Origin of the sequence: Embleya sp. NPDC059237 (assembly GCF_042754105.1) — a bacterium.
In the GTDB taxonomy this organism is placed as follows: Bacteria; Actinomycetota; Actinomycetes; order Streptomycetales; family Streptomycetaceae; genus Embleya.
Window position 1 is genome coordinate 1 of sequence record NZ_JBHZAE010000020.1, and the last position, 57671, is coordinate 57671.

Sequence of the window (57671 nt, forward strand, 5' to 3'; positions counted from 1 at the left end):
GCGCATAACGCCAAGGGCCGGGCGGGACCGGTCCGCAAAATCCAGCCCGGCCGGCGTTTGAGGCCACCTCGGCCGGAGGCCGGGTCACCCAGCCGAGCGGGGCGCATAACGCCAAGGGCCGGGCGGGACCGGTCCGCAAAATCCAGCCCGGCCGGCGTTTGAGGCCACCTCGGCCGGAGGCCGGGTCACCCAGCCGAGCGGGGCGCATAACGCCAAGGGCCGGGCGGGACCGGTCCGCAAAATCCAGCCCGGCCGGCGTTTGAGGCCACCTCGGCCGGAGGCCAGGTCACCCAGCCGAGCGGGGCGCATAACGCCAAGGGCCGGGCGGGACCGGTCCGCAAAATCCAGCCCGGCCGGCGTTTGAGGCCACCTCGGCCGGAGGCCAGGTCACCCAGCCGGGCCGAGCGCATGACGCCAAAGGCCGGGCGGGACCGGTCTCGCCCGGCAAACTCCCGGTAATCCACGCGCGTCGCGCCCGCCGCCTCCGTACGCTGCGAGACCATGCGCAAGATCGTCGTCGTCGGCGTCGGCGGAACCGGCAGGCCCGAGTTGGCCGACGCCCTGGGTACCCGACTCGACCTCCCCGTCACCCACCTGGACACCCTGTACCACCGCGAGGATCGAACCACCGCCCCGGCCGAGGAGTTCGCCGACGCGCAGCGCGCGCTGGTCGCCCGGCCCGAGTGGATCGTGGTCGGCAACTACGCCTCCACACTGCCGATCCGGCTGCGCGCGGCGGACACCGTGGTCTTCCTCGACATCCACCCGCCGGCCGCGATCACCGCGATACTGGCCCGCCGCCGGCACCCCGAGGCCGGCGATCACGACCGGCTCGACCCGAGCGTGCTGCGCTCCGTCCTGGCCTACCGGCACTCGGTCCGCCCCCGGGTGCGCCGACTGCTCGCCGCCCACTCCGCGCCGGACGTCCCGGTACACACCTTCACCACCCGTCGCGCCGCCGACCGCTGGCTCGCCGGCCTGCCGACGAGCGGCTGAGCCGCAACGGGCGGGCGCTCAGCGGCTGTCGCGCTGGTCCAGGCCCGACCCCGGCGCTATCTCCGGCGCGTCGAGCAGCGAGGACTCGACGCCGCCGACGCCCCAGCCGTACGCGAGCTTGTGCACCTCCAGCACGAAGAAGGAGTCGGTGGAGAGCACCCCGTCGATCATCAGCAGGCGTCGGTTGAGCAGATCGGTGAAGTGGTCGGTGTCCCGGCAGATCACCTCGACCATCACGTCGTACTGTCCGGCGACCATCACCACGTACGACGTCTCCGGCAACTCGCGCAGTTCCCGGCACACTTCCCGGGCGCTGCCGGGCCGCACCCGCATGCCGATCATCGCGAGCCGGTCGAACCCGATGGTGAGCGGGTTGGCGATGCCGACGATCTGGAGCGTCCCGCTCTCCTCCAGGCGCTGCACCCGATAGCGCACCGAGGAGGCCGGGATGCCCAGGTCCTCGGCGATCTGCTTGTACGCACGCCGACCGTCGGCCTGAAGGATGGCGATGATGCGCCGGTCGATGTCGTCCAGCGGGCCTGCAGGGGTCATGCGGCTGCTCCGGGTCTGCTGCGGCGCCGGGTTCGGCGCGTGTGCCTGGTCCTGATCTCCGGCGGCCATCTTCCCCTGTTCCTCCCGGCCTTCGGGTCCGGCACCCGGGTGGTTCACGAGTCGAAGCCCAGTCCGAGTCGGTCCAGCGAGCGCAGCCACAGGTTGCGGCCACCGTGCGCGTCCTCGCGGGCCATCGACCAGCGGGTGGCCTGGATGCCGATCCAGCGTGCGGGCTCGGGTGGGAACGGGATCGGCTTGCGCTTGATCATGGTGAGTTCGGTACGTTCCGACCGGGTGCCGGCGAGCAGGTCCAGCATCACCTCGGCGCCGAACCGGGTGGCCCCGACGCCGAGTCCGGTGAAGCCGAGCGCGTAGCCGACCCGGCCGGCTGCGGCGGTGCCGGCGAACATGCAGAACCGGGTGGTCGAGTCGATCACGCCGCCCCACGCGTGCGAGAAGGCGACGTCGGCGAGCGGCGGGAAGGTCGCGGCGAACTGCTCGGCGAGGATGTCGAACGTCTCCGGGCGCTGGGTCAGCGCCTCGTCGACCCTGCTGCCGAACGGGTAGATGGCGTCGTAACCGCCCCACAGGATGCGGTTGTCGGCGGTCTTGCGCAGGTAGTGGAACTGGTTGCCCGCGTCGGTGACGCCGTGCTCGCCGGTCCAGCCGATCGCGGCGAGCTGTTCGTCCGTGAGCGGCTCGGTGGTGAGCGCGTAGTCGTACACCGGGACCATGCTCAGGCCGAGCCGGCGCAGCAGCGGCGGGTAGATGTTGGTGGCGAGCGCGACCCGACGCGCGGCGACGAGCCCGTAGGCGGTGCTCAGCCGGACCGCGTCGGCGGGCTTGGTGTCGATCGAGGTGACCTCGGTGCGCTCGACGATCCGTACACCGGCGTCCAGGCAGGCTCGGCGCAGCCCCCAGACCAGGCGCGCGGGATCCAGGAGCGCGTAGTCGGGCTGCCACACGCCCGCCGCCCACAGCGGCGAGTCGACGTAGGCCCGTAGCGCGTCCCCTTCCAGGTATTCGGCCTTCTCCCCATAACGATGGGCAATCCCCACCGACGCCCGCAACGACTCGGCCTGCCAGGGAGTAGCGGCAACGGCGACCTTGCCGAAACGGCCGAACCCACAGTCGATCCCATGCGTGTCCAAGTCGCGCTCGAACTCATCGAGGTTGCGCGCACCCAGGCGCTGCAACGTATCGATCTCATCCGGCCACCGCTGCAGCCCGTTGGCCAGCCCATGGGTGAGACTCGGCGAGCAAAACCCCCCATTGCGCCCGCTGGCGGCATGCCCACAGGTGCCCTGCTCCAACACCAGCACATCCCGCCCGGGATCCCGCTGCTTGGCGATCAACGCGGTCCAAAGCCCGGTATACCCGCCACCAACCACGGCCAGATCAACCCGAACATCCCCCACCAGCCGCGCCAACGGCTCGGGACACTCGATCCGATCCAACCAAAACGGCTCCTGGGCAGCATTACGCAAGGCAATGCGGTGACTCGGGGTCATGCGGTTCCCTACGGGGTAGTGACCGGTATTCGTAAAGGCAAGCCAAAATTCGACCTCAAACGCCGCCCGGGCTGCTTGGTTCCGGCCTCCGGCCGAGTGGCCTCAAACGCCGGCCGGGCTGGATTTCGCGAACCAAGCCATCAACAGCCCGGCCGGCGCTTGAGGCCACCTCGGCCGAAGGCCGGGTCACACTCAGCCCGGCCGGCGCTTGAGGCCACCCTCGGCCGGAGGCCGGGGTCACAGCCCGGCCGGCGTTTGAGGCCAAAGCCGGGCCGGCAAGGCCAACGGCGGCTACAGGTTGATCACGCCCGTGCGGAGGTCGGACATGTCCAGGAGCGTGTGCTTGCCCCCGATCCGCCCCCACCCCGTACCCCGATTCCCGGCCCCGCCGAACGGCATGTTCACGTCCCAAAAACACGTGCTGTCGTTCACCACGACCTGCCCCACCGCCATCTCCTCGACAAACCGATACGCCGCCCGCATGCTCCGCGTGAACACCGCCCCCTGAAGCCCCAACTTGTCGTCGTTGGCCAGCCGCAGCGCATCGTCCTCGTCCACCGCCGTGATGATCGGCACCACCGGCCCGAACGACTCCTCCCGCGACAGCAGACTGTCCACGGGAACCTCGTCCACCACGGTGAACTCGTAATACAGCTCCGTAGGCATCCCCACCCGGCGCTTGCCGCCCAAAAGCACCTTTGCGCCCCGCTCGTGCGCATCCGCGATGTGCCGATCCATCTTCGCGGCGACACCCTCGTTGTTCAGCGACCCCAAATTCGTGGCGGCATCGAACGGGTCACCGAGCACCACGTCCTCGGCCGCCCGCAACACCGCCGCCACGAACGCGTCGTGTACCGCGTCGACCACGATCACCCGCTCGGTGGCGCAGCAGACCTGCCCGGCGCACAGGTACGCGCCGTACACCGCGGCCTTGGCGGCGGCGGCCAGGTCGGCGTCCTCCAGCACGACCAGCGGCCCGTTGCCGGAGCACTCCATGATCGAGCGCTTGAGCCCGGCGGCGGCCTGGATCTTGGCGCCGGTCGCGGAGGACCCGATGAAGCCGATCGCGTCGATGCCGTCGTGCCGCACGAGCGCGTCGCCCGTGGCGCCCTCGCCCGGGAGGATGTTGATCAGACCCTCCGGCACCCCGGCCGCGACGAACGCCTCCATCGCCTTGAGCACCGTCAGCGGCGTGTTGGCCGGCGGCTTGACCACGTGCGCGTTGCCCGTGGCCAGCCCCGGGGCGACGAACTCGGCGAGCATGAGCAGCGGGAAGTTCCAGGGGGTGATGATGCCCCAGGTGCCGACCGGCGCGTAGAAGGTCCACATGCGCTTCGTGCCGTCGGTGGAGGGCATCGTCTCGCCGTGCAGCCGGACCGCGTCCTCGGCGTGCAGGTGGAAGAGCTGCGCCGCCTCCTCGATGTCGGCGACCGACTCGGCGAGCGGCTTGCCCTGCTCCAGGGTCTGCAGGCGGGCCAGCTCGTCGACCCGCTTGGTGATCTCGTCGCCGATGCGGTGACACAACTCCGCGCGCTGCCAGACGTTGACCCTGGCCCACGCGCGCTGCGCGGTGTTGGCGGCGGCGACGGCCCGGTCCAGGTCGGCGGCGGTGGGCACCGGGACGGTGGCCACGTGCTCGCCGGTGACCGGGCTGATCACGTCGTAGCCCTCGGTACCGGAGCCGTCGACGTAGGCGCCGTTGATGAAGAACTGGTGGCGGGCGGGGCCGTTGCTGCTCATGCGGGGGGATCCCTCTCTGTCCTCGGGCGACGTGTGTTCAGACTTCATCAGCAACTTTGACCTGTCAATAGATCTCAATGAGCAACTTCTACAGCTCTCATTTGTCGAACGAACAAAGAAGAACCCTTGACGTGGTTGAAAACCCGGATCTATAACAGGGCCATCAGCAGGGCCACCGGCAGGGCCGACGACGGCGCCGACAGCAGCGCGTCCGGAGCCCGCGACCCCCTCCCCCAAGCGGCCGTCCCCCGGGAACCTCCACCGGCCGCTCCCACCCCGCGAAGGGGAAACGTATGTCCGCAGCACCTCACCCGGCCGCCCCCGGCTCGACCGGTACCGCCGCCGACACCGTGGCCGGCCCGCCCGCGCTCGCCAAGAAGATGCGCTGGTACGACGGCTTCGCGATGTCCCTGACCATGCCCGCCGCGCTGATCGCCTCGCTCGGCGCCTCGATCGGCGGCCTCGGCGCGTGGGGCGCGATCGCCCTGTGGGCCGGTTCGATGCTCCTGGCCACGATCGCCAACTGGATCTACACCGAGTTGGCCGCGATGTTCCCCGAGTCGTCCGGCGGCATCGCGCACTACGCGACCGAGGGTTGGAAGAAGCGCGCGCCGTTCGTCGGCCCGCTGGCCAGCATCGGCTATTGGTTCCCCTGGACCACCGCGCTGTCCGTGTACGCGGGCATCATCGGCTCGCTGGTCCAGGCCCAGTGGTTCCAGGGCCAGGACTGGACCCTGGACCTGGGCTTCGCCGAGTTGACCTTCCCGATCGTGGTCGGCATCGCGGTGATCGTGCTGCTCTTCGGCGCGGCCATGTTCGGCCTGCACGTCGCGATGTGGGTCGTCTACGTCACCGGCGGCATGCTGCTCGTTCCGCTCGTGGTGTTCATCGTGCTGCCGTTCGCCAGTGGCGACTGGAGCGCGAGCAACCTGCACTGGAACCTGCACGGCGCGGCCGGCATCCGCGAATCGTTGGTGTGGCTGTACGTGATGGCCTGGACGTCGTTCGGCGTCGAGGTCTGCGCGACCTTCGCGCCGGAGTACAAGGACACCGTCAAGGACACCTCGCGGGCGCTGCGCGCGGGTGTGCTGTTCTCGCTCGGCGTGTTCATCCTGCTGCCGCTGGCGCTGGCCGGCTATGTCGGCGAGGAGAAGATCGGGCTCGACCCGACCACCTTCTACGTCGGCGCGTTCAACGACCTGGTGGGCGGCGCGGCGGACCTGATGGTGGTCTTCCTGATCGCCTCGCTGCTGCTGATCATGATCACCGGTCTGGCCGACGGTTCGCGTGTGCTCTACAACATGGGCAAGGAGGGCACCACGATCAAGCAGGTCGGCGTGCTCAACCGGCGCGGCGTGCCGGCGCGGGCGCTGATGATCGCCCTCGTGGTCAACGTGGTCATCCTGATCGCGCTCAAGACCCCGCTCGCAATCATCGTGACCGGCAACCTGGGCTACATCCTCACCCACGTACTGGCCATCTCGGGCTTCGCCATGCTGCGCCGGGATCGCCCGGACCTGGCCCGGCCGATCCGGCTGCCGAACTTCTTCGTGCCGCTGGCCTGGCTGCTCGCCGCGTTCCTGGCCGTGGTGTTGGTGGTCGGCGCGACCGGCTTCTCCATCACCGGCTACGGCGGCTTCAAGGAACTGGGCATCGCCTGCGGCGTGTTGGTCGTCGGCGTGGCCCTGTGGCTCTACCGCACGAGGGTCCAGGACCCCCGCGACGCAGCGCGTGTGGGCACGGACAAACGGTAGATCCGCGCGGCGTTGCCGGATACGGGGTCATCGCGCACGTCGCGGTGGCCCCGTGCCGTCGTCGCGGGTGACTACGAGCCGGTGTGCAGTTTGTGTTTCGTGGCTCGGTTGGTTTGTTTTTTCGCACGGTTGCCGCAGGTGTTCATCGAGCACCAACGGCGGGTGCCCGGGCGGGATTCGTCCAGGAACAGTGCGCCGCAGAGCGGGCCGGCGCAGGCTCTGACCCTGGTGATCGCGGCGGAGTCGACCAGGTCGATCGCGTCCCGGGCAATCAGCGACAGGGTGGCGGCGACCGGGTCCGGCGCACTCCAGCGCACCCGGCCCCCCGCGTCCACCGCCGGAATCGGTGTCGGGGCGGCGGCGGCGCGGTTGACCCGCTCCCGGGCCAGGGATCGCCAGGCGGTCAACCCCTCGCCCCGGCGGGCCACCACGATCAGTTCATGGACGGCCTCGCGCAACTGCCGGGCATCGGCCACCGATACGGCGGCGAAGGGGGCGACGGCGACGACCCCGCCGCCCGGACCGAACTGCCGTATCCACGCGAACAGAGCTTCCGCGTCCGGTAGTTCCTCCTGCTCCCGGGGCGTGCCCCGACCGTCGAGCGTGCGAATGAAGTCCAGGGCGAGCCTGCCCGCTCCGTGGCGGAATCGACGGGTGTCGGCGGCGGATCGCGGCATACCCGCCAGCGTACTCGCGAACCGGTTTGACCAATATGGCCCGGAACAACGGCGCGGGGTGCCGCGACCGGCTATTCGGGGGCCGCCGCGATCCGGTCGCGCAGTTCCAGATAGCGGCCGCGGCGATCCGGGCGGGCGTGCGCGGCGGCCTTGCGCAGCGCGGGCAGGACCGCGACGCCGATCCGGGCCAGGCCCTCGCCGGCGGCTTCGCGGGTCACCGGGTCGGCGTCCGCGAACAGGGTGATCAGGGACGGTACGGCCGGCTGCCAACCGGCGTGCGACAACGTGCGGATCGCGCTTCGGACGACGTCCCGTCGCGGGTCGTCGAGCAACTGCTCGGTGTGTCGCAGGTATTCGGCGCGGTCGAGCACGCGTCGCGAGATCCGGTGCGCGTGCAGGCGCACACGCGGGTGCGCATGGCCAAGCAACTCGGCAACCAGGGCGTGTACTTCCGGATCGGCGCCGTATTCGTCGGCGAGCCGGGACAGGGCCCGTCGGGCCTGCTCGGGCGCGCTCGCCCGTACCGTGGCGATCAGTTCGTCGCGCGTGGGGCGCTCGGCACCGGGCGGCACGGTGCGGGTGCGCAGGGACACCAGGGCAAGGCCGTTGCGATCGGGGCCGGGTGCGCGGAGTACGCCGCCGACGAGGGTCAATCGGTCGGCGAGTGCCTTGCGTCCCTCGACGCGCAGCCGATGTACGGTCTCGGTCAGTTCCGGGGTGCGCCGCACGGTGCGGTCGAGCAGCAGGTCGAGGCAGCCCGGGGCGCCGGCGTCCAGGCGGGTCCGGAGGGCTTCGGCAAGGACGTCGGCGGACATGGCGCGGGTGGCGGTGAGTATCGCCGTCCGGGCCGTGGGTGTGCCGTGCTCCCACCACGAGACGAGGTGCGGGGCGGCGCGTTCCAGGTGCTCCGGGGCCATGATCGCGCACAGCCGCGCGGCTCGGGTGCGGGCGAGGTCGGCGTCCGGGCCGGCGAACACGCCTGCAGGGTCGGTGTCGTCGGCGAGGTCGAGCAGGGTGGGGGCGAGGGGCCTCAGGAGGTGCGCGGGCAGGTCGACGGCGCCGCGCAGGTGGGCGTCCAGGACGACGCGTCGGGTGGCCGGCTCGGCCCGGTCGCACAGGATCTCGGCGGCGGCCCTGCGGCGGCGCGGGTCGGCGGCGGCGAGCAGGGCCACCAGACGTTCCCGTTGCGGGGTCGAGCGTGGTTGGTCGAGGTCTTCCGCGTGCGGGAGACGGGTGGCGGGACCGGTGCGGGCGAACCGGCGTGCCCGGGCGGCCCGTTCGGCCGACACCCACGGCGGCGCGTCGATCGGCTGGAGTTCGGTCAGCCAGTCGAGCAGGGGCGCGCGGGTGTCGGGCTCGGCGCTCGGGAAGACGTCGATCAGGGCGGCGAGCCGCGCCCGGGAGTCCGGGTCGGCGCCGGTTTTGGCCTCGGCGCCGGTCCCGGCCCCGGTCTCGGTCGCGGCCCGGAACGCAGCGAGCGTCTGCGGCGAGCGCACGGCGGCGTCGAGCCCGGACCGCCAGGCGTCCAGCAGTGCGACCCGCTCGGGCTCCTCGGCCTCGGCGCCCTCGGCATCCCCTCGCCCCTCCGGCCAAAACGCCTCGCCGAGCACCGCGACTTCGGCCTCCCAGGGGTTCGGACCCGGACGCACCCCGGCCAGTGCGCGCTCCACGTCCTCGCGGGTGCGAACGGCTCCGCAACAGCGCAGTACGGCCAGTGGGGTCGGGCCCGCGAAGGCCGGGTCCGGCAATGCCCGGATCCGGCGGGCGAGGTCGAACGCGGCGATCTCGGCCAACGAGCCCGCGACCACCTCCAGGATCGCGCCGACTCCGTCCACCGTGCCGAGTTCGGCCGCGAGCACGTCGTACGCGTCGGCGAACGCGGCGCGCTCGGCGTCCGACCACGGCGCGGGGCAGGCCGCCACCACGAACCGCAACACCGCCGCCCGATCGGCCGACCGCCACCGCGCCAGGCCGAGCAGCCGCGGCAACGCCTCCCGCAGGGCGCCGTGTTGCTCGGGCGTCGACGCCTTCGGCCCGCGCCGAACCAAACGCAATACGGCCGGCAGATCGTGGTCGGGGCGAGCCCGGCGGGTCATGGTGAGCAGATCGGCGCGGAGTTCCCGGTCCTCCTCCGACGCCTCCGCCGCCGGCTTCGGCATCGCGATGCCGTGGGCCGCGAACTCCTCGGCCAGGTCCGGGATCGCACCGTCCCGCACGGTGAAGTCCGCCCGCGCCAAACCGGCAAGCAGCGGCTCCGCGACCACCGACCCTCGACGCACCAGCGCCGCCACCGCACGGGTGGACCACTCCCGGTCCACGGCCCGGATCAGCAGCGCACGCTCCCGCGCGTCCGTCGCCCGCTCCGCCGCCGCCAGGACCCGCGCCCGGTACGCCGGTCCGAGCACCTCCCCGAGCGCCGCCGTCAACGAGTCGCGCAGGCCGGGGTTGTCGTGCCGCCCGAGCCACCCCAGCAGCACCGGAATCTGCCTCGGCGTGCCGGCGTCGATCAGCGCCTGCGCCGCCGTCTTCCTGACGTTCATCACCGGGTGCCCCAGGCACGCCGCGATCGCCTCCCCCGCCCACCGGGCCCGCATCCGGCCCAGCGCGCGCAGGGCCTGACGCACGGTCCGGGGATCCGCGGAGGTGGTGAGCGGGATCAGGCTCGCGGACAACGAACGGGCCGCGTCCGGGTCCCGGGCGATCAGCGCGATGGCGTGCTTCCGCACGTCCGCGTCGCGGTGCCGGATCAGGTGGTGGATACGGTCCTTGACGCCGGGCTCCGACCGACGCGTACCGCGCCCGGTCGCCTCGTCGCCCCGGGACAGAAGTTCGAGCAGGACGGCCAGTTCGGCATCGGTGACGCCTTCGCGGTCGATCAGGTCCAGGGTGATGTCGCAGAGGAGTTCGGCGCGCGCCGCCTTCGGGTCGCTCGCGGCGAGCAGACACGCCGGGCGCAACACGCGGCGCCGGTACAGGCGTTCGCCGAGCGCGCCGATCGCCTCGACCACCTCGTCAGGCACCACCGGCTCGGCGATCTCCTCACCCCGGTTCGCCACCAGGTCGCTCACCACCCGCAGCAGCAGGTCGGCAAGCGACGGGATGGTACGCGCGTCGCCGTTGCGGGCGAGCCGGCACAGTGCGGCGACCGGGCGGTCCGCGTCGATATCCGCGGTGAGCAGGGCGAGTTCGTCCGGGTCCGGCATCCCGAGGTCGGCCGCGATCCGCTCGGGCAGTGCTCGCCGGTCGAGCCGGGCCCGCAACTCCCGGCGCCGGAGCGGGTCGTCGGTCAGGTGCCACAACACCTCCAGCGCGAGGTCGGCCACCCCGCGCAGATGCGGCACCACCACGCCGCCCGGGTCGGCCACCCCCAGCCCCTCGCGCAACATCGCGACCGTGAGCGGCCCGCCGATCGCCTCCAACGCGCGCAACGCGGCCCGGGGCGCCCGGGGCAAAGCGGCCAACACGGCCTCCTCCGCGCCCGTGTACCGCAACGCGCGAAGGGCGGCCAATACGGGCTCCGGCCGGCCGACACCGGCCAACCGAGCCGCCAACACCTCGCCGACCGGCAGATCGGGGGCACCCTGCGCGGCCAGCGCGGACAGCAGTTCCACGCATCGCGGCCAGTCCGGGTGGTCGTCCGCAACCGAGATCAGCGCGCGCAGCGCCTCGTGCCGCACCGTGTACAGCACGATCGCCACGTCGACCGCGGCGACGCCGTAGTCGGCGAGCGCCATGGCGATCACGGCGGGCACATCCTCGTCCCGGACGAAGTGCCCGCGCCGATGCATCGCCCCCAGACAGGCCACGATCGACTCGGCGAACAACAGCGGATCCGCCTCGGCGATCGCCAACAACCCGCCCACATCGCCCCGGTCGGCGAAATCCCCGACCGCGGCGAGGGCCCCCTGCCGCTGCCGCCCCGGCAGCCCGGGATCCGCGGCCACCTCACGCAGCAGCCCGATCGCCCCGAACCGCGCGGCGACCTCCACCGCGTCCGGAAACTCCGGCAGCAGTCGACGCAACGCCCGCTCCATCCCGACCGGGATCTCCTCGGCGGCCCACGGCGCGGCCAACTCCGCCAACGCCCCCGCCACCACCTCGGCACCGGCGGCCGGATCCAACAACTCGACCAACCGGGCACGGGCCTGCCCCGGCCCGATCAACGCATCGGCCAACGCCTGCCGCACCACCCGCAACGCCGCCGCGCGCAACACCGAATCCGGCCGCGCCGACAACCCGTCCAGCAGGGCCCCGACATCGTCCACCGCACCGGCGTCGATCCCCTCGACGGCCCGGTACAGTTCCTCCCCCGCCGGCTCGGCCCGCACCGTCGCCTCGGGCCGGGCCACGATCTCCGCCCGCAGCCAGGCGATCCGCACCCGAGCCGGCCACCGTGCGGTGCGCCATTCCGGGACGGGAACACGCAACCGCGCGTACACCTCGGCGAGCATCAAGGCCGCCTCGGCCGATCCAGCAGACACATGCGGGAGCAGAGCCACCGCCTCGCGATCCGCACCACCCCCGGGCCGCCCGACCCGCTCCCGCAGCAACACCACGCCGAGGTGTCGCAACGTCGGGTCCTCGTGCGCGACCAGACCCCGAAGCACCGGTATCGGGCACGGCACCCCGTCGAAGTACGCCGAGAGCCACACCGCGTCGGCCCGCGCCACGGCGTCCGACACGGCGTCCTGCTCGGAGATCGTCATCGCTCGATCCTAGGCAGGCCCCGCAGCACGCGACGAACGGGTTTTCCCACTCGCCCCGATGCTTGCCGTCGACACGCCGGGCCGGCTAGGTTCGCCGTCCGACCGCCGAAACCCGCGGCACCTCGCACAGAGCACACCCACCACTACGCGAAGCACCAGCACCGAGCACCACCCATGGAGCCCCCTTGCCGACCTACCTCACCCCACTCACCGACCCGAAGCGCAGCCCCAGCGCCCACCGCCTGGCCTGGCTGGCCGCCGACGCGAACGGCATCCCACGCGGCTCCGCCTTCCTGCGGCTGTTCGACAAACCCGGCCAGGACCACCTGGCCGAGGTGGAGGTGCACGTACACCCGGCCGAGCGCCGCGACGGCGTCGGTACCGCTCTGCTCCACGCAGCCGCCGAGGCCGCCCGGGAGGCGGGCCGCCGCTCGCTGCTCGCCCAGGCCAAGGCGGACTCGCCGGGCGCGGCGTTCCTGTCCGAGCGGGGATTCCGCGACGTGCTGACCCTGATCTACACCCGGCTGCCCCTGACCGACCACGAGCCGGGCGACGCGGCGTGGGCCGCGATCGCCGAGCGGGACCACCCCGGCTACCGGCTGCACTCCTGGGACGGCACCGTCCCGGACGCACTGGCCGAGACCTTCGCCGCCTCCCGCCGCGCGATGGACGACATGCCGATGGGCGAGACCGACTACGGAACGGTCCTCTGGGACGTGGAACGCCTCCGTGCGGCGGCCCAGGCCATCGCCGATCGCGGCGAGCTGCTGCACACGGTCGTCGCGATCGACACGGCCACCGACACCATCGCCGGCTTCACCGAACTGGTCGTTCCCGGCGACGGCAAGGGCGACGGTCAGCACTACAGCACGGGCGTCCTGCCCGAACACCGAGGCCACGGCCTGGGCCTGTGGATGAAGGCCGAGGCCATCCGGCAGGCCCGGGAACGCCACCCGAACCTCTCCGCACTGCTGACCGACACCGCCGACGCCAACCACGCGATGCGCGCCATCAACGACACCCTCGGCTACCGACCGACCCACCGGTCGACCGAGTACCAACTCGACCTACCGGTGGGCCGATCGCACTGAGAACACAGCCGGCGCGGCGGAGAATCAGCAGGGCCCCAGGTCCTGCCACACCCCCCACTGCCCGGTCGTCCCCGGCTCCTCACCCTGCGTCCACCACTTCGCCTTCCACGAATGGCCCTTGTGGGAAACGGAGTTGCCGCTCTGGTAGACCGCCGCCCGATCCCACGCCGCGATCGTGCAGTTGCCCGGCGGGGTGGTCGTCGGAGGGGTCGTGGTCGGCGGGGTCGTGGGCGGCGTGGCGCCCGCGAAGCGGACCGAGAACTTGGTGAAGTCCCAGGGCGCCTGCGGAACGCTGCTGCACACGCCCGACGTTCGCCCGCCGTTGTCCGGTGGCGTGCACTGCCGGTCGCGGTTGACCGACCAGTTCGTGAAGCGCGCCATGTGGTGGCTGATCGCGTAATCGTAGACCGTCTGGAAGTCCGCCTGGTAGAAGTACTCGCCGGTGTCGCTGCGCCCGTTCATCTGCGAAATGCCCTCGTGGGCATAGGCGGTGGCGGCGTCCCAGCCGAACGTGCTGCGCAGGACGGAGTTGAAGTTGGTCAGCGCGGAGGTCTGCGCCGCCGCTCCGTTGAAGCCGCCGTCGAACGGCATGATCGAGAAGTTGTCCGGCGTGAAGCCCTGCGCCTTGGCCTCGTTGAGCATCTGCTTGCCGAACCAGCCGGTGCCGTCGGCGGTGCCGGCCGTGGTCACCGAGATGTAGATGCCGGGATTCTTCTGCTGGAGGATTTTGGCCGCGCCGATCTCGTTGTGGATGGCCGCGCTGTTCTCGTACTCCGGTTCCTCGAGGTCGAAGTCGAGCGCCTTGAGCCCGTATTTGTCGACCACCTGCTGGTACGCGGCGGCGGTCGCCTCCGGTGTGCCGCAGGTCTGACCGAGTTTGGTGCCGCCGTAACCGCCGATGGACACCGAGACGTCACCGCCCTTGGCCCGGATCGCGGCGATCACCCCCGCCACCGCGGTATCCGTGGATACCGGCTTCGTTCCGTCCCAAGTCGGCGTACAACCACCGCCGTTGGGCGCGAGGACGAACGCGAGCTGGAACGCCTTCAGGCCGGTGGCGTCCATGACCGCACCGGCGTCCGGCGGGTCGTTGTCGAGCGGCATGAGGTAGGGGGCGGCGGCGTACCAGTTGCTCCCGACGCCGCCCGGCGCGGACGCGGCGGGCCCGGCGGCGGTGGCTCCACCGGTGAGCGCGAACATCGACAGCAACCCGGCGGACGCGGCGGCAGCGGCAAGTATGGGGACGAAACGACGTGCCACGGGGGACTCCTGTGGGGGACTTGGTATAGACCAATGGCCAAAGCGTGGCCCTCCCCTCCCACACCGTCAATACATTGGACTGGACCAATTTTGCCGCCGGACGGAGCCCGGGCACACCTCGCTTCGACGGCTCCTCCCCGAATGTTCGTCCGGGCGTTCCCGGGGTGAGCAAACCAAGTCGTCGGATGGTTTCCGCCGTGCCGCAGGGTGGGGGGCGTGAGGCCTCGTCGGGGGTGTGGCCCGAGCGTGGTCCCCGCCGGAATCCGACCCGACGCTCGGCTCCCCCGCGATTCCCTCACCCCACGCCCGCCCCGGCGGGGTGTGTCGTTCGCGCAGGTCGAGCAGGAGGTGTCGCGCCGCATGTGGCGATGTGAGACAGGTCACCGGGAAGTTCATCCGACTTGGTCTGGACCTTTCGTGGTCCGACGCGGTTATATTCAACCGTCTTTAGTAAACCGAGCATGCAATAAATCCACGCCGAGCAGGCGTCGGAGAGCCGAGGGGGCGTCCGTGAGCAGCATGGCGACAATGCCGGACGAGACGGCGGTCTTCGGCGAACCCAAGTACTGGCAACTGCGCACCTCCCTGCTCAAGGCGATCGACGAGGACTTCAACTCCGGCGACATCCTCCCCAACGAGCGCGACCTCGCCGCGCGCTTCGGGGTCGCCCGGGCCACCCTCCGACACGCCTTGGAGCAGCTGGAGCTGGAAGGCCGCCTGGTCCGCAAGCGGGGCGCCGGCACCACGGTCGCCGGCCCTCGCGTCGACGTCTCCCTCGGCGCCGACGGCGAGGGCTGGCCGGGCGTGGACCTGCGCGACCGCGAGGTGATCGACTGCGCCACCGTGCCGGTCACCGAGGAATTCGCCGACACCCTCAAGGGCCGCCCCTCGGCCCTGGTCCACCGCCTGCGCCGGCGCCAGTTCTCCATGCGCCAGGTGGTCGGCTTGGAGTGCCTCTACGTCTCGCGCGCCGTCGTGCCCTCCCTCTCCACCCGCGTTCCGAACTTCGAGCGGGCCTCGCTGATGTTGCGTCAGCTGCGCGGCCACCGCCTCGAAGGGCGGCACCGCGCGGTCGAGTTGGCCGTGGCCGAGGCCGAGGAGGCGCGCTACCTGGAGCGTCCGCCGGGTACCGCCGTCCTGGTCGTGACGACGACGTACACCGCGCTCGGCCGCACCGCCGCGGTCACCGTGGCCACCTACCGCGCCGACACCTGCCGGCTCGCCTTCGCCGAGGCCGGGCCGACCGCGCTGCGGCCCGCATCCTGATCCCGACCCGAAATCTGGGTACCATCCGCGCCTGAGCGACGACGGCGTGCATGACGGGCGCGGCGGCCCGGACCAAGGTCCCGTGTGACGACGCGGGGAGAGGACAAGAGCTGTGGCACAGGCGACCGGCGGGGATTCCTCCGTGGTCCGGCGGATCAATTCCGCGGCGACCCTGCGTGCGTTGCGCGGCGGCGAGGTGCTGACGGTGACAGCCCTGATGGAGGCCACCGGTCTGTCCCGACCCACCGTCGAGGGCGTCGTCGACGGTCTGCTCGCCGAGGGCCTGGTCGTGGAGACCACCACCGCCGAGGGCGAGGACGGCAGCCGTCCGCGCGGCCGTCCCGCCCGGCGCTTCCGGTTCCACGCGGAGGCCGGCCACCTGCTCGGCATCGACGTCGGCGTACACCGCATCCGGGTCGTCCTCGCCGACCTCGGCGGCACCATCATCGGCCGCTCCGCCCGCACCGTCGAGGAGGGCTGCGAGGCCGAGGACCGCCTGGAACGGGTCCGCGCCACGGTCAGCGAGACCCTGCGGCGAGCCCAGGTCTCGCGCAATTCGCTCTGGGGCGTGGGCGTCGGCACCCCCGGCATCGTGGACACCGAGGGTGTGGTCACCCTGTCCTCGGCGATGCCCGGCTGGACCGGCCTGGACCTCGGCGGCCGGCTGGGCCGCTCGTTCAGCTGTCCGGTCCAGGTGGAGAACGACGCCAACCTGGCCGCGATCGGCGAGCGCTGGAAGGGCGTGGCGGTCGGCTCCGACGACATCGTCTACGTGATGGCCGGCCTCAGTCCCGGCGCCGGCTCGTTCATCAACGGTCGGCTGCACCGCGGCTTCGGCGGCGCGGCCGGCGAGATCGGCGCGCTGCACCTGCTCGGCCGCCAGGTCACCCCGGAGAACCTGCTCTCTACCACCGGCACCCCCCTGCCGCCGCTGGACGAAGCGGCGGTCGGCGAGGTGTTCCGGCACGCGGCCGAGGGCGACCGCACCGCGGGCGAGGCGGTGGACCGCTTCGTCCAACGCCTGATCCACGACGTCACCGCGCTGGTCCTGGCCCTCGACCCGGAGATCGTGGTGATCGGCGGCTGGGCGGCCGGCCTCGCCGACGCCGTACCGCCCCTGACCGCCGAGCTGCAACGCCTGTGCCTGCGCATGCCGCGCGTCGAACTGTCCGCCCTCGGCGCCGACGGCGTGGCCCTGGGCGCCGTCCGCGTGGCCCTCGACCGCGCCGAACACCGCCTCTTCGCCGTCGAACACACCGGCTCGGCACGGGCCTAGAACCCGTCGGCACGCCCCCGACGCGGCACAAGCACCCGGCAGACACCCGGCCTGCGTACACCCACCTACCCCGCGTGCCCACCCGCCCACGGGTCGGGGCCGTCCACCACATGCTCGCCGACCACCCGGCCGGTCATCGGCCGTCCGCGATCCCGACGTGCACGCCGTGCAGGCTGGGGGTGTCCAGCTCGTCGAGCAGCCCGATGGCGAAGTCGGGGTAGGAGACCCGGCTTTCGGCGTCACCGTCGGCCCGCCGCCACACACCGGTGCGCGTACCGGCGTGATCGAAGTCCCCGGCCGGGCTCAACACGACCCAGTCCGGCCCGCCGCCCACCTCGCGCAGCACCGCGTTGCCCGCCCCATGCGCCAGGTAGAACTGCCGGTACTCCTGCGGATATCCCGCCGTGTCCATCAGCAGCACGCCGGACGCCGTCGGCAACACCGAGGCCAGCCCCACCCACACCAGTCGCCGCACGCCCGCCCGATCCAGCCCGTCGCGCAGCGCCCGCACGGCGCGCGTGAAGAAGTCCGCCGTCGGCGCCGCCGGGTCGTACACCGCCGCGATCGCCCCGTCGTGACCCGCCGCGAGTTCGGCCACCGCGTCCGCGTCCGTCACGTCACCGGCGACCACCCGCACCCGCTCCCCGGCCAGGTCCCCGTACTTCGCCGGATCACGCACCACCGCGGTCACCCCGTGCCCACGCCGCAGCGCCTCCGCGATCGCGGCCCGACCGGTGCGACCACCCGCGCCGAAGACGATGATCTCGCTCATCGAAAACACCCCCGTATCCCCGGGTCGATCCCTGTGTCGACCACCGCCGCGCACGCTATCCGGGGTCGTGGTTACCTCCTGGATACCGACTACGGTGGACGCATGAGCGAGGCCACGAGGGAACTCACGGGAGAACCACTGCGCGCGGACATGTTCGACCCGGTCTGCCCGTCGAACCTGTCCCCGATCCGGTTCGGCGACAAGTGGGCGGGGATGATCATCCGCTGCCTGGAGGGTGGCCCGCGCCGCTTCTCCGAGTTGCGCGTCCCGATGCACGGCGTCACCGCGAAGGTGCTCACCCAGTCCCTGCGCGCGCTCGAACGCGACGGCCTGATCAGCCGCACCGCGTCCGAGACCCCGGTCCGCCGGGTGACCTACGCCCTCACCCCGCTGGGCCGCGGCATGCTGGTCCCGATGGCCGCCGCCTGCGAGTGGGCCGCGGCCCACTGGGACGAACTCCTGGACGCCCGCGAGGCGTCGACGAACCTGGACCGCACAGCCTGAAAACGGCGCGGGCCCGGGGCCGTACCACCCGAGCCCGCCTCCGCCTACCGCGTCTGCGTCACCTTCGCCAGCGCCCGCGGCGCATCCGGGTCGCATCCGCGCCCCAGCGCGATCTCGCGCGCGAGCAGTTGCAGCGGCAGGATCTCCAGGATCGGCGACACCTCCTCGGCCACCCCGCCCGGCAACACGAAGCCCCGCCCGTACTCGGCCACCGGCTCGGCCGCGCCGACCACGAACAGGTCCGCGCCGCACTCGCGCAGCCGGTCCAGCACCGGCCGCAGCGCCCGGCCGCCCGCACCCTCCGGCGCCACCGCCAGTACCGGCCAGCCCCGGTCCACGATCGCGAGCGGCCCGTGCATGAGGTCCGCGCCGGAGAACGCCTGGGCGCCGATGTAGCTGGTCTCCATGATCTTCAACGCCGCCTCGCACGCGGTCGGATACCCGTAGCCGCGCGCGGTCGCCACGAGCCGGTCCGCGAACCGGTACCGCTCGGCCGGCGCCTCGATCTCCGCCTGGCGAGCCAGGATCGCCCGAGCCGCGGCGGGCAACCCCAGAGCCGCCTCGCCCGTACCGCCCCGGATGTGGTCCACGAGCAGGAACAGCGTGAGCAGTTCGGCCGTGTACGTCTTGGTCGCGGGCAGCGCGAGTTCGGGGCCCGCCAGTACGTCCAGGTGCAGGTCGGACTCCTGTGCGAGCACCGAATCGGCGTTGTTGGTCACCGCGAGGGTGAACGCGCCGTCCTCGCGGGCCTGTCGAGCGGAGGCGATCAGGTCCGGCGAACCCCCCGACTGACTCACCGTCACGACCAGGCAGTCGGCCAGCCGTTGCCGGGCACGGTACGCGGTCGTGGTGGACATCGAGGTGAGCCCGGCGGGCAGGCCGAGCAGGACCTCGGTGAGATAGCGCGCGTACAGCCCGGCGTTGTCGGACGTCCCGCGCCCGGTGAACAGCACGAACTTCGGGTCGCGGGCCCGGATCGCGGCCGCGGCGGCCCGGATCGGCCCGAGCCCGTCGGCCAGGATCCGCGCCAACCCCTCGGGCTGCGCCGCGATCTCACGGGCCATCACCGACCCGGGCACGGGGGAATCGAGCATGCGGGTGCTACCTCCGGACTGCGGCGACCCGCCCCGGAACGACCTCCGGCGCGGTGTCCCGACGGTATCCACCGCGCCGAGCACCGGGCAATATTGGTCTAGACCACTATCGAAGGCCGCCGAAAGCGACACGAAAGGCAAACGAAAGGCGGGCACGCGCTCCGCGCATGCCCGCCACTTCCGCCCGATCCGGCTACGCGTTCTCGCGTGCCCGCCCGGCGACGACCCCGTCCAGGTCGGCCTTGCTCAGGTCCACCGTGCGCACCGGCACCACCGTCGCCTCGCGTCGCGCGTTCCGCCTGGCCCGCAGCCACACACCCGGCATCGCGCCGAGCATGCGCACCTTGGCCACCGGTACCGCCAGCACGGCCCGCACCCGCTCCCGGGGCCCGTCCGTCCAGGCCAACCACCCCGGCCGGGTCCGCCCCGCGAGCAGACCGAGCACGATCGCCGCACCCACCGCGATCAGGTGCTCACGGCCGGCGAGGTTGGGCAGGATGATCGACTCCAGGACCATCGACCCGCCGGTGATGGTGAAGAGTATGGGCGCGCGGTGGATGATCGACAGATACGTGAACAGGCCCACCACGGCCGCCGACGGACCGGTGTCCAGCACGTGCGCCGCCGAGGACGGCAGGCCGAGCGCGTGGTCCGGACCGATCGCGATCATGATCCGGGCGCCCATCGTGCCCGCGAGCGTGGTCACGTAGGCGACCATCAGCGTGCGGCCCGCGCCGAGCGAGAGCTGGGCGATCGCGAACGCCAGGAAGAGCTGGGTGATGCCGGCCCACACCGGCAGGTTCAGCGCGGGCACGAACAGCGAGATCGGCGTGCGCAGCAGCGCCAACCACAGCGGCAGGTCGGCACTGACCCCACCGACGAGTCGGACCACGGTCTTGCCGGCCGGGGTCTGCCCGACCGCGTGGAAGAAGATCACCGCCGAACTGGCCACCACGGCGAGCGCGAGGCCCTTGCCGCGGCTGCGCCACAACTGGCGCACCGGGTCGGCCACGATGCCGCGCCACTCGCCACACAACGTCCGCCACAGGAACAGGAGCAGCTGCCACGGAGCGGACCACAACACGCCGCGGACACCGCCGCGGTCCACCTTCGAGGGGGTCGTCGTCTCGCCGGTCGTCTCCGCCGCGTCGGGCCGCCGTGACTCGATGAGGGTGCCCGCAGGAGCGGACCCGCCGGCGGCGACGTCGTCGCCGTCGTCCCGGCGATCGTCGAGAACGCGCAACACTGCTGATCAACCCCCAACGACTCGTCGAGTCCGACAGCACCGGACCCGAGCCGGTGGTGATGTGGTGTTCACCACGCCCTGCCCTCTGCTGCGTCATCGTAGGACGAGGACACGACACACCGGTCGGGTGGGTTGACGCAGGGCGGGCGCTCCGCGGTTGCGACAGATTCCGGTCGACCGGGCGATGCGGGGGTGCGGGGGTGCTGAACCGCTTTTCCGTCTCAAAGATTACCGACTTTCGCCGCCGGCCACTGTCAACCGAATCGATGACATGACCGGGTCGGCGTCATCATCTGGTCGTACGTTGTGTCTCCTCTCCCCCTCCCACCTGCACTGATGCGGAACGCACGACTTCGGTACCGCCGGAATCGGCCGACCCCTCCCGTCGGTTGGCCGGCCCGCGCCGGTAGCGGAATCACCCAACTCGGGCCCACACGTGGCGAAACCGCCCGAACGCGGAGGGTGAAATCCGCAGTCGGACGGTCTCGTCGACGGTCGGTGGCGCGAGTCTGTGGGAGCGGGGGTGACATCTTGCCCAGCCGACACTCAGGAATTGCCCAGCCTTTGCCCAGCTCCACCCGATCGGCGGCCGGCCCGGGCCGCGCCCGCGCCCTCAGGCCCCGTTCAGCGCCTCCGTGGGTGGCAGTCGCGCCGCGCGTCCGGCCGGGTACAACCCCGCCAGTGCGCCGATCGCCACCGATGCCGCGACGCCGCCCAGGATGGCCGGCCACGGCAGCACCAACGGCCACCCCTTCGCATGCGCGTACCCACTCGTCACGATCAGCCCGAGCAGCACGCCGGCCACCCCGCCGAGGCCGGACAGGGTCACCGCCTCGGTCAGGAACTGGAGGCGGATCTGCCCGCGCCCGGCGCCCAGCGCACGCCGCAGACCGATCTCCTGGCGGCGCTCCAGTACGGAGATGACCATCGTGTTGGCCACCCCGACCCCGCCGACCAGCAGTGCCACCGCGCCGAGTCCGACGAACAGGCCCGTGAAGGTGTTCTTGGCGGCCAACTGCGCCTCCAGCGCGTCCGACGGACGGCTCACCTTGACCGCGCCGGGATCGGCCGGGTTGGCCGTCGCCGCCAGCACGTCGCGGACATTGTTGACCGCGTTCTCGTCGGAGCGCTCGTAGATCCGGGTCGGGTGCCCGTCGAAGCCGAGCAGGTCCTTGGCACCCTGCCAGCCGACCAGCGCGGAGCGGTCCACCTCGGGGGCCAGCGGCACCGGCTTCAGCACGCCGATCACGGTGAACCAGCGGTCGCCGATCCACACCTGCCGGTTCGGCCCGTCGACCCCGAGCAGTTCCGCCGCCCGTGCGCCGAGCACGACCGTGGGGTAGCGGGAGGTGGCCGCGTTGAACCACTGCCCCTTGCCGACCCGGCCGCCGATCGTGCCGAGCAGATCCTCGCGGGCCGCCGCGACGGTGATGCCCTTGGTCTCGCGCGGGTCGATCCGATCGGTGCGGCGTACACTCCGGCCCTCGAGCTGGGCGGTCGCGCTCGCCGAGGTCACCGGACCGATCCGGCGCACCATGTCCACGGCCTCCTCGGGCAGTTGCAACCGGTTGCCGAACATGTTCTCGCCCGGTCCGACCGAGAGCATGTTCGTGCCCAGGCTGCGGATCTGGTCCATCAACCGGGCCTGGCTGGCCGCGCCGATGCCCAGGACGGCGACCATCGCGGCGATCCCGATGGCGATGCCCAGACCGGACAGGATCGCGCGCATCGGCCGACCGCGCACGCCGAGCAGGCCGACCCGGACCACGTCGACCGGACCGAGCCGGGCGGTGTCCGGCAGCGGGACGAGTGTGGACCGGGGACCCCGGTCCCGACCGAGGATCACCATCCCGCCACCCCCGCCGGCTGGGCGGTCGGCGCACCGCTGTCCGCGTGGATGCGGCCGTCCAGGATCTCCACCCGGCGGGGCAGCGACCGGGCGATGCCCGGGTCGTGCGTGATCACCACGATCGTGGTGCCGTCCGCGTGCAGTTCGTGCAGCAGCCGCATCACCGTCGCGCCGGAGCGCGAATCCAGCGCACCGGTCGGCTCGTCCGCCAGGACCAGTGCGGGACGGGCCACCAGGGCGCGGGCGATGGCCACCCGCTGCCGCTCGCCGCCGGACAACTCCCGCGGCACGTGGTCGAGTCGACCGCCCAGGCCCACCCGGGCCAGTGCCTCCGCCGCGCGTTCGCGCCGCTCACGGACCGGAATCCCGTGGTAGTAGAGACCGTTGGCGACGTTGTCGACGGCGGTGAAGTGTTCGGTGAGGAAGAACTGTTGGAACACGAAGCCGATCCAGTTCGCCCGCACACCGGAGAGTTGACGATCCGTCAAGCCGGCGATGTCGTGCCCGAGCAGGCGCACCACACCCTCGGTCGGCCGATCCAGGGTGCCCATCAGTTGCAGCATCGTCGACTTGCCGGACCCGGACGGTCCCACCACCGCGAGCAGTTCGCCCGCCTCGATGGTCAGATTCGCGTCGATCAGGGCATGCACGCCACCCGGGTAGGACCGGCCGACGCCGTCGAGTTCGATCACGGGCGCCGCGCCGCCGGGGCCGGCGGCCGGGGTCGACTCGGCCTCGCCCGGCGAGCTTTTGCGGTACCTCCTCATGCCTTGGGTACCCCGACCTTCAGTCCCTCGGTCACGCCGTCGCCGGTGACCTCGACGCGTCCGCCCGCGAACATGCCGAGTTCGACCTTCAACAGCCGGGTGCCGCCGTCGGGTTCGACCGCCTCGACGCCGTAGCCGCCCTCGGCAAGGGCGAGCAGCGCGTTGACCGGGACGGTGAGCACACCCTTCTTCTCCTTGCCGGTGAACCCGACGGTGACCGGCGCGCCGTCCAACGTGCCCGCGTCCTTGGGCTGGTCGAGCGCGATGTCGACCGGGATGGTGGCCTTGTCGCCGCCCGACGGCGCGCCCGGGGACTGATCGCCCTCCTTGGCCACCGTGCCGACCTGGGTGATCGTGCCGCTCGCGGTCTTGCCGCCGGGCAGGGTGACCTGGACCTTGGCGCCCTTGGTGGCGAGCGTCTGCTTGTTCACCGGCAGGTTCACGGTGACCCGGCGGCCGGTGCCGCTCGCCTTGAGCAGGGGTCCCTGCGAACTCGCGCCGAGCGTGGCGTTGACCTCGCCGACCCGGACCGAGTCGGGCAGCACCACCGCGTCGCCGGGATCGAACCGGCCGGTCTGCTTGTGGCCCATGTCCTTCTGCCACTTCTTCAGCGCGCCGGCGGTCGCGTCGGTGAACTTCTCGTCCACAGTGAACCCGCCGTAGCCCAGCGCCTGGAGGTTCTGCTCCAGTTCGCGGACATCCACACCCTTGTCGACGCCGACCGACAACGCCCGCCAGAACGGCGTCTCGCCGTAGAACAGCGGCACCTTGGTCCCGTCCCGGCCGTAGACGCGATCACCGCGCACGAGGGTGTCGCCGACGCCGGGGAGCCAGGTGATGGTGCCGGGGCCGGGGTTGTTGCCGCCGTCGGGGGGTGCGTTGCCGGTGCCGGGTGAATTCCCGGTGCCGGGAGCGTTGCCGCCGCCGGTTGCGGAGCCTCCACCTCCACCTGAGGTCGAGCCTGTGCCGGGGCCCTTGCCCGTGCCCGGGTTGGCGCCGGGGTTGTTGCCCGTGCCCGCGTTCTGGCCGGAGCCGCCCGTCCCGCCCTGCGGCTTGTTGGCACCGCCGCCCGGCGCCTCCGGGTCCGCGCCGGGCGGCGCCGCGTTCACCGAGTAGGTGCCCGCGAAGCCGAGCTTGCCGTCCACGTTCTGCCGGTCGACCAGATCGGCGCGGGTCACCGGTACGGCGTCCAGTTTCGTGCGGTTCGCGGATGCGTCGGAGCCATCACCGCCGTCGGACAGCAGTACCGCCGCCGCGCCGCCCGCCGAGGCCAGGACCAGCGCCGCCGCCAGTGCGCGCCGCCGCCGGCGCCGGCGCCGCTCGCGCGGGTACGCCGTGCGATCCGGGGCCGGCGGCTGCGACGTGCTCTCCTCCTCGAACTGCTGCGGGGTGTCGATCGAAACCACGAGGCGGCCCCTACTTCTGCTTCTCGAACGGCGGGACCTTCTTGCTGCATATCTCGATCGCCTTCATGACCTTGTCGTCACTCCCGTCGATCGTCACCGCGGCGGCCCCACCGCCGTCGTCCATGTTCTCCACGCCGTTCTCCCGCATGCAGGCCGCGCGCTTGGCCTGCCACTCCTTGTACTTGGGGTCGTTGGGGTCGAAGTCCAGCTTGGGCTGGAACTTCTCGCACGCCTTCATCGCGTTCTCGGTCTTGCCCATGTCGCCGTTCATGGTCATCGCCGGCATCCGCATCGCGCCGCCCTCGCCCTGCTCCGGGTCGGGCATGTCGATGCCGTTCTCGCGCATGCAACTCGCGAACTTGACCATTTGCTCGTAGCGCGCCTTGGCGTCGTCCTTGCCGGCGCCCGGCTGACCGCCCGCCTTCTGGTCCTTGCCGGCGCTGCCGCCGCCCGAGGCCACCTTGTTCTTCGCCGACCCGCCGTCGTCGCCCCCGCACCCGGCCGTGGTCAAGGCGAGGCCGCCCACCAGAACCATGCAGGCCGCCCACCGCAACACCAGGGGCCGTCCCGATCCCGTGCGCCCGAACCTCGTCATCACTGCCGCTCCCGCCTGTGATCCCGCCGCCGTCCGGCCCGATGGTCCGGACGTCCGGTCGCACGTACCGCCCACGGCGTCGTGGACGGGATGTGTGCGACAGCAGGTCTACGTGGCGGCGGGTTTCCCGGCCGTCACCCGAATTGGTTATCCGGAGCTAACACGGGGTCGCGTATAAACGGTGGGGGCCGACTCGAAGTCGCCCATTTCCCCCCATCGGCCCCGAAGCGGAGCGACGAAACCTTGCGAGTCCTGGTGACCGAGGACGAGGAACTGCTGGCCGACCTGGTGGCCCGAGGGCTGCGTCGGGCGGCGATCGCGGTCGATGTGGCGTACGACGGCGAGAGCGCGTTGGAGCGGCTGGCGGTCAACGACTACGACGTACTCGTACTCGACCGCGACCTGCCCGGCACACACGGTGACGAGGTCTGCCGGCGGGTGGTGGCCGGGCGGCTGCGTACCCGGATCCTGATGCTGACCGCCGCCGGGACCGTGCCCGAGCGGGTGGCCGGGCTGCGCCTCGGCGCCGACGACTACCTGCCCAAGCCGTTCGAGTTCGCCGAACTCCTGGCGCGCGTACAGGCGTTGGGGCGTCGGGCGACACCGGCGGTGCCGCCGGTGCTGGAGAAGCACGGCATCGTGCTGGACAGCGCGCGGCGCCAAGTCACCCGCGACGGCGAGTACGTTCGACTCGCACACAAGGAATTCGCCGTGCTGGCCACGCTGATGGCGGCCGACGGCGCGGTGGTCAGCGCCGAGGAACTGCTGGAGCGGGTCTGGGACGAGAACATCGACCCCTTCTCCAACACCGTGCGGGTGACCATGTCGAAGCTGCGGGCCAAGCTCGGCGACCCCCAGGTGATCCGGACCGTACCCGGCTCGGGGTACCTGATATGAACGGTGTGGTGGCGGCGCGCGGCCTTGCGGGCGATCTGCGACTGCTCCGGCGGGCGGTGTTCCGGCGGCCGTCGGCGCGGGCGCGACTGGCGTTGATGTACGGCGGCATGTCGCTGGTGGTCGGGACGGTGCTGTTGGGCATCGTGTACTGGTTCGTCGATCAGCGTGTGTCGCAGCGGCTGCCGACGGCGATGGCCAGGACGTTGTCGCTCGACGCCTCGGGCGACGTGGCCACGTTCGGCCCGGCCGCCCCCGTACAGGCCGCACCGGCACAGCCGGCCGAACCGGGGGCGTACGCCCAGTACGCGCTGCCCCTGGAGCGAATTCGCCGGGCCAGCTCGGTCGGTCAGGAGGTGACGATGAGCCAACTGCTGACCGTACTCGGCGCCGCCCTGCTCCTCCTCGCGGCGGCCTCGATCCTGGTCGGGTGGTGGATGTCGGGCCGCGTACTGCGCCCGGTGCACGGCATCACCGCGACGGCGCGCCGGTTGTCCGAGCACAACCTGCACGAGCGGATCGCAATGCCGGGGCCGGACGACGAACTCAAGGAACTCGCCGACACGTTCGACGGGATGCTGGATCGGCTGGAGAAATCCTTCGACAGCCGGCGGTTGTTCGTCGCCAACGCCTCACACGAATTGCGCACCCCACTCACGATCCAGCGCACGGCGATCGAGATCGGCCTCGCCGATCCGCACTCGCCGGCGGACATCGTCGAGACCCGCGAACACCTGCTGGCGCTGAACCGGCGCACGGAGCGGCTGATCGACGGCCTGCTGAACCTGGCGGTGAGCGAGCGCGGGAGCATCCGGGTGTCGCCGGTCGCGCTGGACGAACTGACCGCCGACGTCCTGCGCCAAACCCGCCCGGCGGCCGAGCGGGCAGGGGTCCGGGTGGACGCGAACCTGGCCGCGAGCACGGTCGCCGGCGACCCCCTGCTCCTCCGCCAACTGGTCACCAATCTCATCGAAAACGCGGTCCGTCACAACCACGCGGGCGGCTTCATTACGATCGGCGTCTCCCCCGGCTCGTTCCGAATCCGCAACACCGGCCCGGTGATCCCCGCCACCCGCATCCCCGACCTCTTCGAACCCTTCCACCGCTTCGGCCCCAACCGCACCGGCTCCGCCAAGGGCTCCGGCCTGGGCTTGTCCATAGTCCAGGCCATAGCCCACGCCCACGCAGCCCGAATCACCACACAAGCCAACCAACACGGCGGCCTGTCGATAGCAATAGCCCTCCCCGCACCCCACAAAAACCCAACAAACCCAATAAACCCAACCCAAGAAGCCACCCCGGCAATCGCCAGGGTCGCCACCGCGGCGGGATCCGCGGTGACCGCCGGGTCCAGGGCCGACCGGTCGGAACCGGGGCGGTAACCCCGTCCAGAGTCGGAACGCGCACGCCGTCGCCGAACGTCCCGCATGCCCTGTGGGTTCGCGCATTCGGCCCGTACGCAGACGGACCCACCTTCCGGCCGCAGACACGCCATGGTCCTGGGCGACCGCTGGCTGCCGGCATTCTCCGGCGTCGGAAGGTTTTCGGCGTCACCCCGACAGGACGATCGAGGCGGCGTCTCCGGGTGGGCCGATGCGCACGCGATCCTGGCCACCGACCTCGAATCGGGCGGCGCCCCGATGGCCGGCCCCGACACCATCGCCGGCACCGAGATCCGGGTGGACGGCGGCACGCACGCCTGACGGCCCACGCGTCGGCTCAGCCGTCCACGCCCACGCGCCGCGCCACCGCCGCCGGCAGGGGGTACAACTTCTCCGGCGGCAACAGGCGCTGCGCCTGCGCGACCCGCCCGTCCTTCACCAATCCCGCCAACCGCCTTACCAGCGGCGTCAGATCGGTGATCCCGACGACCCACTCCTCGTTGAACGTCCGGATCAATCCGCGCCCGATCCCCACCTGAATGCTGTAGTGATTCAGCGCCGCACCACGCAACGACCGCTCCGGATCCCACTGCACATGCACATCGGCGCCCGCCACCGACCCTTCGGTCGACACCGCCCGCGCCAGCGCCTCCTCGAACCCGGCCCGAGTCATCCGCACGGCCAACACCCGTTCCTGGCCCGCCTTGCGCCCCCAGTCACTACGGTGCATCAGCCAGCGAAACGACGGCTTGACCCAGGTCATCCGCCCGAACGAGAACGGCGCCACGAACCGTCCCTCCCGCAAAGCCGGTTCGGCGATGGCCGGCGCATACGCCTGGTACACCACCAACGAGCGCGCATCGAAGTCGGCCCGAATCTGACGCAACATCACCATGCCCCGACACGCTGCCGGCCCCACCCTCCCCCGGCCACGCATTTTCCCCATCCAACCCGATGTGCCATCTCTCACTACAACCTCGCGGCACCGCAAAGCGTCGTACCGATCCGAAAGCCGGCCGAATCGGCGGATCCCGACAACTCACCGTCACTCTGTGGATCGCAACGACGACTCTCTGTCGCACCAGTGGAAATGCAAGGATCCGACACCCATTGCGGGTGTCCCAGGCGACTGGTTGCCTTCCCTTCGCCCGGTGATCCCGGCGACACGAGGAGTGCATCCATGACCCGAAGGAAACCCGTCCCCAGCCCCCGTCGACTCTCCGCACTCGCCGCCGGCCTCGTCGCCGGTGTTCTGGCCTGCGGCACGTTGACCGCGTCGGCCTCCGCCGAACCCATGGCCGGAGGCCCCACCAACCTCCGGATGAGCCCCACCCCGGTCAACGGGTCGGCGGGGACGTGCGGCTACATCGGCACCATCGGCTCCACAAGCACGCTCGACCTGTTCGCGACGGTCGGCGAGGCCAACGGTCCGCTGACCGGTGCCCACTTCGAACTGCACGAGGTCGGCAACGGTGATCCGACCACGTTCGACAGCGGCTGGGTCTCGAAGTCGTACGGCACCCACGAGGCGCAGGCGTACATCCCGGCCACCCTGCTCACCGACGGCAAGACCTACGCCTGGACCGTCGAGTCGGGCCTGGCCGGCGCCCCCGACCCGGACCGCGCCGCCGGCTGCACGTTCACCTACGACGCCACCGCCGCACTCCCACCGACCGTCATCAGCACCGACTTCCCGGCCAACGGCGGCGGCAAATACGCCGGCCAGGCAGGGGTGTTCGTCTTCGGCACCGGATCCGACACCGACGTGACCGCCGTCGAATACTCCCTCAACGGCACCATCCCCGTCGGCGGAGCCACACGAGCCGTCTACGACACGGCCTCCGGCACCTGGCGCACCCCGCCCCTCACGGTGGCGCAATGGGGAACCAACCACCTCTACGCCCAAACGGTGGACCGCGCCGGCAACCGCTCGCAACAAACGACCTACACGTTCTACGCCCCCAGCGATCCCAACCCACCCGCGCCGAAACCCGGCGACATCTCCGGTGACGGCAAGATCGACGTGCTCAGCGTCGACCCGACCGGAGCCCTGCGGTTCCACAGCGCGGGAGACGACCCGGCAGCGGGTGGCAGGGTCGCCTCCTCGAACATCCACGGCCCGATGAGCGACGACACGTGGACCGGCGCCCTGGTCAGCCACCGTGGCGGTGGTTCACGCGCGGACAACCTGTACGCCTTCAACGGCACGGGCATCTCGATGTATCGCAACACGTCGAACCCGGCCAACGGCTACTTCCAGCGGGGTCAGAAGTCGGTGGTCAACCGGCCTTCCCGTTGCGCGGACCCCACCCAGTCCGATGGCAAGTGCGTCGGCTACGCGCCGACCTGGGCTCGGGTCGGGCAACTCGTGGCCGCCGGCGACGTGGACGGCGTCGCGGTGGGTGAACTCGGCGTATCCTCCAACGATTTGTTCACCATCGAAGACGACGGCGCCGGGAACGCACGCCTCTTGCTGTTCATCGGCGGTGTGAGCTCCAGCTCCTTCGACCACGCCATCCCCATCGGCCCCGCCACCCGGCAGAACCAGGACATCATGGTCCCGGGCGATGTCACCGGCGACGGACTGCCCGAGCTGTGGGTCCGTGACCGCACCAACGGCAACGTGTACCAATACGCCTCCGTGAAGAAGGCCGACGGCACCGCCGACCTCGACGCCTACACCGCCACGCCGACGCTGATCGGTACCGGCTTCGACACCACCGCCTACCCCCAGGTCTCCACCGACGGCGACTTCGACGGCGACGGCAAGGCCGACCTGTGGGCCCGCACCCCCAGTGGCAACGTCTACACCTTCCAGGGCCAGGCCCCCGATGCCACCGGCAACACCTTCGGTCCGGCGCAACTGATCGCCGGCAACTGACCCACGATCGGGGCCGCCTCCAATCACGGAGGCGGCCCCTCCAGGTCGGCGACGCCCAGAGGGGCGGCGCAGGAACAGACCGGTCACCCCGACGACGGGCCGTAGCGCCGCATCGCCTCCTCGGGTGCCTCGGGCTTGACCCTGCCCCGGCGGGCCAGCATCCGCAGGGTGCGGATCACGATCGACGGAGCGTCCACCGCGAAGTGGGCGCGGCTCGCGGCTCGGGTGTCGGACAGGCCGAACCCGTCTGTGCCGAGCGAGGTCCACTCCTGCCGGACCCACGGCGCGATCTGGTCGGGGACGGCGCGCATCCAGTCGCTCACCGCCACCACCGGCCCGGTCGCGTCCGCCAAGGCCCGGGTGACGTAGGGGACTTGGTCCTCCCCGGCGGCCAGCGCCTCGCGGCGCAGTTCGGTCCACGAGGTCACCGACCACACCTGGGCCCGCACGTCCCAGTCCGCGGCGAGCAGCCGCTGCGCCTCCAGCGCCCACCGCACCGCCGTGCCACTGGCGAGCAGTTCGGCGTCGGCCTCCGCGTCGGCGACGGGCGCACAGCAGTGCATGCCCCGCAGGATCCCCTCGACCGCCCCGCTCTGCCCGACCGCCGAGCGCTCGCCCTCAGCCGCCCCGCCCCCGGGCATCGCCGGCTGCGGCAGCGGCTCGTTGTACACCGTCAGGTAGTAGAAGACGTCCTCGCCCGTGGGGTGTTCGGGCGTGGCCGTGAGCATCCGCCGCAACCCCTCCCGCACGATGACCGCGATCTCGTACGCGAAGGCCGGGTCGTAGGACACGCACGCCGGGTTCGTCGACGCGATCAACTGCGAGTGCCCGTCGGCGTGTTGCAGCCCCTCGCCGGTCATCGTGGTCCGGCCCGCGGTCGCGCCGATCAGGAAGCCGCGTCCCATCTGATCGGCCAGCGCCCACAGTTGGTCGGCCACCCGCTGCCACCCGAACATCGAGTAGAAGACGTAGAACGGGATCATCGGCTCGCCGTGCGTGGCATACGCCGTGGCCGCCGCCGTGAACGAGGCGACCGCGCCGGCCTCGGTGATGCCCTCGTTGAGGATCTGGCCGTCCACCGCCTCCCGGTAGGAGAGCAGCAGTTCGCGGTCCACCGCGTCGTAGGTCTGCCCGTGCGGCGAGTAGATCCCGGCCGTCGGGAACATCGACTCCATCCCGAACGTGCGCGCCTCGTCCGGCACGATCGGCACCCAGCGCCGGCCCACGACGGGGTCGCGCATCAGGTCCTTGGCCAGCCGGACGAACGCCATCGTGGTGGCGATCTCCTGCTTCCCCGACCCTTTGAGCAGCGCCGCGAACGGCGCCGACGTCAGCGCCGGCGGCTCCGGCAGCGGGGTGAACGCGGTACGCCGGGCCGGGACCGGGCCGCCGAGCGCGCGCCGCCGGTCGGCCAGGTAGCGGGCCTCGGGCGAGTCCGGTCCCGGGTGCAGGTACGGCGGCAACTCGCCGTCCAGGTCGGCGTCGGACACCGGCAGGTCGAGCCGGTCGCGCATCACCCGGAATTCGTCCTGGCGCAGCTTCTTCATCTGGTGGTTGGCGTTGCGCGCCTCGAAGCCGGGTCCGAGCGTCCAGCCCTTGACCGTCTGCACCAGCACCACGCTCGGGCCGCCGCGATGCTCGACCGCTGCCCGATAGGCCGCGTGTACCTTGCGGGGTTCGTGGCCCGCCCGCGAGAACCCGACCACCTCGGCGAGCCGCGCGTCGGCCAAGTGCGCGGCCACGTCCCGCAGATCGGGGGTGCCGCCGAGCAGGTTGTCCCGGATGTAGGCGCCATCCGCGGCCGAGTAGGTCTGGAACTGGCCGTCGGGCGTGTGTTCCAGACGGCGGATCAGCTCGCCGTCGTGGTCGCGGGCGAACAGGTCGTCCCAGTCCCGACCCCACAGCGCCTTGACCACATGCCAGCCGGCGCCGGCGAATACGCTCTCCAACTCCTGGACCACCCGCCCGTTTCCGCGCACCGGGCCGTCCAGGCGTTGCAGGTTGCAGTTGATCACGAAGACCAGGTTGTCCAGCCCCTCGCGAGCGGCCAGGGTCAGCGCCGCGGTGGCCTCGGGCTCGTCCATCTCGCCGTCGCCGAGGAAGGCCCAGACCCGGCTGCGCGACGTGTCCTTGATGCCGCGGTGGTGCAGATAGCGGTTGAACCTGGCCTGGTAGACCGCGGCCAGCGGCCCCAGGCCCATCGACACGGTCGGGAACTCCCAGAATCCGCCCAACGATCGCGGATGCGGATAGGACGGCAACCCGCCGCCGCCCACCTCGCGTCGGAACCGATCGAGCTGATCGACCGTCAGGCGCCCTTCCAGGAAGGCCCGGGCATACACCCCGGGCGAAGCGTGTCCCTGGAAGTAGATCTGATCACCGGGACCGCCGTCGGCCCGCCCCCGGAAGAAGTGCTCGAATCCGACCTCGTACAACCAGGCCGCCGACGCGTAGGTGGCCATGTGCCCGCCGAGGCCGAACCGGCTCGCCCGGGTGACCATCGCGGCGGCGTTCCACCGGTTGTACGCGGTGATCCGCTCCTCCAGGGCGAGGTCGCCGGGGTAGGCCGGCTCGGCCGCGGTCGGCACGGTGTTGACGTACGGAGTGCGCGTCACGGGCGGCAGGTCGAGGCCGTGGTGCGCGCCGTGTTCGAGGAGGCGGGCCAGCAGCAGGCGGGCTCGGCCGGGGCCCGCAGCGCGTACGACGGCGTCGAGCGATTCGGCCCATTCCGCGGTTTCCTCGGGGTCCCGGTCGGGGAGCTGGTCGAGCTGCCCGGGCGGGATTCGGCTCGACGTGTGGGGTGACATCCGGGCCGCCTCCTTCGTATCGGTGAAGGCTTCCGCACCGGCTTCCGACTGAAGCCCGGCGGCGAAGCATATTCATTCTGCGCAATGATCGATCATTGCGCAAAAGCTACCCTCTCCGCCTACACTGGCGCGATGACCGAGCCGCGCCCGACCGCCGAGCCGCCCCGCCCGACCCTGGAACGCCGTCCGCTGCGCGAACAGATCCGCCAATACGTCACCGAGGCCGTGGTCGCGGGCCGCTGGGCACCGGGCGAGCGCATCGTCGAACGCCGCGTCGCGGTCGAGCTGGGCGTCAGCCAGGCCCCCGTACGCGAGGCACTGCGCGAGCTGGAACAGCTGGGCCTGGTCGAATCGGAGCCGAACAAGGGCGTACGCGTGCGCTCCTTCAGCGAGGCCGATCTGCGCGAGATCTACCCGGTCCGGGCGGGCCTCGAGGAGACCGCGGCCCGGTTGGCGCTGCCGCGGATCGACGACGAACGGCTCGCCGCGCTCGATCGCCACGTCGCCGCCCTGCACGCGGCCTCGACGGCCGGTGACGCCGCCGCGCAGGTCCGGCACGGGGTGGCCTTCCACCGCGAGATCGTCGCCGCGTCCGGGAACGCGCTGCTCGGCTCGGTGTGGGAGGCGCTGGGCATCGAAGTCTGGACGACGCTGTCGATCCGCGTGTACCGCATGGACCTGCACGAGAACGCTGCCGACCACGAGCCGATCGTCGCCGCCTTCCGCCGCCGCGACCCGGCCACGGGCGACCTACTGCGCGAACACGTACTGGGCTACGGCGGCTGCGCGTTGTTGCCGTAGGCACGACCGGCTACGCGGCCGGGTACAGGGCACGCCGGGGCGCATCACGCCCGCGCGGACCCGCCCGTCCCCCGGTATCGCGCCCTACACATCCCGCCCCCGAACACGCCCCGCGCCCTCACCGCAGGACGCCCCGCGCCCTCACCGCAGGACGCCCCGCTCCGCGCGCATGTGCGGCGCGACCACATTGCGCGGCCGGTTGAACAGGATCACCGTCAGCTCGACCACTGCGACCGCGAGCGCCACCACGAACGCGACCAGCGACAGGTAGCCCCAGAACGCCGCCGGACTCTCCCCATCCGACGCGAACCACGGCGACACCGCGATCACTATGGACATGCACCACATCTGGATCGCCACCAGCGCCATCGCCCGCACCAGCCCGCGCCGCGCCGGGTCGCCCAGCGGCAGCGCCCGGAACGCGAGCATGACATCGTCGGCCACACGCGCGCTGCGCCACAGGTGGCTCGTACGGTTCGTCAGACCCACCGAGGACATGAACGCGAGATAGGTCAGCCACAGCCGCATGCGCACAACCTCTTCCCCCGCGACCCGACGTGTGGCTTCGTGTCACACGTGTCACCACCATTGTCGCCCAGCCCCTTCGGCCCGTGCACGGGGCCTCCGGTCAAAAGGGACAACAATGTGGTGTGTGAGGGTGGGACCACCGCCGGGAGCGGTGCGTGCTACTCGGTGACCGGGTTGCGCCGCTCGCGCTCCTCGACCGTACGCCGGTGCTCCTCGACGTTGCCGGTCAGCGCCTCGGTGCGATGTCCGCGGGCGATGTAGTCGAGGACGACCGCCTCGATCGCGTCCTGTGCGTTGCGGACGCCCGACAGGACCATGACCTCGATCACGGCGTTCGCGTCCAGGCTGATGTTGACCTTGGCCATCGACGGCTCCCTCGACTCGACCCGCTCCACACGATCGCACGACTGCGCGCCCGTCGGCGCGAGCGCTCCGCCGCCGAACCGCCGCGGATTCCCGGGGTATCGCACCGCACGACCGTCGCATCACCCGCGAGAGGGGACTCTATCGGCCGTTAGGGGGGTTGGCGTCGTCGGCGCGACTGAATCGTCCCGAGCGAGTGGATCCTCCGAGCATGTGCGCTTGCGTACGGTCCCTGCCCCCGTGTCGAAGGCGAGTCGGATACCTGTGACCTCGCAAGACCCCCTCGTCGTTCTCTCCGGCGTGAACAAACACTTCGGGTCGCTGCACGTGCTCCGCGACATCGACCTGACGGTGGCCCGCAACGAGGTGGTCGTCCTGATCGGCCCCTCCGGCTCCGGCAAGTCCACGCTGTGCCGCACGATCAACCGGCTGGAGCCGATCGACTCCGGCACGATCACCATCGACGGCCGGCCCCTGCCCGCCGAGGGACGTGGACTGGCCCGGCTGCGGTCCGAGGTCGGCATGGTGTTCCAGTCCTTCAACCTGTTCGCGCACAAGACGGTGCTGGAGAACCTGACCCTCGCTCAGGTCAAGGTGCGCAAGCGCAGCAAGGCCGAGGCGGAGAAGAAGGCCCGCGAACTCCTGGCTCGGGTCGGGCTCGCCGACCAGGCGCCCAAGTATCCGGCGCAACTCTCCGGTGGCCAGCAGCAACGGGTCGCGATCGCACGGTCGTTGGCGATGGATCCCAAAGTCATGCTGTTCGACGAGCCGACCTCCGCGCTGGACCCGGAGATGATCAACGAGGTCCTGGAGGTCATGCGCACGCTCGCCGTCGAGGGCATGACGATGGTCGTGGTCACCCACGAGATGGGCTTCGCCCGCTCGGCGGCCAATCGGGTCGTGTTCATGGCCGACGGACAGATCATGGAATCGCGTACGCCCGAGGAGTTCTTCGACCACCCGGAGACCGACCGGGCCAAGGACTTCCTGTCCAAGATCCTCAAGCACTGACGGGGGATCGGACATGCGCACCCAAACCGCCATCGCGACCGGCCCCGGGACCGCGGCGGGCACCGGCGCGCCGCCGCGCCGCCCGTCCCGCTCCGCCGTGGTGCTGCTCGCGGCCCTGCTCGCCGTCGTGTTGCTCGCCGCGTGCGGCAAATCCGGTACGCCCCCGCCCAAGGGCCCCAAACCCAAGGACCTGCCGTCGTATCAGGTCGCCACCGACGTGAACATCGACTCGCCCACGTTCCGATCGGCCAAGTCGCGCGGCAGGTTGGTCGTCGGCACCAAGGCGGACCAGCCCTATGTCGCGGCGCAGGACCCGGCGACGGGCTACTACTCGGGCTTCGACGTCGAGATCGCCAAGATGATGGCCGCGTCGTTGGGCTTCGCGGTGGACCGGATCGAGTTCAAGACCATCACCTCCGCCAACCGCGAGACCTCGTTGCAGAACGGCGAAGTCGACTACTACGTCGGGACGTACACGATCAACGACAACCGCAAGAAGCTGGTCGGCTTCGCCGGGCCGTACTACATCGCCGGTCAGGCGCTGCTGGTCCGCAAGGACGACAAGTCCATCAACGGTCCCCAGGACCTGGCCGGCAAGAAGGTCTGCTCGGTCGCCGGTTCCACGCCGTACCAGCGGATCGTGGCCAACTACCCCAAGGCCACCGCCGTCGCCTACGACAGCTACTCGGTCTGCGTGGACAACCTGATCAGCCTTCAGGTCGACGCGGTGACCACCGACGACACCATCCTCAAGGGGTACGCCGCGAAGGTGCCGGACCAACTCCGGCTCGCGGGCGAGCCGTTCTCCAAGGAGCCCTACGGGATCGGCGTTTCGCGCGGGGACCGCACCTTCCGGCTCGCGCTGGACGACGCGATCGTCGCGCACGAACAGAACGGCGACTGGAAGCGCGCCTACGACTCGACCCTCGGCCTCTCCGGCGTACCGGCACCCCCGCCGCCGCCCGTGGACCGGTACTAGCGGAAGGCGTCGACCATGAATGTCCTGCTCGACAACTTCACCCTGTTCCGCAAGGGCTTCGTCGGTACCGTCGAACTGACCCTGGCCGCCGGACTGATCGCACTGGTGGTGGGTGTGCTGATGGCCGGATGCCGGGTCTCGCCGGTGCGGCCGCTGCGGCTGCTCGGCGGCGCGTGGGTGACCGTACTGCGCAACACCCCGCTCACGCTGCTGTTCTTCGCTGTGGTCCTGGGGCTGCCCCGATTTGGCGTGGTACTCCCGTTCTTCACCCTCGCCGTGCTCGCCCTGGGCTGCTACACCTCGGCGTTCATCTGCGAGGCGATGCGGGCCGGCATCAACACCGTGCCGGTCGGTCAGGGCGAGGCGGCCCGGAGTCTGGGCATGAACTTCGGCCAGACGCTCAACCTGATCGTGCTGCCGCAGGCGGTGCGCGCGGTGATCCCGCCGGTCGGCAGCACGATGATCGCACTCGCCAAGAACACCGCCATCGCCGGTTCGTTCAGCGTGGTCGAACTGCTCGGCACGTACCGCCCGCTCAACGAACTCGGCTACGACATCGTCGCCACGTTCCTGTGGATCGCGGTCGGCTACCTGATCATCACGCTGACGATCAGCGCGGTGTTCCGGTTCCTGGAGAAGCGTCTGGAGGTGGCCCGATGAGTGTCGAGACATCGGCGCTGTACGACATCCCCGGCCCGAAGGCCCTGGCCCGGCACCGGACTTACGGCTTGATCGCGACCGCCGTGCTGCTCGGCGTGCTGGCCTGGGTGATCTACAAGCTGATCGACACGGACCAGTTCGCGAGCGACAAGTGGGCGCCCTTCCAATACGTGGGCGTGCAGAAGCTCTTGCTGCGCGGTCTGTGGCACACGCTCCAGGTCTTCGCGTGGGCGGCGGTGTTGTCCCTGGCGTTCGGCGCGTTCTTCGCCGCCGGACGGCTGTCCGACCATCGGGTGATCCGCTGGATCGCGGGCCTGGTGGTGGAGTTCTTCCGGGCCATGCCGGTGCTGGTGATGATCTTCTTCATCTTCATCGCGATGAAGGTCGAACCCCGCCTGGCCCTGATCGCCGGCCTGACCCTGTACAACGGCTCGGTACTGGCCGAGGTCTTCCGGGGCGGGGTCAACGCGGTCCCCAAGGGCCAGAGCGAGGCGGCCTACGCGCTGGGCATGCGCAAGACCGCGGTGATGATCCACGTGCTGATCCCCCAGGCCGTGCGCACCATGCTGCCCACGATCATCAGCCAGTTGGTGGTCACGCTCAAGGACACCTCGCTCGGATACCTGATCTCCTACGAGGAATTCCTCTACGCCGGCAAGCAGATCGCCACCAACCTCGACTACAGCCTCCCGTTCATCCCGGTGGTCATCGTGATCGCCCCCATCTACATCGGCATGTGCATGCTCCTGTCCGGCCTGGCCCGCTACCTCGAAAGCCGCCGCCGCCGACCCCAGAGGGGCACGTGACCCCAGCGCCGATGCGATCGGGGCCGCCTCTTTGGTTGGGGGCGGCCCCGGTGGGTGGGTCAGGTGCCGGCGATCAGTTGTGCCGGGCCGAAGGTGTTGCCGGTGGTGGGGTCGGGGGTGTTGCCGCCGGGGAAGGTGTGGACGTTGCCGTTGGTGGTGCGGGCCCACAGGTCGGCCTTGCCGTCGCCGTCGAAGTCGCCGTCGGTGGAGACCTGGGGGTAGGCGGTGGTGTCGAAGCCGGTACCGATGAGCGTCGGCGTGGCGGTGTAGGCGTCGAGGTCGGCGGTGCCGTCGGCCTTCTTCACGGAGGCGTATTGGTACACGTTGCCGTTGGTGCGGTCACGGACCCACAGCTCGGGCAGTCCGTCGCCGGTGACATCGCCCGGGACCATGATGTCCTGGTTCTGCCGGGTGGCGGGGCCGATGGGGACGGCGTGGGTGAGCGAACCGGGGTTCGCCGCACCGCTGAACAGCCAAAGACGTGCGTTCCCGGCGGCGTCGTCCTCGACGGTGAACAGGTCGTTCGTGAACTTGCCGCCCTGACCGGTCAGGACACCGGTCACGTCGCCGGCCGCAATGATCTGCTTCACCTGATTCCAGTCGCGTGCATACGACGCACAGCCGTTCGCGTTCGCGGTCGGATCGACGCAGGTACTCGGGCGGGCCACCACGGCCATGCGGGCCGTGCTGAACCAGCCGTCGGCGGGCGACGGGCCCGGCGAGTTCCGGTAGAGGTACATCTGTCCGGACGCGAACGCGTACAGGTCGTCGCCGTAGTCTCCGCCGCGGTGTGAGACGCCGGCGCCCGTCCACGAGTAGTCGTCCATGGGACCTTCTCCGGCTGCCCCCGCGATTCGACCGCCGGCCGCGGGGTCGTCACCCGCACTGTACAAACGCAGCGCGCCTTCCCCGTCGGTGACGAGCACGTCGACCTTGCCGTCTCGGGTGATGTCGCCCGGTTTGGGCCCGGGCGGATTGGGGTTGCTCGGGGCGTAGAAGGTGTAGGTCGTTTGTTGTGAGACGTTGCCCGCTCGGTCGACGGTTTGGGCGTGGAGGTGGTTGGTTCCCCACTGCGCGACGGTCAGGAGCGGGGTGCGCCAGGTGCCGGAGGCCGTGTCGTAGGTGGCTCGTGTGGCTCCGCCGACGGGGATGGTGCCGTTGAGGGAGTATTCGACGGCGGTGACGTCGGTGTCGGTTCCGGTGCCGAACACGAACACCCCTGCCTGTCCGGCGTATTTGCCGCCACCGTTGACCGGGAAGTCGGTGCTGGTGACGGTCGGTGGGAGTGCGGCGGTGGCGTCGTAGGTGAACGTGCAGCCGGCGGCGCGGTCCGGGTCGGGGGCGCCGGCCAGGCCCGACTCGACGGTCCACGCGTAGGTCTTGCCGTCCGCGAGCCGGTCGGCGGGGATCCGCGCCTGGGCCACGTGGGTGCCGTACTGCTGTGATACCCAGCCGCTGTCGAAGGTGGTCGGGTCGCCGTTTCCGACCTCGTGCAGTTCGAAGTGCGCCCCGATCAGCGGGCCGTTCGCCTCGCCGACCGTCGCGAACAGGTCGAGCGTACTGACGGAACCGAGACGGCCGACATAACCGCACGTCCCCGTCGGGCCGTTGACCGGCACCGGGTTCATCCGCAGGTTCGTCGGGCCGCCGGCCGCCGACGCGGGGGACGCCGGAACGGTCAACAAGCCACCAGCCAGAACCGCCGTGGCGATACCGCCCACCAGAGCGGGCACTCGACGGCGCTCGTGTGTCGGTTTCCTTCGAAACATGGCCATGGATGCACTCCTCGTGTCGCCGGGATCACCGGGCGATGGAAGGCAACCAGTCGCCTGGGACACCCGCAACGGAGATGTGACGACGCCGAGTTGGCGCGAATCCGGATGGTCACGGACCGGCTTCGATAGGTTACTGCGGCCCGCCTGAATCCACCGGTATGGGCGATCCACTGCCCACCGCGACGTTTGGCAGTGGCGGCAGGTTGTAGTGAGGGATGCCACAAGTTCGCGGCTCGGGCAGGTGGGGTGGCGCCGGACCGCGCCTGACTGCCGCCCCACCCACCGGCGGGTCAGTCGCGTACCGGGATCGTGAGCGTCGAGGGGTCGTTCCGGGGGGATGTGAAGGTGAGTTGGCTGCCGAGTGGGTTGTGTTGGAGGTAGAGGGGGTCGACCGTGTCGATGACCGCGGCCAGGTTGTGGCCGGCCGGGACGTCGTAGGACGTGGCGGTCAGGTCGAGGGTGATCGGGAAGGGGGTGCCCGGGGTTTTGGCGTGGAAGGTGTAGGGGGCGTGGGTGACGAGTTTGCCGATGCCCAGCGGGCCTACGTCGTACAGGTAGGCGAAGATCGTTCCGCTTTCGTGGGATGCGGTGATCGTGGTGTGCAGCTTGGTGGTGCCGCGGACCCTGGTTGCCGTGGGGTATCGGTCGGATTGCCAGACGGCGGCGAAGGCCCTGGGCAGGAGCGGGATCGACGCGGTCGGTGGGGCCTTGAGGAACTGGTCGAGGATGCTGGACAGGAAGATCGTGCCGCCGTCGGCCCCGGAGTCGATGCCGGTCAGGATGCGGCGGGTGTCGGTGAGCGCGAGGGTGCGGGTCGCGTTCGCGGCGGCGGGCCAGGTCGGGTAGCCCTCGTAGCCGCCGCCGGTGCGGGACTTCAGCTGTACCGCCGGCTCCCGGTCGATGCCGTTGTCGATGCCCCTGAGGTGGTGGTCGAGCCAGCGCGTCGAGTCGGCCCAGACGTCGTTGGGCAGGCCGAACAGGCCGCCCGCCTCGGCGGTGGCGTGGTCGCCGGGGCGGAATTCGAGGCGCTTGGGACCGGTCAACCCGCCGAAGAAGTCGGCGTATTGGTCGGGCGGGAAGAGCGAGTCGCCCCACGCGTTGCCGAGCATGATCGCGGGGGCGTTGGCGTTGATCCGGTCGAGGTAGCCGGCCGGGGAGCGCTTGGCGCCCCACGCCAGCATCTCCGGCTCCTTGGCGAGGTTGCCGGAGAGGAAGTTCTTCAGGATTTCGGTGAGTTCGGCGCTGGGTCGGCCGGTGAGGAAGCCGGCTCCGCCCAACAGGGCTGCGGCCTGGGCGTGTTCGGTACGGCCGGCGTAGATCGACTCGATCAGGTCGGCCCAGCCGCTCATCGCGACGACGGCCTTGATCCTGGGATCGAACGCGGCGGCGAGGAGGCTGATTCCGGCGCCGTAGGAGACGCCGGCCATGCCTATTCGGGTCGGGTCGGCGGGCGTGTTGGCCAGCGCCCAGTCGATCACCTTGGACGCGTCGGCGATGTCGGGCGGCCCGGCGGTCTCGATCTCGCCGCCGGATTGCCAGAAGCCGCGCGAGTTGTAGCCGATCACGACGTAGCCGCGATCGGCGAGCTGTTGTGCGGGGACGACGTATTCGATCTGGGGCATCGCCCAGCTGGTCGGCAGTACGACGACCGGGTAGCGGGTGCCGGGCGCGCCGCCGGTGGGGGTGATGACGTTGGCGGCCAGCTTGGTGCCGCCGTCGCCGGGGATGTCGACGAAGCGCAGGGACGAGCCGGCGGCGGACTGCACGACCGTCGCCGTGGTGGGGATGGGGGCGGCGCCGGCCGAGGCGACCGGGCCGAGGGCGGTCCCGGCGAGGACCGCGGCCGAGACGACGGCGGCCGCACGAGCGCGTGGGCGCAGGCGGAATCGACCCATCAGGGTCTCCTGACGTCATGGTCGGGGCGTGACCCGACCCGCGAGAATGCATGGTCAGACGACGCCAGGGGACGGCGTCGGGGGGTGACTCACGAGTAAGTTACGCGCCGGTAAACCAAGACGGAAGTGCCACGCGGCGATCGACTGAGCCACCGCCACCCACCCGAGTACGGTGGTCCCGGCACGTGGGGGCAAGCGGGGGTGAATGTGGAGCGCGCGCAACACACCGAACGCGCAGCGCGGGTCGAGCACATCGACACCGACGCCGACACCGAAACACGCCGCGCCTGGGACCGAGGCGAACGCGGCCTGCTCCGCTGCATGGAGGCATTGGCGGATGACGCGGCCCACCGCACCCTGCCCGGAGCCTCGGAGGCGACCGGCGGGCCGGACCCGGTCGACGACCCGCACACGCCCGATCGACGGTTCACGCCCGGCAAGGCGGACACGGACGGCGGACCCGGCGCGACCGGCGGAGCGGAGGATGCCGCAGGTCCGGGCGCGCCCGGCGGCCCGAGGCCGCCCCGAGCCTCGGTCGCGAGTGGGCGCCCGGGTTCGGCCGTCGGATCGGGTCCGGCACCGGCCCCCGACACCGTCTCCGGCCCCCGCACCACGCCCACCCCAGGCACGGCCCACGGCACCGTCCCCGTCCACCTCCCCGCCCCCGGCCCCGACGGGCTCGCCGGTTCCCACGGTCACGCCCTCCCCGAAGCCCTCACCCTTCTCACCGAAGCTCTCGCCGCGCTCCCCGCCACCGATACGCGCTGGCCGGAATTCGCCTACGCCGCCGGCGTTGCCTACGGCGCTCTGGCGGACCACGACGGCGACGCCGACACCCGCGACCAGGCTCGGGTCTGCTTCCGGCGGGCCCGCGGTGCCGCGTCGGCGGATGCCCACCTCTTTCGGGCCGCCACCCACGTGGGTGACGCCCGCATCGGCGCCGGCCCCGCCGCCGGCGAGTGGCGTGCCCTCCTCGACCCGCCCCCCGCCGCCGAGATCGCCGTCGCGCTGCGCCGCCTCGGCGCCGACGCGCTGGTCCAGCTCGTCCCCGGCGCGGCCGTGGTCAGCGGCGTGGACGGCTCGACCCGGCTGCTCGACCTGCCCGGACTCGACTACGGCCTGGACCTGCCCGACGGCGACCCGGAGCACCTGTCCGACCTCCTCGACGCCCTCTGCGCCTGGGCCTGGGACGCGGTGATGGCCCCCGTACTCGCCGCCGTCCCCGGCACGTTCGGCCGCACGCCGTCCCTGGTCCTGCTGCCGGCGGGCCTGTTCGATTCGGTCCCCTGGCACGCCGCCTGGTCGACCGTCGACGGCCGCCGCCGACACGCACTCCAGGTCGCGCAGATCTCGTACATCGCCTCGCCCCGCCTGCTGTGCGACGTCGCCGCGCGCCCGACGGCCGACCCACACCACAACCGGCGCCGCCCGATCGAAATCGGCCACACCGCCGGCGCCCCGATCGTGTTCGCCCCCGACCGCGCCGCCGGATCCGCCGCCGAGCACCTGGCCGCCGGCGCCCACACCGTGGTGTCCACCCTCTGGCCCGTGGCCCCGACCACCGCCGCGCTGGTCCTGTACATGGCCCACCACTACCTCAACCGCCGCGACCTCCCACCGGCCCAGGCGCTCCGCACCGCCCAGCTCTGGATGCGCGACCCCAAACGCGGGATCCCCACCGCAATGCCCGCCGAACTCGCCGCGCAGGCCCGGGAGATCACCCCGAACGACCTCACCGGCTGGGCCGCCTTCACCCACTCGGGCCGGTGAGCCGCCGCGCGCCGACCCCCACCCCGCCTTCCCAAGCCGCCCGCCGGGAGCGTACTGTTCGCCACGCCATCGCGGGAGCTCGGACCAACCGGGCTGAGAGGGCGGCATGGGGTGTCGGCGGCGAGCCGGTGCACATCCCGGGGCCACCGACCGCTTGAACCTGTCCGGGTAATGCCGGCGTAGGGAGAGCAGGTAGAGCCATGTCGGCTCCAGCAGTGGACGACGCACGCCCCGCAGTGGCGCACCCGGCAACCGAGGCCCCGCTGGTCCTGGACACCGCACCGCCGCGCACGCTCGGCTTCCGCGACCAGGCCGCCTTCTGGGCCAACCTCGGGGTGAGCCTCCTCGGCTTCTCCGGCGCCCTGTTCGTGCTGGCCCCGGCGGGCTATCCGCAACTGTCCATGGTCGCCGCGATCGTCGCGGCGATCGGCGGCACGCTGCTCGGCACGCTCATGGTCGCCGTCGCCGGCATCCCCGGCGCCCGCAGCGGCGCGCCCGCGATGACGGTGCTGCGCGGGTTGTTCGGCACGAAGATCTCGTACGTGCCGACCGTGTTCAACATCGTCCAGTGCATCGGCTGGGGCACCTTCGAGCTGCTGGTCATCTCGCTCGGCATCGAGGCGATGACCGACGGCGACGGCCCGCACTGGCTCTACATCGTCGCCGCCGGCACGGTCACCACCGCGATGACCCTGCGCCCGCTCGGCATGCTGCGCATCCTGCGCCGCTACGTGACGATCGCGGTGGGCATCGCGATGCTCTACTTCTCGGTCCAGCTGTGGCGCGAGGGGCTGCCGCCGATGACCGAGGGCTCATGGTCCGGGTTCTTCCCGGCGATGGACGCCGCGCTCGCGGTCGCGGTCTCGTGGGTACCGCTGGCCTCCGACTACACCCGCCACTCGCGCGGCACGAAGCCGGCGTTCTGGGCCGCGCTGAGCGGATTCTCCGTCACCAGCATCTGGTGCTACCTGCTGGGCCTGGTCGCCCTCGCCCAGGTGGGCGGCGACGCGGACAAGATCTTCGACTCGTTCCTGGGCGTCACCGCCGGTTGGGTGTTCTTCGCGGTCCTGGTCATCCGCGAGGTCGACCAGAGCTTCGCCAACGTCTACAGCACCGCGATGTCGATCCAGAACCTCGCGCCGCGCGTGGACCGCCGGATCCTCTGCCTGGGCGTGGGCGCGCTGGTCACGGCGTTCGCGCTGATGGTGAACGACTTCGACACCTACGCGAGCTTCCTGTCCCTGATCGGCTCGATCTTCATCCCGCTGCTCGGAGTGCTGGCGGTGGACCTGTTCGCCGGTCGCGGCCGCGCCGGCTGGGACCTGGGCGATCACGCGCCGGCCCGCTGGGTGATGCTCGCGCCGTGGCTGCTCGGCTTCTGCATGTACCAGCTGATCAACCCCGGCACGGTCGAGTGGTGGGTGGACTTCTGGACCCCGATCCAGGACACCCTCCACATCCACGCCCAACGCTGGACCTCGGCCTCCCTGTTCTCCTTCGCCCTCGCCGGCGCCACCGCGTACATCGCGGTCGCGTGGGACCGTCGACGGGCAGCCGCCACGCGCTGAGCCAAACCAGCCGGGTCAGCCGGGTCAGCCGGGTCAGCGGGCGATGGCAACGGCGAACGGCCGGAAGCCGTGCCGGCGTATGACGTGCGGCACCACCAGGATCATCGCCTCGGTGGCGCGAGCCGTACCGATACCACCGAGGTCCTCGATCCATCCGGACCGCCATCCCAGGTCGCCGAGCAGACCCGCCACGGTCTTCTTCGCCTGCTCGTCGTCGCCCGACAGATAGGCGGTCGGCGGAGTGGCCAGGGTTTCGGGCGCGGTCATGACCATGAACAGCATGGTGTTGAGCGTCTTGACCACCCGCGTGTCGGGCAGCGCGGCCTGAATTCGCTCGGCGAGGCTGCCGTCGGGATAGACCAGCTCACCGGGCAGCCCGTCGTCGGTATCGCGGGTCGCGTTGGAGACGTCGACCAGGATCTTTCCGGCGAGTTCGGCGCGCAGGTCGGACAGCCGCCCCAGGGCGGTGTCCCCGGGCGTCGCGTTGATCACGATGTCCGCGGTGCGAGCGGCGGTGCGCTGGTCGGCAAAGGAGATGCGGGGGTCGGCGGCGCCTGCGGCGTCCTCCGACGGGCTCCGGTGGCCCAGGGTGACGCGGTGCCCGGCCGCGGCGAACTTGTGGGCGAGGTTCGCGCCGACGCGGCCGGCGCCCAGGATGCCGATGTTGGTCATGAGGTGATGCTCCTTGCGGTATTGGCGGGAAACGAACAGCAGTGATGCCCGGGACCCGCTCAGGCGACCGCCGACAGCACCCCAAGCGCCGCAGCGTGAATACCGGGCGCAGCGGCGAGGAAGTCCGGACTACCCGTGGTCCACGGCTCACCCGCCAGGTCGGTGACGACACCCCCGGCCTCGGCGACCAACAAAGCGCCGGCGACCAGCCCGGACCGAACATCGGAGAACTGCCAGAACGCGTCCATACCCCCGCCGGCAACGTGAATGAGCTGCAAGGTCGCAGGAACGGACACCCGTACGACAAGGCCGTTGACCAGCATCGCGGTAACCGATTCGCCGATCCGCCGGAATGTGTTCCCGTCCTCCCCCGGCCTGGCCTGACCGGTCCCGGTGAGCGCGGCGCCGAGGTCGGTCTTGGCGGACACCTTCAAGGGACGCCCATCGAGCCACGCGCCACCGCCCGCGGTGGCGGTGTACGTGTCACCGGTCAGCGGCAGGTGGACCACGGTCAGCACCGGCCGGTTGTCGCGCACCAGGGTGGCCGTGACGCCCCAGTCGGACATCCCGTGTACGTGGTTGATGTTGCCCTCGGCCGGATCGACGACCCACCACTCCCCGACCGGGAGCGGACCGCCGGCCAGCTCGTCCTCGGCCCACCGCGATCCGGGCCGCGCCCGCAGCAGCGGTTCGCGCAGCACGTTCAGCACCGCGTCGTCGTTGGCGTGGATCTCCTCGACGATCTCGCTCGGGCTCACGGCTCGGGCATGCGGGGTGTACCGGTCGCGCAGGATCGCACCGGCGGCCCGCACCGCGGCGGTCACAGCCGGCATCAGCGTCGTGTCGGCGTCGAAGGGCAGGGCTGTACTCATGATCGGCTCCCGGGTTTCGGTGGTTGCGGCGCGGCTTCCGCTCGCCCGCACTTCGAAGCTAGAACCCCCGCCGATTAACAACAAGTGCATGCTTCTCACTCGTAGAGTTACTCCCATGCAACTGGATCTGAACCTGCTCACGGCCCTGGACGCGCTCCTCGAAGAGGGCAGCGTCGCCGGCGCCGCCGCTCGCCTCCACGTCACCGCGCCGGCGATGAGCCGCTCGCTCGGCCGTATCCGCAAGGTCACCGGCGACCAGATCCTGGTCCGCACCGGCCGCAGCATGGTCCCCACCACCCGCGCGCTGGCGATGCGTGCCCAGGTCCACGTCCTCGTGCAGCAGGCCCACCAGTTGCTGTCCGCCCGGCAGGAACTCGAACTGCCGGTCCTGCGGCGGGTGTTCACCGTGCGCTGGCACGACGCCCTGACCGACGCCTGCGGCACCGACCTGATCGCCGCCGTGCACCGCCAGGCCCCCGGCGTGCAGGTGCGGCTGTCCGCCGAACCGGGCACGGACACCCCCGAACTGCGCCGGGGCGAGGTCGACCTCGAATCCGCGTCCGCCCGGCCGACCCTGCCCGACATCCGCCACCGGCTCATCGGCCGGGACCGGCTCGTCGTCGCCGTCCGCCCCGGCCACCCGCTCACCGAAGGCCCCGTGAGCGTCGAGCGCTACTCGGCCGCCGACCACGTCACCGTCTCGCGGCGGGGACGCCTGCGCGACCCGATCGACGACGCCCTGGCGACACTCGGCCACGAACGACGCGTCGTCGCCGCCGCGCCCACCGCCGCCCTCGCGATGCGGCTCGCCCTGGACACCGGCCTGGCGGTCTGCCTCCCGGACGCGGTCACCCACACGGCCCGCGAGCGACTCGGCCTGATCACCCTGCCGCTGCCGGTCCCGATGCCGGCCACGCCGCTGTACCTGCTGTGGCACCAACGCCACGACGACGACCTCGCACACACCTGGCTACGCGACCTGGCCACCGAGACCATCCGGGCGCTGTTCCCGGCAACTACCCGATAGCGGGACGAAAACCGAGCGCCGCATCGCAATCTGACGACACATCAGACGGAGGCTTGGCATCCCCTTGCCCTTGGCTTACACACCCTCCTCCCGCGCGAAATCCGTGGCTACAGTCACAAGCGTCGCGACAGTCGCGCAAGCACACTCACCGTGAACTCCCGTGTCCACGCCGGGGTTCACCGCTCTGGGGGTTGGCATGAGCAAAAACGTGATCACGCATGCCCATCGGGGATGGCAGGGGCTCCTGGGCGGCCTACTGGCCCTCGTCCTGGGCGTCTCCTTACTCAACGCAGCACCCGCACGCGCCGACCCCGCCCCCGGTGGCGGCGTCGATACGAACGCACTGGCCGACCTGCTGCTCGGCAACTACGTGCGGATCGCCGACACCGACCGGGACTACGCCAAGCACCTCGTGGCCAGCGCCGAGATCCTGGACTGGCGCGCGGCACACCCACAGGCCGACCAGGCCGCGCTGACCGCCCACCTCACCGCCGTACAGCAAGCCATCGACCCGGCACTCCCCGATCGTGTACAGCCGGGCCCGGACCACGAGTTGGCCGGAGCCGCACTCGGCGTCCTGCACACCGTGCCCGACGCCACGGTCAACGGGCCGCAGGTCGACAGACTGCTCGCCGCACTCATCGCGCGGGACACCCTGACCCCGACCGGCCTGATCTCGGACCGACTCTCCGGCGCGCTCGCCCTGTCCTCGTGGAACGAGTCGTACGAGAAGACCCAGTCGCAGGTATGGGCCGGCGTGGCGAGCACAGCTCGCGCCGACGCCCGGTTCGACGGCGCGTGGAACGCGGTCATCGGCTCGACGGTGGGCAGCGGCCAGGACCCCGCTCCCGCCCGACTGGCCGGCGGCGGCGTACGCGCCTCGGCGACGGTCCTCGAACTCGGCAACCTCCCCGACCTGAAACAGTACTTCGACCCCAACGACTATCTCCAACGCCAAGACAAACCGAACGACCTGCGCCTGTTCACGCTGGAGAAGATGTCCACCGCCATCAAGGACACCGTCGACAAGCGCACGGCCTGGTTCGGTGACCTCAAGACCGCCGCACCGGCCCCGGACCAGAAGCCGGAACGGCTCAAGAAGGAGGAGGAAGGCCGCAAGAAGATCATCGACGGCGCCAAGACCGCGTTCGACGGATTCGCCTTCTTCCTGGACTTCGCCGGCAGCAAGGACGCGGCCCGGGACATCAAGAAGTTCGCGAGCGGCGCACTCCAGGTAGCCGACGCCGCCAACAAGTGCATCACGGCCTTCAAGCTCATCGACAGCGCGTTCTCGATGGCGACCGTCGCCTTCACCGGCAACGTCCTGTCCGGAATCAGCACGATCGTCTCGCTGTTCGCCGGCGCGGGCCCGTCGATGGAAGAACAGATCATGGCCGGGATCAAGGACCTGCAGAGGGACATCCAGTCCCTGCACGCGGACATGAACAAGCAGTTCGAGCGGGTCGATCAACGTCTCGACACCATGTACACGGACATGATGATCGAGTTCAACAAGCTCACCGGCACGCTCGACGAGATCAAGGGCAAGGTCGACGCCGCCGCGACCAACCTGACCAGGGTCGAGGCCGGCGTGCAGTCGATCGGCGCCAACGTCACCAAGTCACTGTCCGGCCTGTACCAGCAGCCGACGTGGCAGAGCGCCGACTCCCTGATCGACTATCGCCACTACCACCCCGGTGACCAGGTCACCTACGACATGTACAAGCAGGGCGAGGAAGCCTTCCATCTCGGTGGTACCGAGACACCGAGAACGCCGGGCGGCTTCGTGGTGGCCGAACCCTACGACGGGTCCACCGGCGCGGTACTGACCAACCTGCGCGACCTCGGGGCGACCGGCAGCATCCGCTACCTGTCGTGGTTGGCGAACAGATGGCAGTCCGGCTTCCCCATCGCGAGCGACAAGGTCGGCAACCCGGAGATGTGGAAGGTGGCCGCGAACGCCTACACCCTGCTGTCGGCCCAGAATCCCAACCTGGCCAAGATCCCGAACCCACCCCCCGGAACACCGAAGGGAATCAGCTGGGAACGGCCCCAGCACATCATCGACGCGGGAAAGCGGATCACCACCTCGGCCCAGACGTTCAGCGACCCGGGCCCGCAGGGCACCACGAACGACCTGTTCAAGGGTCTCCTGAACAACTACACGGCGGAACTGGTCGCGCTGTTCAACAAGGCGCCGGCTCGGGAGCGAGTCGTCACCCAAAACCGCTACAACCTCTTCGGCGGCCCGACCCAGCAGGTAGCCGACCTCCCGAACCAGGAGGGCCAACCGCAGGTCGAGAGGTGCAACTCGGGCAACCTGAACGAACGGCTCGACCGTCCGGACAACGTGCTCGGCACCCAACTGCCCCCGGCACAGCGCTTCGCCCGCAATGTGCACCCGAACCCGCCGCACTACGCCGTGTGTTGGTGGTCGAGGTTCACCAACGAACAGAAGCGCACCGAGGACACCTTCTGCGAAGGGCCCGATCACCCGGTCTCGTGTCTGAAGACCTGGACCACCGCGGATCTCGAAATCAGCTTCCAACAGGAACTCGGTTGGCCGGACGAGGCACACAAGCCGACCAGGTCGGCCGTGGCCACACTGCGGCGTGGAACGGAGATCCAGTACTGCGAGAATCACGGGGACCAACCCGCCGGCAATTTCTGCACCAATCGGCCCGACCCCTTCGAGCAGGTGATCCAGCGCTGGACGGGCGAACTGCGGGAGCCCTTCCAGCGTGAGGCCGCGATTCGGACCGTGGACGCCACCGAAGAGGCGACCAAGGTCCGGATGAACGACTTCCTCAAGCAGCAGCAGGCCGAGTACTACCTCCTCACCGGTAACGAAATCGGCACCCACAACCTGGCCGAAGACCTCAACGCCTCCGTGCAGTTGTTGCGCTCCTACACCGAACTCGGTTTCCCCCGCGCGCTCCAGTCCGACGACAAGCTGCGCGGCCTGCTCTACGGTCGATACTCGCTGCACGCGAGTTCCACCACGTCTTTGCCGAACCAGGTACTGGCCGAAAGCTTCAAGAAGGCGGCGGACAATATCGCCCACGGGCTCCCGCCGTGGCAGTCGGATCAGTACGAGAACAACGACGGCAAGGCGTGCGAACGATTGCCCGGGCTGGAGAGCGCCGACCCCTTCGTGGTCTGCATGGCCTGGAGCGCGAAACTACGCCTCGATCGGCTGGCCGAACGCTACGCCGTGCAGTTCAAGTATCGGGCCGAAGGCTCCGACCAGACGCTCCCGGATGTGCAGAGCCAGTTGCGCAATCTGTGGCTGGTCACCAAGACCATCTACCCCGAGGCCAAGCTCGGCGCGCCGGTGAACGCACCGCCGCTGGTTCAGGCGCAGTCGTTGCTGGGCGACGCGCAGGAGTTGTGGAAGACCGAGAGCACGCGTGCCGAGGCGGCCGACCGGGCCATGGAGGCGGTCGCGATCACACGCGACTTCGCCCGCCATCACCCGGACGCGCGCGGCCGGTTGGCGGAGATGGCGATTCGTCCCACGGTCGGATACCTGGCCGGGACCGGCCGCTTCGACGAGGCGAACGCACTCGGCGACGAGGCCATCGCCCTCTACAAACAACTCTCGGCCGAAAAACCGACCGACGACAACCTCGCCTTCCAATCCGCACAATCGCCGCTCATCGTCGCGCAGGCCCTGTGGCTCAAGCCGGAACTGCACGCCAAGGCCACCACCTACGCACTCGACGCGGTCGCGGCCATCCGCCCACTCGCCGCACGCAACCCCACCTACCGACGCACCCTCGCCGAATGGGCGATCAGCCCCACCGTCGGATACCTTGCCGAAACGGGCCGCTTCGACGAAGCGAACAAGCTCGGCGACGAGGCCATCGCGCTCTACAAACAACTCGCGGCTGAAAAACCGACCGACGACAACCTCGCGCTCCAGTCCGCGCAGTCCTCACTCACCGTCGCCCAAGCCCTGTGGCGCAAACCGGAACTCCACACTAAGGCGACCACCTACGCACTCGACGCGATCGCGGCCATCCGCCCACTCGCCGCACGCAACCCCACCTACCGACGCACCCTCGCCGAATGGGCCATCAGCCCCACCGTCGGATACCTCGCCGAAACCGGCCGCTTCGACGAAGCGAACAAGCTCGGCAAGGAAGCCATCGACCTGTTCGAAGGACTCGCCGCCGAAAAGCCCGGCGACGACGAACTCGCTTTCCTCGCCGCGCAATCGTTGATGACGTTCGGCCAGGCCCTGTGGCTCGAGCCGGAACTCCACGTGAAGGCCACGGAATCCGCCTTCGACGCCGTCGCGGCCCTGCGGCGCCTCGTCGCGCGGGCCCCGAAATATCGCCGCACACTCGCGGATTGGGCCATCTCGCCGACGACCGGCTACCTGTCGGCGGTCGGCTGGTACGACGACGCGGACAAGCTCGGAAACGAGGCCGTCACGCTGTACAGGCAACTCGCCGCCGAAAAGCCGGCCGATGACGAACTCGCGTTCCTGGCCGCACAATCCTCGGTCATCCTCGCGCAAGCCGTATGGCCCGAGCCGGACCGCCGCCGAAAGGCAGCCACCTACGCACTCGACGCGGTCACGACCCTGCGCCCCGTCGCCACGAGGAACGCCACCTACCGCCCCCAGCTGGGCACCTGGATCCTGTCCCCGACCATTCCCTACCTGGTCGACATCGCCCAAAAGCCCAAGGCCATCCCCCTCGCCCGCGAGGCGGTCGACATCTTCACAGCCCTGAACCAGTCCGACCCAACCAAGTACGGCCCGAAGCTGGCAGAGGCCAAACAGGTCCTCGCCGACCTCACCCGAACCTAGGTGATCCACGCGCGCGCCGGGCTCAGTGCTCGGCGCGAGCTATGAGGTGGGCCCAGGCCGCCGGGGGGACTGCGATCGTGGGAGAGTCGACTACCTTGGCGTCTCGGACTCCGATGACGTTTCCGAGAGACGCGACCTCGACACAGTCTCCTCCTCCGCTATAGCTGCTGGTTCGCCACTGCGGAAACCTGCCGACCATGTTGTCTCCAGATCCACGAGCCTTTGCGCGATCAGCGCGATCAGCGCGATCGACGCTTCGGCGCCGAGCGCCTCTGCTTGCAGCCGATCGTAGGCGAGGGAATAGGCGGCAAGACAGGACGGCCGACAGGTCCACGAGTCCCCGGTCAGCCCTTCGCAAGAGACCACGCGACGTCCACCGAGGTCGTAAACGGTGAACTTTCCTGCCATTCCCGGATGCGCACCGATGTCACGCGGCAGGATCTGCACCGTGATGTCGGGTCGCCGAGTCAACGTCACCAAGAGATGGGCAAGTTGGCTGTGTAGCACGGCCTGCCCACCCACCGGACAGTGGAGCGCGGATTCGTCGAGGATGAACCAGAGACTCCGCGAGCCGTTGCGCTGGGCTTCCAAGCCAAGCTGGCGACTCATACGCAACTCCGCACGGCGGATGATCTCCTCCTCGGATACCGCCGGAGAGCACGCCCGGAGCGCAACACAGGCATATTCGAAGGTCTGGAGCAGCCCAGGCACGAGGCCGGCGGTGTAACTGCGGATCGCCACTGCGGCTCGCTCGACCGTGATGATGCGTTCGAATCGCAGTCCGGTCGTAGCCTCGCCTGGTATGGCACGCCACCAGTCCGGGACATCCTGATCCTGAAGTTGCTGGATGATCTCGGCCGCAGCGCCGTCGATCTCGTCCTGACCACGCTCCCGATACACCTCGGCACGGAAACCCAGCTCCCCAAGGGGTCGCTGAAACAGCTCCTCCAAGACGAGTTGGTAGTCAGGAGTAGGCCGTGGTGGCGCTGCGCTCTCCCAGCGGCGAACCTGACGGACACTCACCGCCAGGCACAGGCCACATTCTCGCGCCTTCTCCTCGAATGCCTCGGCAAATCGCCGCTGCGAGTGCAGTTGAAGGGCCTTGCGGGCCGCGACGAACGTCGGGTTCCCGGGCTGGCTCGGGCGGGTCATCTCACCCCCAGGGTGGTCGCTGAGCCCAAGTTAGCCGTGCCGGCCTGCGATATTCCCCGGTTTCGGATAGATCACCCCTGGCGAATCGTGGCGCTCCTCCCTTGACATCAAGTCGGCTTGAAGTTCTACGTTCGAGGTGAACGCTCCCGGCGGGGGAGTCTCCGGATGGAGTGCCAGTGGCGAGCTACACCAAGATCGAACGTGCGTACCTGGTCGGGCAGAGTCTCGGGCGGCTCGCCACCGTCGGCCCGAAGGGCACCCCGCATGTGCGGCCCGTCGGCTTTCGGCTGAACGACGACGGGACCATCGACATCGGTGGGCCCAACCTCAGCTCCAGTCAGCGGTGGCGCAACGTCGAGCGCAATCCGGGTGTCTCCTTCGTCGTCGACGACATGACGCCGGACGAGCCGGGCGCATACAAGCCGGGCTGGGGGCGCGGCGTCGAGATCCGGGGCCGCGTCGAGTTGCTGCGCGACCACGAACCGCCGCTGCCCCTCGACTTCTTCAGCAACGAGGTGATGCGCATCCACCCGGAGCGCGTCATGGGCTGGAACCTGGAGGACCCGCCGGCCGGCAGCGGTTCCTGACCGGACGCGCCGACATCGCCCGCCTCCACGGGCGATGTCGGCCGTCGCACCTACCCTGGCCGCATGAAGATCCGCCGCGTCGTACCCAGCGTCACCGCCACCGATCTCGGCCCCAGCCGGGAGTTCTACCAGGACTTCCTCGGCTTCGAGGCCGGCATGGACGAGCCCGGCTTCCTGATGTTGCGCTCCCCGAGCAACCCCACCGCCCAGGTGATGGTGGTCGTCCCCGACGAGTGCGACTGGGACGCGCAGTCCGGCCGCACGGCGATGTCCATCGAGGTCGAGGACGTCGACGCGGCCTACGCGCAGGCGCGCGAGCGGGGCTACGAGATCGTGTACCCGATCACGAACGAACCCTGGGGCGTACGCCGCTTCTTCGTCCGCGACCCCAACGGCAAGGTGCTCAACATCAACATGCACATCGAGCAGCCGAGCTGACGCGGGCGAGACCCCGCATCACCGCGCGCCGATCGCCGCCCCCAGCGCGTGGCCGCCGAAGCCGTCGTCGGCATGCTGGGCCGCCCACCAGTCGACCATGCGTTCGGGGGTCATCGTGGTCCAGTCCGGGGTGTCCTCGACCATCGCGTAGCCCATCGAGCGGGCGACCCGCACCAGGTCCGCGCCCGCCGGGTAACGCTCGGCCTCATAGCGCGCCAACACGTCGTCCCACGAACCGGCCGGCCCCACCTCCCGGCACGCCGCCTCGAAGGCCACCGCGTCCTGGATGCCCTTGACCGCACCGCTTGCCACATGCGGCCGGGCGATCGCCGCCGCGTCCCCGGCGACCAGCATGCGTCCGCTCGTGAACCGGTCCACCACAAGGTCGTTGATCGGCTGGATCAGCGTGTCGCTCTCGGGCGTCGAGGTGACCAGGTCGGCCCAGAACGGCGGGAAGTACTTGCGGGCCAGCGCCAACAACGCCGGACGCGGGTCGGCCGTGCCACCCACCGCGCTGTACAGGCCCCACGAGATCCGGTCTCCCCCACTGCTCGGGATCCGGTACATCACGCCCTGGCCGTTCGGGATGCAGATCGAGATCAGGTTGTCGATCGGCTCGTGGTTCCACGCGCAACTCCCGCGCCACATCACGTAACCGGCGTACTGCGGTTGGATCTGCGGGAACACCGCCGTACGCACCGCCGAGCCGTAGCCGTCCGCACCCACCACCACGTCGTAGCGCTCACTCGTACCGTCGGGCAGGTAAATCTCGCCGTCCGTACCGACGGTGACCGGTGTACCGCCGCGATAGTCGACCTCGGCCGGCACCCGGCGGCGCAGTCCGGCCCACAGCTGGCCCCAGTTGTACATCCGGAACGCGGCGGGCTGATCCCACAACGATCGCCCGCGTGCCGACTCGCCGTCGTCGAGCAGCCAGGTGCGCCCGTTGACGTTGCGCCAAGGCGTGGTGTCGTCGAGGTAGCCGGCGGCAACCAGTTCGGCGTAGCGGTCCACGTGCAGCGCGATGCCCACTCCCCGGTCGGCGAGTTCGCCGGTGGTGCGCTCGTACACGGTGACCTCGGCCCCGCCGCGCGCCGCAGCGAGCGCGAACGCGCAGCCCGTGATGCTTCCGCCGACCACTGCGACCCGACCTATCGGCATGCCCATCTCCCTTGGTTCACGTCCGACTTCGCACAGGCGTCCGGACCGGGCCGGACCCGGAAGGACCCTACGGGATGGCGGTCGCGATCCGATCACGTACACCGACCAGTTGTGCCCGGCGCGTCTCGTCGAAGGCGATCTCCGCCTCGTCGTCGCCCACATGAGCGGACAGCCGGGCATGGTCCTCGATCAGCGCGCTCAGGCGCGGCAGTGCACCGGCGGCGTGTCCACCCATGTCGGCGAGGACCTGAAGGGCGAGTTCGCCGACGTACTGATCCCCCGCCACGGCCGACATCTCGGCGACCAGACGCTTCGTGAACTCGGGCTCGGCAGGCCCCAGATGGCGCCACAGGACGCCCGCCACCTCGTACTTGCGCGGCCCCTCCCGCTCGAACAGACACATCGCCTGCCGAACCTGACGCTCGGTCAACCCACCGTGCGCGACCAGCCCCATCAGCGTGCGCGCCACCCGACGCTCGGACGAGTCGGGCTCGACGGGCCGTCCGGCCGGCCAGGCATCGGCGTCGGCCCGATTGTCGGGAAGTCGCCGAGCCGCGAAGACCGCCTCCAAGTCCGGCAGTGCCAACACCCCACCAGGCTCGCCCAGTTCGTCCGCCAATCGCCGCGCCACGCCGTCACCGCGCCCGGCCCAATACCCTGCCGCCGCCCCCCACATGTCGCGCGACAGCCGCAACACCCGCAGGCTCTCGGCACGCAGCGCGTCATCGGCGTCGTCGGCTTCCTCCGCCACCCGCGCCAACGCCGGCAGCAGTTCCGTCGGCCCCGTACGCCACAGCCTGATCGCCGCCGCCGCCATGTCCACGCCGACCCACCGCACGTCCCGCTCCTCGGCGGCCAGCAACGACCGCGCGATCTCGTGGCACTCCTCCTCGTCCCCGAGCAGTCGCCAGGCCCACACCGAGCCCACCCGCACGTCCATCGGCCCACCATCGCGCCGCAACCGCCGCACCGCGTCCCCGAGATCGGCCAGGATCGCCTGGCACCACGCCTGCCGCCAGGCCCAGGGAAGGTCCCGGTCCCCGAGCAGGACCAGCGCCGCCGTCACCCGCACCGCCGGATCGGCGTCCTCGGCCAGCACCATGGCCGAGTCGTCGAACTCCCGCCCACGACCAAGCAGCGCGATCGTGCCCGCAACCCGCACATCCGGATCGGCAGCCCCCGGCAACCACGCCGCCACGGCCTCGACCTCGGCGGTCGCCACGAACAGCCGTGCCGCCGCGACCTGCACGGCCGGTTCGGCATCCGTCAGCCACGACCACGCCCGCTCGGCCACCGACGGCCAGACCACCCCGAACTCCGCCAGATCACGCAGCAGTTCGATCGTGCACAAACGCGTGTCGACCACTCCCGCGTCGGCAAGTCCCAGCAGCAGCAGGGACATCGGCCCGTCACGGTCGGCCCGTACCGCGTCGAAGATCGCCGCCCGCTCCGGCCCGAAGCTCGCCGCAGCCCCCGAGGCCACCGCCCGCACGCACGCATGTTCGTCGATCACCGGCCGACCGTGTCACACCACCCCGGCCGAGCCAAGCCGTTTCCGACCATGAACCCCTGCACGAGTCACGGCCGTTCACGGCACCCGAAGTCGCCCAACGGCACCCGACAACACCCGACGTCGCCCGACCCCCGCCTCCCTCAGTGCAACTCACCCTCCGTCTCCGCCCGCCCCACAATCTCGCTCGCCACCACCCCCGTCGGCGTCGACGCGGTCAAATGCATCGTCATCCGCACCACCACGCCCTC

Annotated in this window: 46 protein-coding genes, 1 pseudogene and 1 riboswitch (1 of these 48 running past the window's edge); of the genes and pseudogenes, 21 read left to right on the plus strand and 26 right to left on the minus strand. The window is 70.7% G+C overall.

Going from position 1 to position 57671, the window contains the following annotated elements; translation table 11 throughout:
* Positions 1–501: 501 nt before the first annotated feature.
* Positions 502–996, plus strand: coding sequence for a topology modulation protein (locus ACFXKZ_RS41940; RefSeq protein WP_380009883.1), 495 nt, complete (start codon positions 502–504; stop codon positions 994–996).
* Between the two features lie 18 nt (positions 997–1014).
* Here the strand turns inward: ACFXKZ_RS41940 and ACFXKZ_RS41945 are convergent, their stop codons facing one another.
* The 3 genes from ACFXKZ_RS41945 to ACFXKZ_RS41955 form a co-directional block, all read right to left on the minus strand.
* A complete protein-coding gene (locus tag ACFXKZ_RS41945; RefSeq protein ID WP_380009886.1) occupies positions 1015–1617 on the minus strand; it encodes an Lrp/AsnC family transcriptional regulator in 603 nt (200 codons plus the stop codon).
* 44 nt (positions 1618–1661) lie between these two features.
* The gene (locus ACFXKZ_RS41950; RefSeq protein WP_380009889.1) at positions 1662–3059 is read right to left on the minus strand and encodes an NAD(P)/FAD-dependent oxidoreductase; all 1398 of its coding nucleotides are present in this window, start codon (positions 3057–3059) and stop codon (positions 1662–1664) included.
* A 291-nt stretch (positions 3060–3350) separates the two neighbouring features.
* Positions 3351–4799 (minus strand): aldehyde dehydrogenase family protein, encoded by a 1449-nt coding sequence (locus ACFXKZ_RS41955; RefSeq protein WP_380009892.1) that lies wholly within the window; start codon positions 4797–4799, stop codon positions 3351–3353.
* Positions 4800–5092: 293 nt separating this feature from the next.
* Here ACFXKZ_RS41955 and ACFXKZ_RS41960 point away from each other — a divergent pair, with 293 nt between their 5' ends.
* On the plus strand, positions 5093–6553 hold the full coding sequence (locus ACFXKZ_RS41960; RefSeq protein WP_380009895.1) for an APC family permease: 1461 nt from the start codon (positions 5093–5095) through the stop codon (positions 6551–6553).
* Positions 6554–6624: 71 nt separating this feature from the next.
* Here ACFXKZ_RS41960 and ACFXKZ_RS41965 read toward each other — a convergent pair whose 3' ends face one another.
* Positions 6625–7230, minus strand: a complete 606-nt coding sequence (locus tag ACFXKZ_RS41965; RefSeq protein ID WP_380009898.1) for a CGNR zinc finger domain-containing protein — start codon at positions 7228–7230, stop codon at positions 6625–6627.
* A 71-nt stretch (positions 7231–7301) separates the two neighbouring features.
* The gene (locus tag ACFXKZ_RS41970; RefSeq protein ID WP_380009901.1) at positions 7302–11936 is read right to left on the minus strand and encodes a HEAT repeat domain-containing protein; all 4635 of its coding nucleotides are present in this window, start codon (positions 11934–11936) and stop codon (positions 7302–7304) included.
* A gap of 185 nt (positions 11937–12121) precedes the next feature.
* Here ACFXKZ_RS41970 and ACFXKZ_RS41975 point away from each other — a divergent pair, with 185 nt between their 5' ends.
* Positions 12122–13027, plus strand: a complete 906-nt coding sequence (locus ACFXKZ_RS41975) for a GNAT family N-acetyltransferase (RefSeq protein WP_380009904.1) — start codon at positions 12122–12124, stop codon at positions 13025–13027.
* 24 nt (positions 13028–13051) lie between these two features.
* Here ACFXKZ_RS41975 and ACFXKZ_RS41980 read toward each other — a convergent pair whose 3' ends face one another.
* On the minus strand, positions 13052–14227 hold the full coding sequence (locus ACFXKZ_RS41980) for a chitinase (RefSeq protein ID WP_380010404.1): 1176 nt from the start codon (positions 14225–14227) through the stop codon (positions 13052–13054).
* 579 nt (positions 14228–14806) lie between these two features.
* Between ACFXKZ_RS41980 and ACFXKZ_RS41985 the strand changes: the two genes are divergently transcribed.
* A complete protein-coding gene (locus ACFXKZ_RS41985; RefSeq protein ID WP_078974328.1) occupies positions 14807–15553 on the plus strand; it encodes a GntR family transcriptional regulator in 747 nt (248 codons plus the stop codon).
* A 112-nt stretch (positions 15554–15665) separates the two neighbouring features.
* The gene (locus ACFXKZ_RS41990; protein WP_380009907.1) at positions 15666–16829 is read left to right on the plus strand and encodes an ROK family transcriptional regulator; all 1164 of its coding nucleotides are present in this window, start codon (positions 15666–15668) and stop codon (positions 16827–16829) included.
* Between the two features lie 133 nt (positions 16830–16962).
* Here ACFXKZ_RS41990 and ACFXKZ_RS41995 read toward each other — a convergent pair whose 3' ends face one another.
* Positions 16963–17601 (minus strand): NAD(P)-dependent oxidoreductase, encoded by a 639-nt coding sequence (locus ACFXKZ_RS41995; protein WP_380009910.1) that lies wholly within the window; start codon positions 17599–17601, stop codon positions 16963–16965.
* Between the two features lie 102 nt (positions 17602–17703).
* Between ACFXKZ_RS41995 and ACFXKZ_RS42000 the strand changes: the two genes are divergently transcribed.
* Positions 17704–18105 carry a winged helix-turn-helix transcriptional regulator gene (locus tag ACFXKZ_RS42000; RefSeq protein ID WP_380009913.1) on the plus strand — a complete coding sequence of 134 codons (402 nt, stop codon included), beginning with the start codon at positions 17704–17706 and terminating at the stop codon, positions 18103–18105.
* A 44-nt stretch (positions 18106–18149) separates the two neighbouring features.
* On the opposite strand, the gene ACFXKZ_RS42005 is transcribed toward ACFXKZ_RS42000, so the two are convergent.
* The 6 genes from ACFXKZ_RS42005 to ACFXKZ_RS42030 form a co-directional block, all read right to left on the minus strand.
* Positions 18150–19199: an SIS domain-containing protein gene (locus ACFXKZ_RS42005; protein WP_380009916.1), complete on the minus strand. Its 1050-nt coding sequence runs from the start codon at positions 19197–19199 to the stop codon at positions 18150–18152.
* Positions 19200–19392: 193 nt separating this feature from the next.
* Complete coding sequence (locus tag ACFXKZ_RS42010; protein ID WP_380009918.1) at positions 19393–20445, minus strand: hypothetical protein; 1053 nt, start codon at positions 20443–20445, stop codon at positions 19393–19395.
* A gap of 613 nt (positions 20446–21058) precedes the next feature.
* Positions 21059–22294, minus strand: a complete 1236-nt coding sequence (locus tag ACFXKZ_RS42015; RefSeq protein ID WP_380009921.1) for an ABC transporter permease — start codon at positions 22292–22294, stop codon at positions 21059–21061.
* Entirely contained in the window at positions 22288–23061 is a 774-nt protein-coding gene (locus ACFXKZ_RS42020) for an ABC transporter ATP-binding protein (protein ID WP_380009924.1), read from the minus strand. The genes ACFXKZ_RS42015 and ACFXKZ_RS42020 overlap by 7 nt, the downstream gene beginning before the upstream one ends.
* Positions 23058–24467 (minus strand): peptidoglycan-binding protein, encoded by a 1410-nt coding sequence (locus ACFXKZ_RS42025; protein WP_380009927.1) that lies wholly within the window; start codon positions 24465–24467, stop codon positions 23058–23060. Before ACFXKZ_RS42025 ends, ACFXKZ_RS42020 begins: the two co-directional genes overlap by 4 nt.
* Before the next feature lie 10 nt (positions 24468–24477).
* The gene (locus ACFXKZ_RS42030; RefSeq protein ID WP_380009930.1) at positions 24478–25062 is read right to left on the minus strand and encodes a hypothetical protein; all 585 of its coding nucleotides are present in this window, start codon (positions 25060–25062) and stop codon (positions 24478–24480) included.
* Between the two features lie 243 nt (positions 25063–25305).
* Between ACFXKZ_RS42030 and ACFXKZ_RS42035 the strand changes: the two genes are divergently transcribed.
* The 3 genes from ACFXKZ_RS42035 to ACFXKZ_RS42045 all read left to right on the plus strand — a co-directional run bounded on the left by ACFXKZ_RS42035 (position 25306) and on the right by ACFXKZ_RS42045 (position 27659).
* Positions 25306–25959 (plus strand): response regulator transcription factor, encoded by a 654-nt coding sequence (locus tag ACFXKZ_RS42035; RefSeq protein ID WP_380009933.1) that lies wholly within the window; start codon positions 25306–25308, stop codon positions 25957–25959.
* Positions 25956–27338, plus strand: coding sequence for a sensor histidine kinase (locus ACFXKZ_RS42040; RefSeq protein ID WP_380009936.1), 1383 nt, complete (start codon positions 25956–25958; stop codon positions 27336–27338). The genes ACFXKZ_RS42035 and ACFXKZ_RS42040 overlap by 4 nt, the downstream gene beginning before the upstream one ends.
* A 111-nt stretch (positions 27339–27449) precedes the next feature.
* Positions 27450–27659 (plus strand): hypothetical protein, encoded by a 210-nt coding sequence (locus ACFXKZ_RS42045; RefSeq protein ID WP_380009939.1) that lies wholly within the window; start codon positions 27450–27452, stop codon positions 27657–27659.
* A 16-nt stretch (positions 27660–27675) separates the two neighbouring features.
* Here the strand turns inward: ACFXKZ_RS42045 and ACFXKZ_RS42050 are convergent, their stop codons facing one another.
* Positions 27676–28233, minus strand: coding sequence for a DUF4291 domain-containing protein (locus ACFXKZ_RS42050; protein ID WP_380009942.1), 558 nt, complete (start codon positions 28231–28233; stop codon positions 27676–27678).
* A gap of 285 nt (positions 28234–28518) precedes the next feature.
* Between ACFXKZ_RS42050 and ACFXKZ_RS42055 the strand changes: the two genes are divergently transcribed.
* Positions 28519–30219, plus strand: coding sequence for a hypothetical protein (locus ACFXKZ_RS42055; RefSeq protein ID WP_380009945.1), 1701 nt, complete (start codon positions 28519–28521; stop codon positions 30217–30219).
* Between the two features lie 83 nt (positions 30220–30302).
* Here the strand turns inward: ACFXKZ_RS42055 and aceE are convergent, their stop codons facing one another.
* On the minus strand, positions 30303–33026 hold the full coding sequence (aceE, locus tag ACFXKZ_RS42060) for a pyruvate dehydrogenase (acetyl-transferring), homodimeric type (RefSeq protein ID WP_380009948.1): 2724 nt from the start codon (positions 33024–33026) through the stop codon (positions 30303–30305).
* 132 nt (positions 33027–33158) lie between these two features.
* Between aceE and ACFXKZ_RS42065 the strand changes: the two genes are divergently transcribed.
* Entirely contained in the window at positions 33159–33827 is a 669-nt protein-coding gene (locus ACFXKZ_RS42065) for a GntR family transcriptional regulator (RefSeq protein WP_380009951.1), read from the plus strand.
* A 141-nt stretch (positions 33828–33968) separates the two neighbouring features.
* On the opposite strand, the gene ACFXKZ_RS42070 is transcribed toward ACFXKZ_RS42065, so the two are convergent.
* A complete protein-coding gene (locus ACFXKZ_RS42070; RefSeq protein ID WP_380009954.1) occupies positions 33969–34355 on the minus strand; it encodes a hypothetical protein in 387 nt (128 codons plus the stop codon).
* Positions 34356–34513: 158 nt separating this feature from the next.
* Positions 34514–34720 (minus strand): DUF2191 domain-containing protein, encoded by a 207-nt coding sequence (locus ACFXKZ_RS42075; RefSeq protein ID WP_078979074.1) that lies wholly within the window; start codon positions 34718–34720, stop codon positions 34514–34516.
* A gap of 262 nt (positions 34721–34982) precedes the next feature.
* Between ACFXKZ_RS42075 and ACFXKZ_RS42080 the strand changes: the two genes are divergently transcribed.
* From ACFXKZ_RS42080 to ACFXKZ_RS42095, 4 genes are read left to right on the plus strand one after another with little or no spacing between them, the layout of a single operon-like run.
* Positions 34983–35729 (plus strand): amino acid ABC transporter ATP-binding protein, encoded by a 747-nt coding sequence (locus ACFXKZ_RS42080; RefSeq protein ID WP_380009957.1) that lies wholly within the window; start codon positions 34983–34985, stop codon positions 35727–35729.
* A gap of 13 nt (positions 35730–35742) precedes the next feature.
* The gene (locus ACFXKZ_RS42085) at positions 35743–36708 is read left to right on the plus strand and encodes a glutamate ABC transporter substrate-binding protein (protein WP_380009960.1); all 966 of its coding nucleotides are present in this window, start codon (positions 35743–35745) and stop codon (positions 36706–36708) included.
* Positions 36709–36723: 15 nt separating this feature from the next.
* Positions 36724–37368, plus strand: coding sequence for an amino acid ABC transporter permease (locus ACFXKZ_RS42090; protein WP_380009963.1), 645 nt, complete (start codon positions 36724–36726; stop codon positions 37366–37368).
* Entirely contained in the window at positions 37365–38174 is an 810-nt protein-coding gene (locus tag ACFXKZ_RS42095; RefSeq protein ID WP_380009966.1) for an amino acid ABC transporter permease, read from the plus strand. Before ACFXKZ_RS42090 ends, ACFXKZ_RS42095 begins: the two co-directional genes overlap by 4 nt.
* Before the next feature lie 59 nt (positions 38175–38233).
* On the opposite strand, the gene ACFXKZ_RS42100 is transcribed toward ACFXKZ_RS42095, so the two are convergent.
* Together ACFXKZ_RS42100 and ACFXKZ_RS42105 are read right to left on the minus strand one after the other, a co-directional pair.
* Positions 38234–39856 carry a hypothetical protein gene (locus ACFXKZ_RS42100; RefSeq protein ID WP_380009969.1) on the minus strand — a complete coding sequence of 541 codons (1623 nt, stop codon included), beginning with the start codon at positions 39854–39856 and terminating at the stop codon, positions 38234–38236.
* A 383-nt stretch (positions 39857–40239) separates the two neighbouring features.
* Complete coding sequence (locus tag ACFXKZ_RS42105; protein ID WP_380009972.1) at positions 40240–41844, minus strand: alpha/beta fold hydrolase; 1605 nt, start codon at positions 41842–41844, stop codon at positions 40240–40242.
* Positions 41845–42051: 207 nt separating this feature from the next.
* Between ACFXKZ_RS42105 and ACFXKZ_RS42110 the strand changes: the two genes are divergently transcribed.
* Together ACFXKZ_RS42110 and ACFXKZ_RS42115 are read left to right on the plus strand one after the other, a co-directional pair.
* Positions 42052–43614 carry a CHAT domain-containing protein gene (locus ACFXKZ_RS42110; protein WP_380009975.1) on the plus strand — a complete coding sequence of 521 codons (1563 nt, stop codon included), beginning with the start codon at positions 42052–42054 and terminating at the stop codon, positions 43612–43614.
* Between the two features lie 61 nt (positions 43615–43675).
* Positions 43676–43819: riboswitch (TPP riboswitch) on the plus strand.
* Positions 43815–45182: a purine-cytosine permease family protein gene (locus tag ACFXKZ_RS42115; protein ID WP_380009978.1), complete on the plus strand. Its 1368-nt coding sequence runs from the start codon at positions 43815–43817 to the stop codon at positions 45180–45182. It overlaps the preceding riboswitch by 5 nt.
* Before the next feature lie 33 nt (positions 45183–45215).
* On the opposite strand, the gene ACFXKZ_RS42120 is transcribed toward ACFXKZ_RS42115, so the two are convergent.
* Together ACFXKZ_RS42120 and ACFXKZ_RS42125 are read right to left on the minus strand one after the other, a co-directional pair.
* On the minus strand, positions 45216–45854 hold the full coding sequence (locus tag ACFXKZ_RS42120; RefSeq protein WP_380009981.1) for an NADPH-dependent F420 reductase: 639 nt from the start codon (positions 45852–45854) through the stop codon (positions 45216–45218).
* 59 nt (positions 45855–45913) lie between these two features.
* Positions 45914–46726, minus strand: coding sequence for an inositol monophosphatase family protein (locus ACFXKZ_RS42125; RefSeq protein ID WP_380009984.1), 813 nt, complete (start codon positions 46724–46726; stop codon positions 45914–45916).
* A 115-nt stretch (positions 46727–46841) separates the two neighbouring features.
* Between ACFXKZ_RS42125 and ACFXKZ_RS42130 the strand changes: the two genes are divergently transcribed.
* Complete coding sequence (locus ACFXKZ_RS42130) at positions 46842–47753, plus strand: LysR family transcriptional regulator (protein WP_380009987.1); 912 nt, start codon at positions 46842–46844, stop codon at positions 47751–47753.
* Positions 47754–47949: 196 nt separating this feature from the next.
* Positions 47950–52572 carry a hypothetical protein gene (locus ACFXKZ_RS42135; RefSeq protein ID WP_380009990.1) on the plus strand — a complete coding sequence of 1541 codons (4623 nt, stop codon included), beginning with the start codon at positions 47950–47952 and terminating at the stop codon, positions 52570–52572.
* A 22-nt stretch (positions 52573–52594) separates the two neighbouring features.
* Here ACFXKZ_RS42135 and ACFXKZ_RS42140 read toward each other — a convergent pair whose 3' ends face one another.
* Positions 52595–52771: a DUF397 domain-containing protein gene (locus ACFXKZ_RS42140; protein WP_380009993.1), complete on the minus strand. Its 177-nt coding sequence runs from the start codon at positions 52769–52771 to the stop codon at positions 52595–52597.
* A 50-nt stretch (positions 52772–52821) separates the two neighbouring features.
* Positions 52822–53724 (minus strand): annotated as a pseudogene (locus ACFXKZ_RS42145) (DUF5753 domain-containing protein); the annotation flags it as partial.
* A gap of 176 nt (positions 53725–53900) precedes the next feature.
* On the opposite strand from ACFXKZ_RS42145, the gene ACFXKZ_RS42150 reads away from it, so the two are divergent.
* Both ACFXKZ_RS42150 and ACFXKZ_RS42155 read left to right on the plus strand, forming a co-directional pair.
* Positions 53901–54311: a PPOX class F420-dependent oxidoreductase gene (locus ACFXKZ_RS42150; protein WP_380009996.1), complete on the plus strand. Its 411-nt coding sequence runs from the start codon at positions 53901–53903 to the stop codon at positions 54309–54311.
* A gap of 63 nt (positions 54312–54374) precedes the next feature.
* On the plus strand, positions 54375–54749 hold the full coding sequence (locus ACFXKZ_RS42155; protein WP_380009999.1) for a VOC family protein: 375 nt from the start codon (positions 54375–54377) through the stop codon (positions 54747–54749).
* Positions 54750–54767: 18 nt separating this feature from the next.
* On the opposite strand, the gene ACFXKZ_RS42160 is transcribed toward ACFXKZ_RS42155, so the two are convergent.
* From ACFXKZ_RS42160 to ACFXKZ_RS42170, 3 genes are all read right to left on the minus strand, one after another.
* Positions 54768–55910, minus strand: a complete 1143-nt coding sequence (locus ACFXKZ_RS42160; RefSeq protein ID WP_380010002.1) for an FAD-dependent monooxygenase — start codon at positions 55908–55910, stop codon at positions 54768–54770.
* 67 nt (positions 55911–55977) lie between these two features.
* Positions 55978–57423 (minus strand): hypothetical protein, encoded by a 1446-nt coding sequence (locus tag ACFXKZ_RS42165; protein ID WP_380010005.1) that lies wholly within the window; start codon positions 57421–57423, stop codon positions 55978–55980.
* A gap of 140 nt (positions 57424–57563) precedes the next feature.
* On the minus strand, positions 57564–57671 hold the final stretch of the coding sequence (locus ACFXKZ_RS42170) for an ATP-binding protein (RefSeq protein ID WP_380010008.1). The gene runs 441 nt beyond the window's last position; only the last 108 of its 549 coding nucleotides appear in the window; its start codon lies beyond the right edge, outside the window; its stop codon occupies positions 57564–57566.

Bases quoted from the DNA above. Each gene is read 5' to 3' on its own strand.
- ACFXKZ_RS42085 (WP_380009960.1), top strand. From the start codon at position 35,743: ATGCGCACCCAAACCGCCATCGCGACCGGCCCCGGGACCGCGGCGGGC.
- ACFXKZ_RS42125 (WP_380009984.1), bottom strand. From the start codon at position 46,726: ATGAGTACAGCCCTGCCCTTCGACGCCGACACGACGCTGATGCCGGCT.
- ACFXKZ_RS41970 (WP_380009901.1), bottom strand. From the start codon at position 11,936: ATGACGATCTCCGAGCAGGACGCCGTGTCGGACGCCGTGGCGCGGGCC.
- ACFXKZ_RS42155 (WP_380009999.1), top strand. From the start codon at position 54,375: ATGAAGATCCGCCGCGTCGTACCCAGCGTCACCGCCACCGATCTCGGC.
- ACFXKZ_RS42140 (WP_380009993.1), bottom strand. From the start codon at position 52,771: ATGGTCGGCAGGTTTCCGCAGTGGCGAACCAGCAGCTATAGCGGAGGA.
- ACFXKZ_RS41980 (WP_380010404.1), bottom strand. From the start codon at position 14,227: ATGTTCGCGCTCACCGGTGGAGCCACCGCCGCCGGGCCCGCCGCGTCC.
- ACFXKZ_RS41955 (WP_380009892.1), bottom strand. From the start codon at position 4,799: ATGAGCAGCAACGGCCCCGCCCGCCACCAGTTCTTCATCAACGGCGCC.
- ACFXKZ_RS42160 (WP_380010002.1), bottom strand. From the start codon at position 55,910: ATGCCGATAGGTCGGGTCGCAGTGGTCGGCGGAAGCATCACGGGCTGC.
- ACFXKZ_RS42090 (WP_380009963.1), top strand. From the start codon at position 36,724: ATGAATGTCCTGCTCGACAACTTCACCCTGTTCCGCAAGGGCTTCGTC.
- ACFXKZ_RS42000 (WP_380009913.1), top strand. From the start codon at position 17,704: ATGAGCGAGGCCACGAGGGAACTCACGGGAGAACCACTGCGCGCGGAC.
- ACFXKZ_RS42050 (WP_380009942.1), bottom strand. From the start codon at position 28,233: ATGGTGATGTTGCGTCAGATTCGGGCCGACTTCGATGCGCGCTCGTTG.
- ACFXKZ_RS42065 (WP_380009951.1), top strand. From the start codon at position 33,159: ATGACCGAGCCGCGCCCGACCGCCGAGCCGCCCCGCCCGACCCTGGAA.
- ACFXKZ_RS42040 (WP_380009936.1), top strand. From the start codon at position 25,956: ATGAACGGTGTGGTGGCGGCGCGCGGCCTTGCGGGCGATCTGCGACTG.
- ACFXKZ_RS42120 (WP_380009981.1), bottom strand. From the start codon at position 45,854: ATGACCAACATCGGCATCCTGGGCGCCGGCCGCGTCGGCGCGAACCTC.
- ACFXKZ_RS42020 (WP_380009924.1), bottom strand. From the start codon at position 23,061: ATGAGGAGGTACCGCAAAAGCTCGCCGGGCGAGGCCGAGTCGACCCCG.
- ACFXKZ_RS42030 (WP_380009930.1), bottom strand. From the start codon at position 25,062: ATGACGAGGTTCGGGCGCACGGGATCGGGACGGCCCCTGGTGTTGCGG.
- ACFXKZ_RS41960 (WP_380009895.1), top strand. From the start codon at position 5,093: ATGTCCGCAGCACCTCACCCGGCCGCCCCCGGCTCGACCGGTACCGCC.
- ACFXKZ_RS41965 (WP_380009898.1), bottom strand. From the start codon at position 7,230: ATGCCGCGATCCGCCGCCGACACCCGTCGATTCCGCCACGGAGCGGGC.
- ACFXKZ_RS42045 (WP_380009939.1), top strand. From the start codon at position 27,450: ATGGTCCTGGGCGACCGCTGGCTGCCGGCATTCTCCGGCGTCGGAAGG.
- ACFXKZ_RS42105 (WP_380009972.1), bottom strand. From the start codon at position 41,844: ATGGGTCGATTCCGCCTGCGCCCACGCGCTCGTGCGGCCGCCGTCGTC.
- aceE (WP_380009948.1), bottom strand. From the start codon at position 33,026: ATGTCACCCCACACGTCGAGCCGAATCCCGCCCGGGCAGCTCGACCAG.
- ACFXKZ_RS41940 (WP_380009883.1), top strand. From the start codon at position 502: ATGCGCAAGATCGTCGTCGTCGGCGTCGGCGGAACCGGCAGGCCCGAG.
- ACFXKZ_RS42015 (WP_380009921.1), bottom strand. From the start codon at position 22,294: ATGGTGATCCTCGGTCGGGACCGGGGTCCCCGGTCCACACTCGTCCCG.
- ACFXKZ_RS42135 (WP_380009990.1), top strand. From the start codon at position 47,950: ATGAGCAAAAACGTGATCACGCATGCCCATCGGGGATGGCAGGGGCTC.
- ACFXKZ_RS41950 (WP_380009889.1), bottom strand. From the start codon at position 3,059: ATGACCCCGAGTCACCGCATTGCCTTGCGTAATGCTGCCCAGGAGCCG.
- ACFXKZ_RS42055 (WP_380009945.1), top strand. From the start codon at position 28,519: ATGACCCGAAGGAAACCCGTCCCCAGCCCCCGTCGACTCTCCGCACTC.
- ACFXKZ_RS41985 (WP_078974328.1), top strand. From the start codon at position 14,807: ATGGCGACAATGCCGGACGAGACGGCGGTCTTCGGCGAACCCAAGTAC.
- ACFXKZ_RS42075 (WP_078979074.1), bottom strand. From the start codon at position 34,720: ATGGCCAAGGTCAACATCAGCCTGGACGCGAACGCCGTGATCGAGGTC.
- ACFXKZ_RS42115 (WP_380009978.1), top strand. From the start codon at position 43,815: ATGTCGGCTCCAGCAGTGGACGACGCACGCCCCGCAGTGGCGCACCCG.
- ACFXKZ_RS42070 (WP_380009954.1), bottom strand. From the start codon at position 34,355: ATGCGGCTGTGGCTGACCTATCTCGCGTTCATGTCCTCGGTGGGTCTG.
- ACFXKZ_RS41945 (WP_380009886.1), bottom strand. From the start codon at position 1,617: ATGGCCGCCGGAGATCAGGACCAGGCACACGCGCCGAACCCGGCGCCG.
- ACFXKZ_RS42005 (WP_380009916.1), bottom strand. From the start codon at position 19,199: ATGCTCGATTCCCCCGTGCCCGGGTCGGTGATGGCCCGTGAGATCGCG.
- ACFXKZ_RS42095 (WP_380009966.1), top strand. From the start codon at position 37,365: ATGAGTGTCGAGACATCGGCGCTGTACGACATCCCCGGCCCGAAGGCC.
- ACFXKZ_RS41995 (WP_380009910.1), bottom strand. From the start codon at position 17,601: ATGAGCGAGATCATCGTCTTCGGCGCGGGTGGTCGCACCGGTCGGGCC.
- ACFXKZ_RS42130 (WP_380009987.1), top strand. From the start codon at position 46,842: ATGCAACTGGATCTGAACCTGCTCACGGCCCTGGACGCGCTCCTCGAA.